This is a genomic window from Sphingomonas sorbitolis, assembly GCF_036663875.1.
Classification (GTDB): domain Bacteria; phylum Pseudomonadota; class Alphaproteobacteria; order Sphingomonadales; family Sphingomonadaceae; genus Sphingomonas.
This window is the reverse complement of sequence record NZ_JAXOJS010000002.1, coordinates 429638-487308: the sequence shown is the minus strand read 5'-3', so window position 1 is coordinate 487308 and position 57671 is coordinate 429638. Positions and strand designations below refer to the sequence as shown.

At 66.8% G+C, this 57671-nt stretch carries 51 protein-coding genes (1 of these 51 cut by a window edge); 29 read left to right on the top strand and 22 right to left on the bottom strand.

Annotation, left to right across the window (positions count from 1 at the left end):
• On the top strand, positions 1–211 hold the 3' portion of the coding sequence (locus U1763_RS07595) for a hypothetical protein (protein WP_332754733.1). It extends 167 nt beyond the left edge of the window; only the last 211 of its 378 coding nucleotides appear in the window; the start codon falls outside the window, past its left edge; it ends in the stop codon at positions 209–211.
• 157 nt (positions 212–368) lie between these two features.
• On the opposite strand, the gene U1763_RS07590 is transcribed toward U1763_RS07595, so the two are convergent.
• On the bottom strand, positions 369–1478 hold the full coding sequence (locus U1763_RS07590) for a DUF3667 domain-containing protein (RefSeq protein WP_332754732.1): 1110 nt from the start codon (positions 1476–1478) through the stop codon (positions 369–371).
• A gap of 77 nt (positions 1479–1555) precedes the next feature.
• Between U1763_RS07590 and U1763_RS07585 the strand changes: the two genes are divergently transcribed.
• The 12 genes from U1763_RS07585 (at position 1556) to U1763_RS07530 (ending at position 10742) form a co-directional block, all read left to right on the top strand.
• Positions 1556–2818: a glutamate-5-semialdehyde dehydrogenase gene (locus tag U1763_RS07585; RefSeq protein WP_332754731.1), complete on the top strand. Its 1263-nt coding sequence runs from the start codon at positions 1556–1558 to the stop codon at positions 2816–2818.
• Positions 2819–2849: 31 nt separating this feature from the next.
• Positions 2850–3104, top strand: a complete 255-nt coding sequence (locus U1763_RS07580) for a hypothetical protein (protein WP_165886464.1) — start codon at positions 2850–2852, stop codon at positions 3102–3104.
• On the top strand, positions 3101–3385 hold the full coding sequence (locus U1763_RS07575; protein WP_332754730.1) for a type II toxin-antitoxin system RelE/ParE family toxin: 285 nt from the start codon (positions 3101–3103) through the stop codon (positions 3383–3385). Before U1763_RS07580 ends, U1763_RS07575 begins: the two co-directional genes overlap by 4 nt.
• Positions 3382–4005, top strand: a complete 624-nt coding sequence (locus U1763_RS07570) for a nicotinate-nucleotide adenylyltransferase (protein WP_332754729.1) — start codon at positions 3382–3384, stop codon at positions 4003–4005. Before U1763_RS07575 ends, U1763_RS07570 begins: the two co-directional genes overlap by 4 nt.
• A gap of 21 nt (positions 4006–4026) precedes the next feature.
• Positions 4027–4434 (top strand): ribosome silencing factor, encoded by a 408-nt coding sequence (rsfS, locus tag U1763_RS07565; protein WP_131583613.1) that lies wholly within the window; start codon positions 4027–4029, stop codon positions 4432–4434.
• Between the two features lie 29 nt (positions 4435–4463).
• Positions 4464–4886, top strand: a complete 423-nt coding sequence (locus tag U1763_RS07560) for a 23S rRNA (pseudouridine(1915)-N(3))-methyltransferase RlmH (RefSeq protein ID WP_060526522.1) — start codon at positions 4464–4466, stop codon at positions 4884–4886.
• A gap of 3 nt (positions 4887–4889) precedes the next feature.
• Positions 4890–6062 (top strand): murein hydrolase activator EnvC family protein, encoded by a 1173-nt coding sequence (locus U1763_RS07555; RefSeq protein WP_332754728.1) that lies wholly within the window; start codon positions 4890–4892, stop codon positions 6060–6062.
• 287 nt (positions 6063–6349) lie between these two features.
• On the top strand, positions 6350–7747 hold the full coding sequence (locus U1763_RS07550; protein ID WP_332754727.1) for a S41 family peptidase: 1398 nt from the start codon (positions 6350–6352) through the stop codon (positions 7745–7747).
• Between the two features lie 20 nt (positions 7748–7767).
• A complete protein-coding gene (locus tag U1763_RS07545; protein ID WP_132735995.1) occupies positions 7768–8250 on the top strand; it encodes a disulfide bond formation protein B in 483 nt (160 codons plus the stop codon).
• A complete protein-coding gene (locus U1763_RS07540) occupies positions 8247–8780 on the top strand; it encodes a demethoxyubiquinone hydroxylase family protein (protein WP_332754726.1) in 534 nt (177 codons plus the stop codon). The genes U1763_RS07545 and U1763_RS07540 overlap by 4 nt, the downstream gene beginning before the upstream one ends.
• 65 nt (positions 8781–8845) lie before the next feature.
• Entirely contained in the window at positions 8846–9370 is a 525-nt protein-coding gene (locus U1763_RS07535; protein WP_332754725.1) for a hypothetical protein, read from the top strand.
• Between the two features lie 664 nt (positions 9371–10034).
• Entirely contained in the window at positions 10035–10742 is a 708-nt protein-coding gene (locus U1763_RS07530; RefSeq protein ID WP_332754724.1) for a DJ-1/PfpI family protein, read from the top strand.
• Here the strand turns inward: U1763_RS07530 and U1763_RS07525 are convergent.
• The gene (locus tag U1763_RS07525; RefSeq protein WP_332754723.1) at positions 10733–11365 is read right to left on the bottom strand and encodes a DedA family protein; all 633 of its coding nucleotides are present in this window, start codon (positions 11363–11365) and stop codon (positions 10733–10735) included. The genes U1763_RS07530 and U1763_RS07525 overlap by 10 nt on opposite strands.
• An 80-nt stretch (positions 11366–11445) precedes the next feature.
• Between U1763_RS07525 and U1763_RS07520 the strand changes: the two genes are divergently transcribed.
• Positions 11446–12243: an aldo/keto reductase gene (locus U1763_RS07520; protein WP_332754722.1), complete on the top strand. Its 798-nt coding sequence runs from the start codon at positions 11446–11448 to the stop codon at positions 12241–12243.
• A 129-nt stretch (positions 12244–12372) separates the two neighbouring features.
• Here U1763_RS07520 and U1763_RS07515 read toward each other — a convergent pair whose 3' ends face one another.
• The 7 genes from U1763_RS07515 to U1763_RS07485 form a co-directional block, all read right to left on the bottom strand.
• Positions 12373–13758, bottom strand: a complete 1386-nt coding sequence (locus tag U1763_RS07515; protein ID WP_332754721.1) for a UdgX family uracil-DNA binding protein — start codon at positions 13756–13758, stop codon at positions 12373–12375.
• A gap of 142 nt (positions 13759–13900) precedes the next feature.
• Positions 13901–15145: a putative DNA modification/repair radical SAM protein gene (locus U1763_RS07510; RefSeq protein WP_332754720.1), complete on the bottom strand. Its 1245-nt coding sequence runs from the start codon at positions 15143–15145 to the stop codon at positions 13901–13903.
• 67 nt (positions 15146–15212) lie between these two features.
• Complete coding sequence (locus U1763_RS07505) at positions 15213–15389, bottom strand: hypothetical protein (protein WP_165886462.1); 177 nt, start codon at positions 15387–15389, stop codon at positions 15213–15215.
• Positions 15390–15453: 64 nt separating this feature from the next.
• Entirely contained in the window at positions 15454–18840 is a 3387-nt protein-coding gene (locus U1763_RS07500) for a chromosome segregation SMC family protein (protein WP_332754719.1), read from the bottom strand.
• Positions 18841–19109: 269 nt separating this feature from the next.
• Positions 19110–19850 carry a thioredoxin domain-containing protein gene (locus U1763_RS07495; RefSeq protein ID WP_332754718.1) on the bottom strand — a complete coding sequence of 247 codons (741 nt, stop codon included), beginning with the start codon at positions 19848–19850 and terminating at the stop codon, positions 19110–19112.
• Positions 19851–19876: 26 nt separating this feature from the next.
• On the bottom strand, positions 19877–20542 hold the full coding sequence (locus U1763_RS07490; RefSeq protein WP_332754717.1) for a thioredoxin domain-containing protein: 666 nt from the start codon (positions 20540–20542) through the stop codon (positions 19877–19879).
• A complete protein-coding gene (locus U1763_RS07485; protein WP_107963202.1) occupies positions 20542–21105 on the bottom strand; it encodes a DUF721 domain-containing protein in 564 nt (187 codons plus the stop codon). The genes U1763_RS07490 and U1763_RS07485 overlap by 1 nt, the downstream gene beginning before the upstream one ends.
• Positions 21106–21131: 26 nt before the next feature.
• On the opposite strand from U1763_RS07485, the gene U1763_RS07480 reads away from it, so the two are divergent.
• Genes U1763_RS07480 through nudC form a run of 3 tightly spaced genes read left to right on the top strand, consistent with a single transcriptional unit; the run spans position 21132 to position 24414 of the window.
• Complete coding sequence (locus U1763_RS07480; protein ID WP_443026892.1) at positions 21132–22181, top strand: A/G-specific adenine glycosylase; 1050 nt, start codon at positions 21132–21134, stop codon at positions 22179–22181.
• Entirely contained in the window at positions 22178–23530 is a 1353-nt protein-coding gene (locus U1763_RS07475; RefSeq protein ID WP_332754716.1) for a serine hydrolase domain-containing protein, read from the top strand. Before U1763_RS07480 ends, U1763_RS07475 begins: the two co-directional genes overlap by 4 nt.
• A gap of 5 nt (positions 23531–23535) precedes the next feature.
• The gene (gene nudC, locus U1763_RS07470; protein ID WP_332754971.1) at positions 23536–24414 is read left to right on the top strand and encodes an NAD(+) diphosphatase; all 879 of its coding nucleotides are present in this window, start codon (positions 23536–23538) and stop codon (positions 24412–24414) included.
• A 154-nt stretch (positions 24415–24568) separates the two neighbouring features.
• Here the strand turns inward: nudC and U1763_RS07465 are convergent, their stop codons facing one another.
• Entirely contained in the window at positions 24569–25567 is a 999-nt protein-coding gene (locus U1763_RS07465; protein WP_332754715.1) for an LLM class flavin-dependent oxidoreductase, read from the bottom strand.
• A gap of 156 nt (positions 25568–25723) precedes the next feature.
• Entirely contained in the window at positions 25724–28012 is a 2289-nt protein-coding gene (locus U1763_RS07460; protein ID WP_443026902.1) for a S8 family peptidase, read from the bottom strand.
• 158 nt (positions 28013–28170) lie between these two features.
• Between U1763_RS07460 and U1763_RS07455 the strand changes: the two genes are divergently transcribed.
• From U1763_RS07455 to U1763_RS07435, 5 genes are all read left to right on the top strand, one after another.
• Positions 28171–28848, top strand: a complete 678-nt coding sequence (locus U1763_RS07455; RefSeq protein WP_332754713.1) for a pyrimidine 5'-nucleotidase — start codon at positions 28171–28173, stop codon at positions 28846–28848.
• The gene (dapD, locus tag U1763_RS07450; RefSeq protein ID WP_332754712.1) at positions 28845–29663 is read left to right on the top strand and encodes a 2,3,4,5-tetrahydropyridine-2,6-dicarboxylate N-succinyltransferase; all 819 of its coding nucleotides are present in this window, start codon (positions 28845–28847) and stop codon (positions 29661–29663) included. The genes U1763_RS07455 and dapD overlap by 4 nt, the downstream gene beginning before the upstream one ends.
• A gap of 61 nt (positions 29664–29724) precedes the next feature.
• Entirely contained in the window at positions 29725–30696 is a 972-nt protein-coding gene (gene glpX / locus U1763_RS07445; RefSeq protein ID WP_107963207.1) for a class II fructose-bisphosphatase, read from the top strand.
• Positions 30697–30945: 249 nt separating this feature from the next.
• The gene (locus U1763_RS07440; RefSeq protein WP_332754711.1) at positions 30946–31677 is read left to right on the top strand and encodes a CPBP family intramembrane glutamic endopeptidase; all 732 of its coding nucleotides are present in this window, start codon (positions 30946–30948) and stop codon (positions 31675–31677) included.
• Between the two features lie 53 nt (positions 31678–31730).
• Positions 31731–33581, top strand: a complete 1851-nt coding sequence (locus U1763_RS07435) for a CocE/NonD family hydrolase (RefSeq protein ID WP_332754710.1) — start codon at positions 31731–31733, stop codon at positions 33579–33581.
• Between the two features lie 136 nt (positions 33582–33717).
• On the opposite strand, the gene U1763_RS07430 is transcribed toward U1763_RS07435, so the two are convergent.
• From U1763_RS07430 to U1763_RS07410, 5 genes are all read right to left on the bottom strand, one after another.
• Complete coding sequence (locus tag U1763_RS07430) at positions 33718–34479, bottom strand: ABC transporter permease (protein ID WP_332754709.1); 762 nt, start codon at positions 34477–34479, stop codon at positions 33718–33720.
• A complete protein-coding gene (locus tag U1763_RS07425) occupies positions 34476–35405 on the bottom strand; it encodes an ABC transporter ATP-binding protein (protein ID WP_332754708.1) in 930 nt (309 codons plus the stop codon). Before U1763_RS07425 ends, U1763_RS07430 begins: the two co-directional genes overlap by 4 nt.
• Before the next feature lie 168 nt (positions 35406–35573).
• Positions 35574–36284, bottom strand: coding sequence for a DsbA family protein (locus U1763_RS07420; protein WP_332754707.1), 711 nt, complete (start codon positions 36282–36284; stop codon positions 35574–35576).
• A complete protein-coding gene (locus U1763_RS07415) occupies positions 36281–37636 on the bottom strand; it encodes a M48 family metalloprotease (protein WP_332754706.1) in 1356 nt (451 codons plus the stop codon). The genes U1763_RS07420 and U1763_RS07415 overlap by 4 nt, the downstream gene beginning before the upstream one ends.
• Positions 37637–38346: 710 nt before the next feature.
• Positions 38347–41313: an Rne/Rng family ribonuclease gene (locus U1763_RS07410; RefSeq protein WP_332754705.1), complete on the bottom strand. Its 2967-nt coding sequence runs from the start codon at positions 41311–41313 to the stop codon at positions 38347–38349.
• 539 nt (positions 41314–41852) lie between these two features.
• Between U1763_RS07410 and U1763_RS07405 the strand changes: the two genes are divergently transcribed.
• Both U1763_RS07405 and U1763_RS07400 read left to right on the top strand, forming a co-directional pair.
• Positions 41853–43094, top strand: a complete 1242-nt coding sequence (locus U1763_RS07405; RefSeq protein ID WP_332754704.1) for an N-acetylmuramoyl-L-alanine amidase — start codon at positions 41853–41855, stop codon at positions 43092–43094.
• 170 nt (positions 43095–43264) lie between these two features.
• The gene (locus U1763_RS07400; RefSeq protein ID WP_332754703.1) at positions 43265–45238 is read left to right on the top strand and encodes an OPT family oligopeptide transporter; all 1974 of its coding nucleotides are present in this window, start codon (positions 43265–43267) and stop codon (positions 45236–45238) included.
• A gap of 309 nt (positions 45239–45547) precedes the next feature.
• On the opposite strand, the gene U1763_RS07395 is transcribed toward U1763_RS07400, so the two are convergent.
• From U1763_RS07395 to queF, 3 genes are all read right to left on the bottom strand, one after another.
• Positions 45548–46831 (bottom strand): glycoside hydrolase family 130 protein, encoded by a 1284-nt coding sequence (locus tag U1763_RS07395; protein ID WP_332754702.1) that lies wholly within the window; start codon positions 46829–46831, stop codon positions 45548–45550.
• A gap of 63 nt (positions 46832–46894) precedes the next feature.
• Positions 46895–49165 (bottom strand): glycosyltransferase family 4 protein, encoded by a 2271-nt coding sequence (locus U1763_RS07390; protein ID WP_332754701.1) that lies wholly within the window; start codon positions 49163–49165, stop codon positions 46895–46897.
• A gap of 158 nt (positions 49166–49323) precedes the next feature.
• A complete protein-coding gene (gene queF / locus U1763_RS07385; RefSeq protein WP_332754700.1) occupies positions 49324–49782 on the bottom strand; it encodes a preQ(1) synthase in 459 nt (152 codons plus the stop codon).
• Between the two features lie 20 nt (positions 49783–49802).
• On the opposite strand from queF, the gene U1763_RS07380 reads away from it, so the two are divergent.
• The 5 genes from U1763_RS07380 to U1763_RS07360 all read left to right on the top strand — a co-directional run bounded on the left by U1763_RS07380 (position 49803) and on the right by U1763_RS07360 (position 54796).
• Positions 49803–51359 carry a cryptochrome/photolyase family protein gene (locus U1763_RS07380; RefSeq protein WP_332754699.1) on the top strand — a complete coding sequence of 519 codons (1557 nt, stop codon included), beginning with the start codon at positions 49803–49805 and terminating at the stop codon, positions 51357–51359.
• A 24-nt stretch (positions 51360–51383) separates the two neighbouring features.
• A complete protein-coding gene (locus U1763_RS07375) occupies positions 51384–52214 on the top strand; it encodes a sulfurtransferase (protein WP_332754698.1) in 831 nt (276 codons plus the stop codon).
• Positions 52211–53407, top strand: coding sequence for a cystathionine beta-lyase (metC, locus tag U1763_RS07370; protein ID WP_332754697.1), 1197 nt, complete (start codon positions 52211–52213; stop codon positions 53405–53407). Before U1763_RS07375 ends, metC begins: the two co-directional genes overlap by 4 nt.
• Before the next feature lie 88 nt (positions 53408–53495).
• Positions 53496–53672, top strand: a complete 177-nt coding sequence (locus tag U1763_RS07365) for a hypothetical protein (RefSeq protein ID WP_332754696.1) — start codon at positions 53496–53498, stop codon at positions 53670–53672.
• 266 nt (positions 53673–53938) lie between these two features.
• Complete coding sequence (locus U1763_RS07360; RefSeq protein ID WP_332754695.1) at positions 53939–54796, top strand: TorF family putative porin; 858 nt, start codon at positions 53939–53941, stop codon at positions 54794–54796.
• 346 nt (positions 54797–55142) lie between these two features.
• Here the strand turns inward: U1763_RS07360 and U1763_RS07355 are convergent, their stop codons facing one another.
• The 3 genes from U1763_RS07355 to U1763_RS07345 all read right to left on the bottom strand — a co-directional run.
• Entirely contained in the window at positions 55143–55559 is a 417-nt protein-coding gene (locus tag U1763_RS07355) for a DUF3035 domain-containing protein (RefSeq protein WP_132735906.1), read from the bottom strand.
• Positions 55552–56055 (bottom strand): signal peptidase II, encoded by a 504-nt coding sequence (gene lspA, locus U1763_RS07350; protein ID WP_056065859.1) that lies wholly within the window; start codon positions 56053–56055, stop codon positions 55552–55554. The genes U1763_RS07355 and lspA overlap by 8 nt, the downstream gene beginning before the upstream one ends.
• A partial coding sequence (locus U1763_RS07345) for a class I tRNA ligase family protein (RefSeq protein ID WP_443026891.1) occupies positions 56048–57671 on the bottom strand: 1624 nt, incomplete at its 5' end. The genes lspA and U1763_RS07345, both read right to left, overlap by 8 nt.

Below are 57671 nucleotides of genomic sequence, written 5' to 3'. Positions count from 1 at the left end.
CGAAGCCAAGGCCGCGACCAATCAACTCAAAGCAGACCGCGCCGCCCGCGCCGCGGCCGGCAAGCCGCCGATCGCCTGCGTTCCAGAGGGCGAATCCGTCGGCATCATGGACATGCTCGACGGATTGAACGAACTCCCCGCCAGCTACCAGAAGCGGCCCCTCAAGGACGGCTACGCGCGCGTTCTGGCGAACCTCTACCCCTGCCGCTGAGGCTCCTGCGGCCTGCTGGCTACCCACATACAGTCGTCACCCCAGCGAAAGCTGGGGTCTCCCGGTTGGAGAGTGCGCGGCCGACACAGTGATATCCCAGCTTTCGCTGGGATGACGGAAGGGGCGGGGATGCTGAGATGCAAACGTTATGGCCGCCCTAATCTGTCAAACCATGCAGCAACAACAGCACGATAAACGCCAGCAACGTCGTGAACGCGAACGTCAGCAGCGCCACCGTCCGCCACGCCGCCGACCGCTTCCGCAACTTATAAGCGCCCCGAAGCTGCGCGAACATGTGGATTGGCGGCACGCATATTGCGGCCATCACGATCCATCCCTCCGCGACGCCGATCACGCCCGCGATGATCAGCGCGATCGTCAGCAGCATCATGAACGCCAGCGAATAGGTCACGAAGATTGCGTGATCGTAGAGGTGATGTTGGCGTCGCCAGAGGAAAAGAAGCGCCATAAACGGCACGGATAATGGAATCAGCCCCCAGCTGTATTTATACGCGCTGGTCTGCAGCTTGTAGAACATCAGGCCCGGATTGCCGTTCGCCTTGGCGATCCCGTGGTCGAGCCGTTCCCAGCCGGTCTTGAAATCGCCCAGGTCGACCAGCGTACCGCTGGCGCCGCCATTTTGCATATCGGCCGCGACCCCGAGTGCACGAACAGTGGTACGCAGCGCGCTGGCCTGCCGATCGAGAGTCGCAAGCTGTTCCCCCGAATATTTGGCGGGTTCACGCTTCTCAACCTCCTGCTGCGCCTCGACTTTGTTCAGCGCGAGGCGAGCCCTGGCGGCCTCGCGGGCATAGTCGGACGTCTTGCCGGCACGCTCGTCCCGGATGAAGTCCTTCGTCATTTCCCCGCCGACCGCACCGATCGTCGCGAACATCAAGAAGACGGTGAACAGGAACAACGCCAGCGGCGACACGAACCGCGCGCGCTCGCCATTGACGTAGCGGCGGGTGAGCATCCCCGGATGCAGGATCAACAGCGGCAAGGTCCGCCAGATCTTGCCTTCGAAATGGAATACGCCGTGTGCGATCTCGTGCCCGATCCCGTCGAGCGAGCGGTGGACGTGCGCCGATTGACCGCAGGCGTGGCAATGCTCGCCCAGCAATCGTGTCCCGCAATTCAGACATAGTGCGTCGTCCGGATTGTGGCCGGAATGCGCACCATGTGCCTCCCCCGCCTTCGGTTCGAACGCGCGCCCGACTAGGGCACCCGTGGCGATGTCCGCCGCTGCTCCGATATCTCCGGTCATGAGTCCCCCTGTAATATCGGTAGCGTAACGAGTTCGCGGCGTTGGCGCGAGGGGCTTCGCATGCTACCGTGCGGACCATGGCCGACGCAGAAAATCCGACCGAATTGATCGCCGAAATGGGCCGCCGCGCGCGCTCCGCGGCGCTGGTGCTGGCGTCGATGCCGTCCACCCGGAAGGCCGCGGCGCTGGCGTCGGCGGCGGAGTCTATCCGGGCAGCATCGGCGACGATCGTTGCGGCGAACGCTGAGGACATGACGCGTTCAGCTGACGCCGGCCTGTCGGGCGCGCTGCTGGATCGGCTGCGGCTGGACGAAGCGCGCGTCGCGGCGATGGCGGACGGCGTGGCGGCGGTGGCGGCGCTCGCCGATCCCGTCGGGCAGGTGATCGACGCAAGCGAGCGTCCGAACGGCTTGAAGCTCTCGCGCGTCCGCGTGCCGATCGGCGTCATCGGCATCATCTACGAGAGCCGCCCTAACGTCACCGCAGACGCCGCGGCGCTATGTGTGATGGCCGGCAACGCGGCGATCCTGCGCGGCGGGTCCGAGGCGGTGAAGAGCAACCGCGCGATCCATGCGGCGCTTGTCGAGGGCCTGAAGGCGGGCGGGGTGCTCGTCGACGCGGTGCAACTGGTGCCAACCACCGATCGCGCGGCGGTCGGCGCCATGCTCAAGGCTGACGGGATGATCGACCTTATCATCCCCCGCGGCGGCAAGAGCCTCGTCGCACGCGTCCAGGCCGAAGCACGCGTGCCCGTCCTCGCGCATCTCGACGGCATCAACCACGTCTATGTCGATGCCTCCGCGGACGCGGCAATGGCCAAGGCGGTGGTGGCGGATGCCAAGATGCGCCGCACCGGCGTCTGCGGCTCGATGGAAACGCTGCTGATCGATCGTGCCTACGCGGACGCACCCGCCTTGATCCAAAGTCTCGCAGCAACGGGCTGCGAAGTCCGCGGAGACACAAGCGCGCGCGCGCTTGTTCCCGAGATCGCCGCCGCCGACGCAGCCGACTGGGACACCGAATATCTCGACGCGATCGCTTCCGTCGCGATCGTCGACGGCCTCGACGCGGCGGTCGCGCACATTGCTCGCCACGGCTCGCACCATACCGACGCGATCGTCGCCGAAGACGCCGCCGTCGCCGAACGCTTCCTCACTGCGGTAGACAGCGCGATCGTGCTCTGGAACGCCTCCACGCAATTCGCTGACGGCGGCGAGTTCGGTCTCGGCGCGGAGATCGGCATCGCCACCGGCCGCCTCCACGCCCGCGGCCCGGTCGCGCTCGAAGGCCTCACCACCTACAAATGGATCGGCCGCGGCACCGGCCAGGTGCGCGGTTGATTGTGATGCTCAAGGGGCATACCCTCCCGGCATGAAGACGTCCGAACCTCTGACCATCGACCTGGATGCGGAGACACTTGCATCGTTGCAGGCCGCCTCGGTTTGGCGTGGGATGTCGGTGACCGACTATGTGAAGTCGGTCGTAGAGACTGCAACGCGGAAGGACGGCGAACTCGCGGCCCTCGTCCAGGAGGGCCTCGACGATATCGATGCCGGACGCGTCTACACGCAGGAACAGGTCGAAGCCTGGTTCGAGGCGCGGCACCGCGACATAGCGGCCGAGTGACGCGTAGTATCTGGTCTGCCTCGGCACTTGCGGACCTGGGTGATATCGACCGCTATTTTCAGGACCGTTCACCGGACTTCGCGCGCAGGGTCGGCGCAAGCGCTATCGACGCTGCCCGGCTGTTGGCCGACAGTCCTTATCTTGGGCCGGCGTTCGTAGGCGAAATCCGGAAATGGTCCATTCGTGGCACGGAATACTTCATCCTCTATCGTCCTATGCCGGACGGCGTCGATATCGTTCGCGTGATGCATTCGCGCCGCGACACGCCACACGAATCATGACCCACGTGGGCATCCTCGGCGGGTCGTTCAATCCTGCGCATCGTGGCCACCGCGGCATCACGCTGGCCGCGATCGACGCGCTCGCGCTCGACGAGGCGTGGTGGCTGGTATCCCCCGGCAATCCGCTCAAGGATGCCGCCAACGACATGGCGCCGCTCCCCGCGCGCTTCGCCTCGGCCCGAAGAATGGCCCGCCGCGCGCCGATCCGTGCGACCGATATCGAGGCGCGGCTCCACACCCGCTACACGCTCGACACGATCCGCAAGCTTAAGCGGCGCTACCCGAAAATCCGCTTCATCTGGCTGATGGGCGCGGACAATCTTGCCGACTTCCACCGCTGGAAGAACTGGCGCCAGATCGCCCGCGAGGTTCCGATTGCGGTAATCGCGCGTCCGGGATATGACGGGCGCGCCCTCGCGGCCCCCGCGATGGGTTGGCTGCGGCGCTTCCAACGGCGCACAGACCATGCGAAGAGCTGGACGACGTGGAGATTGCCGGCCCTCGTGCTGTTGCGCTTCCGACCCGACCCGACCTCCGCAACCGGCCTGCGCGCCAAAAATCCCGACTGGGTTCAGCACGTTGCTGGCTCGCCCCACCGTTCCGGCAGGTTGCCGGATTGATACCCTTACCCAGGAGCTGACTTGGCCACTTCCCCTACTGCCCCTCGCGCGACCGACCCCGAAGAGGTTGAGGCGCTGCATCGCCTGATCCTCGCGTCGCTCGACGACGACCAGGCGGTCGAGACCATCTCGATCCCGCTCGCGGGCAAGACCAGCATCGCCGACTATATGGTGATCGCCAGCGGTCGTTCGACCCGTCAGGTCGCCTCGATGGCGCAGAAGCTGGCCGAGCGGATCAAGGCCGAGTTCAAGCGTCCGGTGAAGATCGAAGGCCTGCCGACCGCCGACTGGGTGCTGATCGACGCGACCGACGTCATCGTCCACCTGTTCCGCCCCGAAGTCCGCAGCTTCTACAATCTGGAGCGGATGTGGGCGTTCGGCGACGCACCGACGCCGCCGCCCGTGCCGACCTTCACCGACGAAGACTAACCGACCCAGAGGCGGCCCCAGGTCCGATCATGCTGCTCCACATCGTCGCCCGTGGTCGGATCGGGCGCTCGCCCGAGGCCGACCTCGTCGACCGCTATCTGAAGCGGATCGTCTGGCCGACCAAGGTCAGCGAGCTCCCCGACACCGGCGGCAAGATCCCGCTTGTCGGCGAGCAGACCAAGCGCATCCTGCTCGACGAGAAGGGCGAGACGCTGTCGTCGACGCAGTTCGCGCAGAAGCTCGAACGCTGGCGCGACGATGGCGTGCGCGAGGCGCGGTTTATGATCGGCGCCGCGGACGGCTTCGACGATGCGGCGCGCGACGAGGCGGACCTGTTGTTCTCGTTCGGCCGCGCGACCTGGCCGCATCTGCTCGCCCGCGCGATGCTCGCCGAACAGCTCTTTCGCGCGACCAGCATCCTTGCCAACCACCCCTATCACCGCGAAGGGTGATGCATGAGGGCAGGGGGCGTCTTGGCGATCGCGGCGCTGTTCGCGACGGCGGGCGTAGTCGCACAAACTAAAACGCCCGAGTTGGCGACCGAGCGGCAACGCCTGGTCGCTGCCAAACGCGACGCTGCGCTCGCCGCTGCCCGCGCCGCCAAACTTGCCGCCGCCGCTACCCAGGAGCGCAACGCCGCCGACAAGGCGCGCCGCGAGGAGCAGGCGCTGGCCGCTCGCGTGACCGCCGCCGAGGCGAACCTCGCTACCGCCAGTGCCCGGGTCACGTTGGTCGAGCGCTTGCTGACCGATCAGCGCGCCAAGCTGGGCCGCGCGCAAACCCCCGTCGCGCGATTGCTCGCCGCGCTGGAGTCGCTCGCCCGCCGCCCGACGATCGTCGCGGTCGCGCAGCCGGGATCGGTCGACGACCTCGTCCATGTCCGCGCGGTGCTGGGCAGCGCCTTGCCCGTCGTCCGCCAGCGCACCGAAGCCGTCCGCAGCGAACTCGCCGAAACGCGGCGTTTGCAGGCCAGCGCCACGCTCGCCGCCAAGGCGCTCTCGGACGGCCGCGCGCGGCTGGAGAGTGATCGGCAGGCGCTCGCCGATCTCGAGGCGCGCCATCGCCAGCGCAGCCAGAGGCTCGGTCGCGGTGCGCTCAGCGAATCCGACCGCGCTCTGGCGCTTGGCGAACGCGCGCGCGACCTTGTCGACGGCATGGCGACGACGACCAATGCCAAGGCGACCGCCGCCGCCCTGATCGCGCTCGCCGGCCCGATCCCGCGCCCGATCGCGCCCGGCACCACGCCACCACTACCCCTGCGCGGCGTGTACCGCACTCCGGTAGCGGGCCGGCTCGTAACCGGCTTCGACGAAATCTCGGACTCGGGCGTCCGGTCGCGCGGGCTGACGTTCGCCACCGCTCCCAGTGCGCGCGTCGTCGCCCCCGCCTCAGGGACGATCCGCTACGCCCGCCGCTTTCGCGACTACGGTGTGATCGTCATCATCGACCATGCCGATGGCTGGACCAGCCTCGTCACCGGCCTCGCGGCAACCTCCGCCAAGCCCGGTGACCGCGTGACGATGGGCGGCCCGCTCGGCACCGCCCCCCGCGAAGACCCGCGCATTATCGTCGAACTCCGCCGTCAAGGTCGCCCCGTTGATGTCGCCGCGTTGATAGGATCGCGCTGACCGGATGATAGCACGCGCGCCGCGTTTCGATCCTCCCCCGCAAGGGGGAGGTGTCGCCGAAGGTGACGGAGGGGGAGGACACGGAACAGAGGTCTCGCTTTCCTCCCCCTCCGTCTGGCAAGCGCCAGCCACCTCCCCCTGGCGGGGGAGGATCGAAAAGGGTCCCCCAGTCAGCCCCCATTAACCCCAACCCGCCTTCACTCCGCGCGCGCGTTGCCGCCAGCGTTCCGCTACGCTACGCCGTCACGACCGTACGACACGTCTTTTCTCAGGTTGCAGGACCATCGATGCCTCGTCCTATACTGCGTACCCCGATCCTTACCGCGACGGCGATCGTCGGCGCGCTGACGCTGATTCCGCTCGCCACCTCGGCGATGGCTGCGGTCGACACCGACACGTACCGCGAGTTCGATCAGTTCCTCGACGTCTTCAACCGCGTGAAGGCCGAATATGTCGACAAGGTCGATGACAAGACGCTGATCAAGGGGGCGATCCAGGGCATGCTCGCCAGCCTCGATCCGCACTCCAGCTATGTCGACGCGCTTGACTACGAAAACCTCCGGATCATGACCGAGGGCAATTACGGCGGTCTCGGCCTGACGGTGCAGATGGAAGACGGCGCGATCAAGGTCGTCTCCCCGCAGGAAGACTCCCCCGCCGCCCGCGCGGGCGTCAAGTCCGGCGACTACATCACGCATATCGATGGCAAGCTGATTTACGGCGATTCGCTCGACGAGGCGGTCGGCAAGATGCGCGGCAAGCCCGGCAGCAAGATCACCTTGGGCCTCGTCCGCCCCGGTCGCGACAAGCCGCTCGACGTGACGATGATGCGCGAGATCATCGTCCAGAAGCCGGTGAAATGGGAAGTCCGCGGCGACGTCGGCTATATCAACATCAACACCTTCAGCGAGAACACCGGCGCCGACACGCGCGCGGCGATCATGGCGATCGACAAGTCGCTTGGCCACCGCCCGCTCGGATACGTGGTCGACCTCCGCGAAAACGGCGGCGGTCTCCTGACCCAGGCGATCGAAGTCAGCGACGCGTTCCTCGATCACGGCGAGATCGTCTCGCAGCGCGGCCGCGAGAAGACCGATATCGAGCGTTATTACGCCAAGCCCGGCGACGACGCGCACGGCCTGCCGGTGGTCGTCCTCACCGATCCCGGCACCGCGTCGGCGTCCGAGATCGTCGCCGGCGCATTGCAGGATCACCACCGCGCGCTGATCATGGGCGAGCGCAGCTTCGGCAAGGGCTCGGTCCAGACCGTGCTCCAGCTCGGCCCGGAGACCGCGCTCCGCCTCACGACGGCACGCTATTTCACGCCGTCCGGCCGGTCGGTGCAGGAGGGCGGGATCGAGCCCGACATCAAGGTGCCGCAGCTCACCGATCCCGACTACAAGTCGCGCCCGGTGTTCCGCGAGGCCGACCTGCGCAAACACCTGATCAACGAGGTGAAGGCCGACAACGCGGTGCTCGAGGAGGATACCAAGACGGACCCCCGTTTCTCGCAGACGCCCGAGCAGTTGAAGAAGCAGGGCATCGACGATTTCCAGCTCTATTACGCGCTGAAGACCGTCGCACGCCTCGGCGGGGCAACGCAGGTCGCCGCCGCCACCAAGCCGCGCCCGATCAAGCCTGATCCGACCGCCGCCGCCGATGCTGCCAAGGTGCCCAACAAGTGAGCGTGCGTCGCGGGTTGGGCATGACCAAGAACGAAGAGATCGCCCGCGCCATCGCGTTGCTGCTGCCGGCGTTCCTGCTGCTCGGCGCGCTCGGCTCGCAATATCTCGGCGGGCTGTATCCGTGCGAAATGTGCCACTGGCAGCGCTGGCCGCATTATTCCGCGGTGCTGATCGCCGGCGCGACGTTCTTCGTCCCCGGACGGTCGTTGCGCGCCTCGCTGGTGATCATCGCCGGGCTGTTGATCGGCCTCAGCGGTTTGATCGGCGTCGCGCATGCCGGCGTCGAATATCATTGGTGGAACGGCTTCACCGCCTGCACCACCACCGTTTCGATGGCCGGCACCACCGCGGCCGAACGCCTCGCCGCGATCATGAACGCGCCAATGGTGCGCTGCGATTCGCCCCAGTGGAAATTGTTCGGAATCTCGCTCGCCGGCTTCAACGCCATCTTTTCCCTCGCCGGTGCGTTCACCATATTCGCACTCATGAGGAAGACGAGATGAGCTGGAAGCCAGGAGACGCCAAGCGGGCAACGGATTCGATGATCCGCGTCGACCAGGCCGGCGAATATGGCGCGATCCGCATCTATGCGGGACAGTTGGCCGTGCTCGGCGACCGTCACCCGGCGTCGCGCTCGATCCATCACATGGCGCAGCAGGAGGAACGCCACCGCGCGTTTTTCGACAAGATGATCGTCGAGCGCCGCGTGCGCCCGACGGTGCTGCAACCGATCTGGAAGGTCGCCGGCTTCGCGCTCGGCGCGGTCACCGCGGCGATCAGCCCGCGGGCTGCGATGGCCTGCACGGCGGCGGTCGAGACCGAGATCGACAAGCATTACGAGGAACAGCTCGTTCAGCTTGGCGCCAGCGATCCCGAGCTATCGGCAGCGATCCTCGATTTCCAGGCCGAGGAACTCGAACACAAGGCCACTGCGATTGCTGCGGGGGCCGAGGAAACACCGGGCTATCCGGTATTGAGCGCCGCGATCCGGCTCGGCTGCAAGGTCGCGATCGCAACCGCCAAACGGATCTAGGCGGACGGCTACGGTTCAGGCCGAGCGACTATAACAAGCCGAACGAACGCGTGGGAGTGATGCGTATGAAGATGCTTTTTGCGGCGGCCTTGCTCGTCGCCGGCCCCGCAGTCGCACAGACCGCGCCGCCGACCTCCAATGGCAATACGGGCAGTGCCAATACGGGCCCCACCCTCGCGCAGCCGCGCGCCAAGGCCCCCGCGCTTCCCGGCGCGACCGCCAGGCCCAAGCCGGTCGTCACCCCCCCGCAGGTTTCACGCAATGCGCCGATCAACGGCGTCCTGACGCTGTTCGGCAACGAGCGCTGCCCAACCAACCAGAACGGCGAAGAGATCGTCGTTTGCGTCCGCCGCAGCGCGCAAGAGCAATACCGCGTTCCGAAGGAGCTCCGCGAGTTCGTCGTCACCCCCGAAAACGCCAGCTGGGCGACCAAGGCACAGGGTACGATGGACGCCGGCTCGGGCGTCAACACGATTGGCAGCTGCTCCGCAGTCGGCGCGGGTGGCGCGACGGGATGCTTCGGCCAACGGGTCAGGGAATCCCGCCTGGAAAACAAGACGCGGGCGGCGGAGGTGCCGGTTCTACCCTGAGCTTTCGGCGCGCGTCGGGACCGACACGACGATATCCCAGCTTTCGCTGGGATGACGGGCTAGGGGGAGCGTGTCGTACTTTTACGACCATCCGCTTCTCGCGGCTGATTACCTGAGCCCAACCCAACCCGATCCGGCACGACCAAACCCGATCTGGCACGATCCAACCCGACCCGATCCGGCCCGACCCGATCCGATCCAACCCCGACCTGCAAACCCAACCCGTCACCCCAGCGAAAGCTGGGGTATTTCACGATGTGGGTGACACCAGCCCCGCACGACGGCCCATTACCCTAACGGTCGCCCCGTAGACTCCCGCCGCCATTCCCCAGACCCAAGTATTGACTCTTTGCGCCCGCTCGCCACATGGCCTTTTGCCTCGCGCCTTCCACAACACTCTTGAGCTGTTGCTGTCCTACAAGGATAGGGCATGACATGATGCGCGAATGACGTCAGTAGTCACCCAAGCGCGATCGCTAGAACTGCTTCCCACTGCGCGCCTCCCGCCGGAGAGACTTCGCGCGAGCGCCTATACTTCCTACACTTCACTCGGACCCTTCACCCGTTCGGCGTCCGATAAATCCAGTTTTGCAACGACTTAAAACAATAGAGAACTGCGCTCTCGCCGACCGTCGCCAAAGCTCCTCCCGCTAGGAATGCCAGTATGACCGAACCGCTGAGCATCGCCTTCCTGCTGTTCCCGAACTTGACGCAGCTCGACCTGACCGGCCCCGCGCAGGTCCTCTCGCGGCTCGGCAATGCGCGGCTCGATCTGGTGTGGAAGACGCTCGACCCGGTGCCGACCGACGCAGGCTTCTCGATCCTGCCGACCGCGACCTTCGCCGACGTGCCGCGCGCCGACATCCTCTGCGTGCCCGGTAGCTTCGGCATCAACGCCGTGATCGCCAACGACGAGGCGATGGCGTGGGTCCAGGCGGTCGGTGCCGACGCGACCTGGGTGACGAGCGTCTGCACCGGCTCGCTGATTCTCGGGGCGGCGGGACTGCTCGACGGCTACCGCGCCGGGTGCCACTGGGCGCAGCGCGAGATGCTGCCGCTGTTCGGCGCGATCCCGGTCGACGCGCGCACCGTGGTGGATCGCAACCGCGTCACCGGCGGCGGCGTCACAGCGGGGATCGATTTCGCGCTGACGCTTACCGCCATGATCCGCAGCGAGGCGCACGCGAAGGCTGTCCAGCTAAGCCTCGAATATGATCCGGCACCACCGTTCGACAGCGGCTCGCCCGAGAAGGCCGACCCGGACATCCTCGAAGCGGTGAAGCGGAGAACGGCGCAGCTTGTGCCAACGCGCGACGAGGATCTCCGCACGCTGGCCAAGCGTCGCGGTTACGCCCGAGACACTCAAGGGTGACGCTTCAGCCCGCGCACCCGGTGCCAGATATAGAAGCCGACCAGCGCGATCAGGACCGCGCCGATCAGCAGGTCGGCGCTGTGGAACGCCGCCTTCACGCGCGGATCGCTGTCCCATTTGTCGCCGAGCTTCATGCCGACCCAGGCCAGCCCGAAGCACCACGGCCAAGATCCGACGAAGGTGTAGACGTGGAACGGCACCAGCTTCATCCGCGCGACGCCGGCGGGGAAGGCGATGAACGAGCGGATCACCGGCAGCAGTCGCCCGATCAATACCGCCATCGAGCCCCAGCGCGCGAAGAACCGGTCGGCTGCGTCGAGCTCGCCCGGCCCGATCAGCAGGTAGCGGCCCCAGCGCTCGGCCATCGGCCGCCCGCCGCGCTTGCCGATCTCGTACGCGACGATCGAGCCCAGATTGCACCCGATCGCCCCCGCGGTCGCAGCGAGGTACAGGTCGAATCGTCCGGTCGAGACGAGATAGCCGGCGAACGGCATGATGATCTCGGACGGCAGCGGGATACACGCGCTCTCGATCGCCATGAGCAGTGCGATGCCGACATAGCCACCCGACGAGATGACGCCGATCGTGAAGGTGGCGAGGACCGCCAGAATCTTTTCGAACATGGCTCGGTCGATTGCGCGAACCGGGCGACGAAGGGAAGCCCAAAATCGGAACCGGTACGCGGTTCGTTCGCTGGTGCCGCATGACAGATCTCACACTCAACGACGGCCGCACGATGCCCCAGCTCGGCATGGGTACGTGGCAAATCCCCGACAGCCAGGCCGCGGCGATCGTCCGCTCCGGGCTCGATATCGGCTTCCGCCTCGTCGACACCGCCGCGATCTACGACAACGAACGCGGCGTCGGCGACGGCTACAAAGGCTCGGACGCGTTTCTCACCACCAAGCTCTGGAACGACCGGCAGGGCGATGCCGAGGCGGCAATGGACGAGAGCCTGGCGCTGCTCGGTGTCGAGTCGGTCGACCTGTACCTGATGCACTGGCCGGTGCCGAAGCAGGACAAGTATGTCGAAGCCTGGAAGGCGATGATCGCCCTGCGCGATGCCGGAAAGGCCAAGTCAATCGGGGTTTCGAACTTCCTCCCCGAGCACATCGACGCGATCGTCGCCGCGACCGGTGTTACTCCTGCGGTCAACCAGATCGAACTCCACCCGAACTTCCAGCAGCGTGACCAGCGCAAGTATCACGAAGCCCACGGCATCGTGACGCAGAGCTGGAGCCCGCTGGGGCAGGGCAAGACGCTGTTGCAGGACGAAGCGATCGTCCGCATCGCCGACAAGCACGGCCGCAGCGCCGCGCAGGTGATCCTCGCATGGCATCTGGCGAACGGCTTCTCGGTGATCCCGAAAGCCTCGGACGCCGAGCATCTGGCGGACAATTTCGCAGCGCTGGACCTGACGCTGGATGACGAAGACATGGCCGCGATCGAAGCGCTCGACGATCCGGCGGGCCGCTTGGGACCGGAACCGAACAGCATGTAATCCTCCCCGGCACGGGGAGGGGGACCGCGACGCGGAGCGGCGGGGTGGAGGGGGTTCTCCACGAACGGTACGCCCGCGGTGAGCCCCCTCCACCAGCTGCGCTGGTCCCCCTCCCCGTACCGGGGAGGATCAGGCGATCCGTCCGCCCACTGTCCGCAGATCCTCGACGAACTGCGCATATTCCTCCGCAGCCTGCGCCGGATCCGGCAACCGCAGCAGATAGCTCGGATGGACCGTGATCCAGGCTTCACCCCCATCCGGCAACTGCAACGCCCGCCCGCGCTCGCGCCCGATCGTCATCACCTTCCCGAACAACGACCGCGCTGCGGTCGCCCCTAGCGCCACCGTCACCTTCGGCTTGATCAGCATCTGCTCCTGCTCGATCCACCAGCGGCAGGCGTCGATCTCGCCTGCGCCGGGCTTGGCGTGGATGCGTCGCTTGCCACGTTGTTCGAATTTGAAGTGTTTCACGGCGTTGGTGACGTACGCGCGGGAGCGGTCGACGCCAGCCTCGGCCATCGCCTTGTCGAACATCTGGCCGGCGGGGCCGACGAAGGGGCGGCCGGCTATATCCTCTTGGTCACCGGGCTGTTCGCCGACGAACATTAGCGGGGCATCAACCGGGCCCTCGCCGAACACGGTTTGCGTTGCGGGCTTGTAGAGCGGGCAGCGGGTGCAGCCGGCAGCTTCGTCACGCAGTGCTTCCCACGCGATCAGGCTGTTACCACCTACCGTGTCGCGCGCCTTCGCGATCATCCCGCTCTCCCTTGCCTGTGCCGCTGCCAGCAGGCCCGGTACCAGCGCGGTCTCGGGCATATTTTTCCAGTATTTCTTCGGCATCTCCTTCAGCATCGCGCCGATCTTGACGCGCGCCGGGTTAAAGATGCTGGCGTAATAGGTCTTCCAGACTTCCTCGGTCGGGTCGCCGTCGGGGGCGTCGGCCTTGCTCGCGCCGGGACCCTCGCTGAGCGCCTTGCCGTCCCAGTGAACCGAGACCTCGGGCGTCAGGATCGACCAGCGCATGCTAGCGAAGCGGTTGACGAAGAACGCGGCGTTGGCGCGGACGATGTGATGATCGGGCTCGAACCACGCGACGAAGCGTGTGCCCCCCTCTTCCTCGACTTCGCGAAAGCGGAGGAAGGCGCGCATCTTGTGGATGTCGCGGCGGACATCCTTGGCGATCCGGTCAAGCCGGCGGACCAGCGGGTCGGCGCGATCCTCGATCAGTTTGGGTTCACGGCGGAGGCGGAAAAGCAGCGTGTAGAGCAGGGCGAAGCGTTCGGGATCGCTGCCGAGGATCGCGCTACGGGCTAGGTCGAGGAAGGCGCGGGGGACGGAGAATGCGCCGGGGGGTGGGGCGGGGGCCGGATCGGCTACGGTTGCGAACAGGTCGACGGGTTCGTCGCCGACTTGCCAGACGACGTCGTCGGGGGGGATGTTCTCGGCGATCAGGCCTCGGGCGGCGTCTCGCCAGCCGTCGAAATCGTCGGGTTCGGATAGGGTTACGACGCGCATAATCCTCCCCGGCACGGGGAGGGGGACCAGCGAAGCTGGTGGAGGGGGGCTTCCACGAGCGTACCGGTTGTGGTGAGCCCCCTCCACCCCGCCGCTGCGCGTCGCGGTCCCCCTCCCCGTGCCGGGGAGGAATGCGTCGGCGTCACGCGAACATTTCCATTTGCTTCGGTTTCGGGGCGACGATCGGGCGGAGTTCGGCTTTGTCCGCTAGAGCTACTGGGCGCCAATCCTCGGCAATGATGAAGGGGCGGAGTTTCGCGACCGATACGGTCAGTCGAGCGATGTCCGCCAAATGCAGGCGGCGCCAGCGGCGGCTGGTGAGGATGCCATTGACTGCCTTTACACCGAGCCCGGGGACGCGGAGGAGCATTTCGCGGGGGGCGCGGTTGACGTCTACCGGGAAAGAGCCGCGAAATTTGAGCGCCCAGGCGAGCTTGGGGTCGATGTCGAGCGGCAGCATCCCTGTGGCGTCGTCGGCAGCCGCTACCACCTCATGCGGCTGGAACTCGTAGAACCGCATCAACCAGTCGGACTGGTACAACCGGTGCTCGCGCATCAACGGCGGGCGTTGCAGCGGCAGCACCGCGCTCGCATCCGGGATCGGGCTGAACGCCGAATAATACACGCGACGCAGCCCGAACCGATCGTACAGCGTGGAAGCCTTCCGCACGATGTCGCCGTCCGTCGCCGCATCCGCCCCGACGATCATCTGCGTCGACTGGCCGGCAGGGGCAAACTTCGGCGCAGACTTGTACTTGGCCTTCGCATCCTTGCCGTCGATGATCGACGCCTTCACCTCCGCCATCGCAGTCTCGATCCGCACCCCGTCCTTTTCGGGAGCAAGCCGCTTCAACCCATTGGCGGTCGGCAGCTCAACGTTGATCGACACGCGATCCGCATACAGCCCGGCCTGGTGGACGAGTTCGGGATCGGCGTCGGGGATCGTCTTAAGGTGGATGTAGCCGCGGAAATGGTGGTCCTCGCGCAACGACCGCGCGACCTCGACCATCTGCTCCATCGTATAGTTCGACGACGCGATGATCCCCGACGACAGGAACAGCCCCTCGATATAATTGCGCTTGTAGAAGGCGATGGTGAGATCGACGACTTCCTTCGCCGTGAAGCGAGCGCGGCGGACGTTCGAGCTCTTGCGGTTGATGCAGTAATGGCAGTCGAAGATGCAGCTGTTGGTCAGCAGGATCTTCAACAGCGAGATACACCGACCGTCCGGCGCATAGGCGTGGCAGATGCCCATCCCCTCGGTCGAGCCGAGCCCCTTGCCGTCGCGCGAATTCCGCTTGGTGGTACCCGACGACGCGCAGGACGCATCGTATTTGGCCGCATCGGCGAGAATCTCGAGCTTTTCACGGGTATCGAGCTGGGCCATTCGTTCGTCTTACGTTCCGGAATCGCAAGTGTCGATTGATCGATATCAACGATCCGCGCGATGGGCGTCAGTCGAAGATATAGCGGAACAGGTCGACGAACCCGCCAAGGCTGACGGGGAGCAGCAACAGGACGAGTGCGTAGAACAGCAGGATGCGGCTTAGCGCCTTCTCATGGCGGAACACAGGCTTGCGTGGGGGAAGGTCTTCCTTGCGCGGCCAGATGCTGGATTCGTCGAGGAACATGCGCGTGTTATACCGCAAAACGTGACCGCGTTCCGGCAAAATAATACGGAAAAATCGATCTGTATCATTCAGCTGGGAGCAGACCAGTTGCCGCCTGGAGGTCGACCGAGACGAGGCGGCTGACGCCGCGTTCGATCATTGTCACGCCGAACAGGCGGTGCATGCGGCTCATCGTGACGGCGTTGTGCGTGACGACGAGGTAGCGAGTGTCAGTGTCGCGGGACATGCGGTCGAGTAGGTCGCAGAAGCGCTCGATATTGGCGTCGTCGAGCGGCGCGTCGACCTCGTCGAGGACGCAGATCGGCGCGGGGTTGGTGAGGAATAGGCCGAAGATCAGCGCGACCGCGGTCAGCGCCTGCTCGCCGCCCGACAGGAGGGTGAGCGATTGCAGGCGTTTGCCGGGTGGCTGCGCCATGATCTCGAGCCCGGCTTCGAGCGGGTCGTCGGAGTCTATCAGCTCGAGGTGCGCGGCGCCGCCGTCGAAGAGCGTGGTGAAGAGGCGCTGGAAATGGCCGTTCACCGCTTCGAACGCGGCGAGCAGGCGCTGGCGGCCTTCGCGGTTGAGCGTGCCGATCGAGCCGCGCAGGCGGTTGACGGCTTGCCCGAGTTCGTCGCGTTCGACCGCGTTGCCGCGTGCGGACTCTTCGAGTTCGGCAAGTTCGGTTTCGGCGATGAGATTGACCGGGCCGATCCGCTCTCGGTCGGTGGTGAGGCGGTCGTGCGTGGCGGACTCCTCCGCTGGCGCGCGGACGTCGGCGACCGCGAAGCCGAGACGTTCGGGGAGGACGGGGGCGGGGCATTGGAAGCGTTCGCCCGAGAGGCGGCCGAGATCGAGGCGACGCGCTTCGTGGTTTTCGACGCGAGCGATCGCGCCGGCGCGGGCTTCGCGGGCGACGGCGAGCGCTTCGGTGGCAGCGCGGTGGGCGTCGTCGGCGGTGCGGGCGGTGGTCTCCGCGGTGCGTTCGGTGGCGAGGAGCGCGTCGGCGGTTGTGCGCGCGTCTTGGTGTTCGGCGTCGAGCGTCTCGATCTCTGCGTCGAGGGCGGCGGGGCGAGCGGCGATCGCGGCTAGGTCGGTGGCGAGCGTGGTTTCGCGCGAGTCCATGGCGGCGATGCGCTTGGCGGCTTCACCGGCGCGCGCGCGCCAGCTTCGGGTGTCGGCCTGGGCGGCGGACAGGCGTTCGCGGTGGGCGGCGATGCTGCGGTCGAGCGTGGTGCGATCGGCGCGGGCCTGCGCGACGGCGGCGCGGGTACGTTCGGCGTCGTATTGGAGCGCGGCGACCTGGCGCGCGTTGGCGGTGCCGTCGGGGACGGCGGCCATCGCGGCTTCGGCGCGGGTGCGGTCGGCGTGCGCGTCTGCGACGTCGTCGGCGATACGGTGCGCGCGGACGTCGAGGTCTGCGCGCTGGGTGGCGCGGCGCTCGAGCGCGGCGGCGGCGCGGTCTTCCTGACGGAGGGCGTCGCGCGCGGCGATTTCGGCGCGTTGCAGGGCGGCGCGGGCGGTTTGCGACTGGCGGCGGGCTTCGGCGATCTGGCGGTCGATCGCAGCGCGCGCGTGTTCGGCTTTGTCGAGGGCCGTGGCCGCTGCGGGGCGTGCGGCTTGGAGCGCAGCGAGGCGGTTGCGGCGGACGAGGCGTTCGGCGGCCGCGGCGCCGGTGCCGGTTGCGGTGAAGCCGTCCCAGCGGCGAAGCTGGCCGTCCCGGGTGACGATGCGCTGGCCAACGGCGAGGTGTTGCTGGCCGTCGGTGTCGACGACGAAGACCTGCGCAAGCCGGCGGGCGAGGGCGGGGGGGGCGTCGACATGCTTTGCCAGCGGTTCGGCGTCGGCGGGCGGAGCGGGGTCGTCTTCGCGGGGCTCGGCGCCTGCCCATGCGTCGAGGGCGGTGTCGAGATCCTCGCCGAGCGCCGCGGCGAGTGCGCGTTCGTAGCCGGTGCTGGCTGAGATATGGTCGAGCAGCCGATCGCGACCGCTGCGCTCTGTTGCCTTGGTGAGCGCGGTCACTTCGCTGTCGATCGCGGCGAGGTCTGCGCGAGCGGTGGCGCGCGTCGTTTCGGCGGCGTCTCGGGCGCTGGTCGCGGTGGCTTCGTGGGTGTCTGCTTGGGCGATGGCTTGGCGGGCGGATTCTGCTGCGGCGGTCGCGGCGCGTCGGGCTTCGGCGGCGGTTTCGCGCTCTGCGGCTAGCGGAACGGGGTCGCCGAGGGCGCGGAGGGCGGCGGCGATCTGCGCGGCGTCGCGATCGGCGCGGTCGGCGCGGGTGCGGGCGGCGGCGAGCGCGGCGCTGGCGACACGGACTTCGGCGGCGTCGCGGGCTTGCGTGGCGAGCGCCTGGGCCAGCGCGACCTCGGCGTCGCGGACGCTGCGTTCGGTTTCGGCGAGTGCGGCGTCGAGATCGGGGATCGCGGCGGTGGCATCGGCGATCGCGGTGTCGAGCGTCTTGGCCTCGTCGGCGAGGCGGGCGAGCGCGGCGGCGGCGTCGCTGGCGAGCGATCCTTCGCGCGCGCGGTCGTCGGCGATGCGGGTGCGGGCGTCGGTGAGGTCGGCGATCCTGCGCTCGACGCTGGCCTTCTCGGTTTTGAGCGCGGCGAGGCGGTGGGCGAGGTCGCCGACCAGGTCGCGCGCGGCGAGCGCTGCGGTGCGCGCGGTGGAGACGGCATCGATCGCGCGGTGCTGGTCTGCGGCGGCTGCGCGTTCGGCGTCGGTGATTGCGCGGACGCGGGTTTCGGCGGCGGCGGCTTCGGCCTTGGCGGCATCGGCTGCGCTGGCGGCTTCGCGCCAGCGGGCGATGAGCGTGCGCGCTTCGGCGACGCGGATCTGCGCGGAGATGAGCCGGTAGCGTTCGGCGGCGCGGGCCTGGCGCTTTAGCATGGCGGCGCGCGCGTTCTGGTCGGCGATGATCTCGTCGAGCTTGGCGAGATTGGCTTCGGTGGCGCGGAGTTTCCCCTCGGCGTCTTTCCGCCGGACGTGGAGGCCGGCGATTCCGGCGGCTTCCTCGAGCATGGCGCGGCGATCAGCGGGTTTGGCGGCGATGACCGCGCCGATCTTGCCCTGGCTGACGAGCGCGGGCGAGTGCGCGCCGGTGGCGGCGTCGGCGAAGAGCAGGCCGACGTCCTTCGCGCGGACGTCGCGGCCGTCGATCCGGTAGGCGGAACCGGCGCCGCGCTCGATCCGGCGGACGATCTCGCGTTCGTCACCGGCTATTTCTGCGAGGATCGAGACTTCGGCGAAGTCGCGGGGCGGGCGGGTGGCGGTGCCGGCGAAGATGACGTCGTCCATGCCGGCGCCGCGCAGGGATTTCGCGCTGGCCTCGCCCATCGTCCAGCGGAGCGCTTCGAGGAGGTTGGATTTGCCACAGCCGTTCGGGCCGACGACGCCGGTGAGGCCGGGTTCGATGCGGAGGTCGGCGGGGTCGACGAAGCTCTTGAAGCCGGTGATGCGGAGGCGCTTGATCTGCATTCTTGCGCCCCCCGACGACTAAAGTTGGATCCTATCGCGAACGGAGCCCTAAACCTTGTTTCCCCGCGAAGGCGGGGACCCAGACTGGGCTCCCGCCTTCGCGGGAGAACAAGAAAGAACTGCCGCCAGCCCAAACTCCACCCCCCCCGGCGGAGGCCGGGGCCCAATTGGGGACGGCGCTAACTAAGGTTGCGCGCCGTTACTGCGACCTTTCCAATTGGGCCCCGGCCTTCGCCGGGGGGGACGTGTGGGTGGAGAGGACGCGGGGCTTACGCCCCAGCCGCCTTCAGCGCCTTCTCCATCTGATCCCAGCTCACGACCTGATCGAGCTTCTTGTCGTTGATCAGGAACGTCGGCGTGCCCGTGACCGTGCCCGCCTGCATCGCGTTCTCGGTCGGCTTGGCCATCACTTCGAGCTGCTTGTGATCCGCGAGGCACGCGCGCGCCTTCGCTTCCGGGATCCCGCGCTGCTTGACGAAATCGATCGCGCCCATCTGCTCGGCGAGCTTGGTCGCGACCACCGTCGGCGGCTGGTTGGCGAGCGCCTTCTGCTGGTCGGGGGTCATCGCCTGGAGCTTGTCGAGGAAGGCGATCTGGTTACCGTACATCTGCTCGAGGATCGGGAAGAACGGCGCGACGCCGCCGCACTGGCCGAGCAACGTCAGCGCCACGTCGGGCGCGCCGTGGACGAGGAAGTCGCGGAATTCGAAGCTGACTTTCCCGGTCGAGACGTATTTTTCGGTCAGCGGCTTGTACGCCTCGCGGCCGAACGCGCCGCAGGTCGGGCACGAGCGTGCGCCGTATTCCACGAGCTTGATCGGCGCGTTGGGGTTGCCCATCAGGTAACCCTCGGGGGTCTTCACGACCGTCTCGGTCCAGTTCTGGCCGGCGGGGGCTGCGGCGGCGGCAACGGGCGCCGCGGCGGGCTGGTCGACGTTACCGGTCGAATCGTTCTTCGAGCAGGCGGCGAGCGCGAGCGGCAGGACGGCGAGCGTGGTCAGGAACTTCATCGGGTTACTCCAGTGGATCACGTGAATTAACGGGCGCCTGCCTTGCGGAGCGCGGGTTCGAGCTGTTCCCAGCCGACGTGCGGGACGAGTCTGCCGTTGAGGTAGAAGGTCGGCGTCGAGTCGATCTCCTTAGGCGCGTCGGCGGTCAGTTTGACGATGCGGTCGATCTCGGGCTGGTTGGCGAAGCACGCGTCGATCGCCGCGTCGGACAGCCCGCGCGCCTTGACCAGCGCGGTCAGGCCCGAGCCATCGGCATTCGCGCGGATCTGTGCGGCCGCCGGGTACATGGCGAGGCGCGCGGCGTTGCCCTGCTGGTATTCGATCCCGCGCTCGAGCCATTGCGGCTGTGCGGCGAAGATCGCGGACGAGGTGGCGGAGAAGCCTTTCGGGCCGGTGCAGCGCGCGAGGATCGCCGCCGACAGGTCGAGCCGGTCGCGGATGAAATGGCGGAATTCGAGGCTGGTCGAGCCCGATGCGATCATCTGGCGCTTCAACACGGGTTCGGACTTCACCGAGAAGTCGGCGCAGTGCGAACACGTGTAGCTGGCGTATTCGACGAGCTTCACGCGGGCGGCGGGGTTGCCGATCAGGTAGGCGCCCGATGGGAGGATGCGCGCGGTCTGCGACCAGTCGCGTTTCGGCGCGGCGCCGGTCAGCAGGAAGAGGGCGAAGACGGCAAGGAGGACGCGCATCAGTTGATCCTGGGAAGGCCGTGCGTCGAGGCGACGCCGGCGGCGAGGGATTCGAGGACGGCGCGCAGTTCCGGATCGGCGATGCCCTTCAGGCTCATACCGAGATCGACGGGGACCGGGCGGATCGAAGGCGGGGCTTTGCGCGGCACGGGGGCGGCGACCTCGCCCTGGCGGATCGCGACCTTCACGATCGCCGCATAACCGAAGAAGCGGTTCACGCGCTCGATGATCTCGGGCGCGATGTGCTGCATCATCGGTGCGTGCGCGCCGCGGACGGTAAGGGTGAGGACGCCGTCCTGTTTCTTGCCGACCGGGAAGCGGATCGATTCGGGAATGCTCGCGCCCGCCAGTTTCGCGCCGACGATCTCGGGCCAGCGGCTGACGATCGACGACTGGACGAAGCCGAATCGCCGGAATGCCGCGCCGCCGATCGCGGGCAACAGCTCGGCGACCGCGCGCGAGCGGTTCTCGCGCGGGGCGTCGGGATCGGTCCTGCCTTTAATGCGCTTCGTCGCCGGCTTGGGCGTCGCAGATTTAGGCACAGAAACGGGCGGCTTGCTCATCTGCGAACCCATGCCATAGGCGACGCGTGAACGCCAAGCGCTCTTCGGTCTCCGGGGCCCTGCTAGACTGGTATGACGCGCATCGTCGCGACCTTCCGTGGCGCGCGAAGCCGGGCGAGGCGGTCGATCCGTACCGGGTGTGGCTGTCCGAGGTGATGTTGCAGCAGACGACGGTGGCCGCGGTGACCCCGCGGTTCCTCGCGTGGACCGCGCGGTGGCCGGATTTCGCGAGTCTGGCGGCGGCGGACGATGCCGACGTGATGGCGGCTTGGGCTGGGCTTGGGTATTATGCTCGGGCGCGCAATCTGGTGAAGGCGGCGAAGGCCGTGGTGGCTGAGCATGGCGGCGTATTTCCGCGGACCGAGGTGGAGCTGCGCGCGCTGCCTGGGCTCGGCGCTTATACGGCGGCGGCGGTGGCGGCGATCGCGTTTGGCGAGCGTGCGGTGGTGGTCGATGCGAATGTCGAGCGAGTGGTCGCGAGGCTGTTTGCGATCAAGACGCCCTTGCCAGCGGCGCGGCCTGCGATTCGGGTCGCGGCGGACTCGATCACGCCGGATGCTCGCGCGGGCGATTTCGCGCAGGCGATGATGGATCTGGGGTCGGGGATCTGCACGACGCGCGCGCCGAAGTGCCTGTTGTGTCCGATCCGCGCGCATTGCGAGGGCTTTGCTCAGGGCGCGCCCGAGCGGTTGCCGGTGAAGGCGAAGAAGGCGGCTAAGCCTCAGCGCTACGGGACGATCTTCTGGCTGGAGCGCGACGGGCAGGTGCTGCTGGTGCGGCGACCGGACAAGGGTTTGCTGGGCGGGATGCGCGCGTTTCCGACCGGGTCCTGGGGTGATGTTGCGCCCGGTTTCGAGGATGCACCGGCGCAGGCGGATTGGCGGATGCTGGACGCGACCGTCGCACACGGATTTACGCATTTCGATCTGCAACTGACGCTTGCGGTGGCGACGGTCGAGGCGCATCAACCGCGCGTTCCAACGGTAAGCGAATGGTGGCCGATCGACGAGCTGGATACCGCCGGGCTCCCGACCGTTTTCGCCAAGGCCGGCAAGACCATACGGAGAGCTGCATGAAATTGGTGCACTGGATTTCGACGGGCGGACTTGCCGCGCTGGCCGCCGCCACGGCCTATGGCCAGCAGGCGCAGCCGCGTCCGCAAATGAGCCCGCGGGCTCGGCCGACGCCGCGGATGACGATCCCGGTCAATGCGCTGCTGCCTGCCACGTCCGCGTTGTTCGAAAGCCTCGTCGCGCAGGACAAGATGCCGGGGATCGTCGGTGCGTTCGGCGCGGGCGACGGTCCGACGTTGTTCCCGGCGGCGGGCAAGATCAGCGACGACCCCAATGCTCCGGCGGCAGGCCCCGATTCGCTGTGGCGCGTCTATTCGATGTCCAAGCCGATCACCGGCATGTCGGCGATGATGCTGGTCGAGGACGGCAAGCTCAACCTCGACGATCCGGTCAGCAAATATATCCCCGCGTTCAAGGACATGAAGGTCGCGACCAGCCCCGATACGTCGCTCGCTACGCGCCCGGCGACGCGGCCGATCACGATCCGCAACCTGCTGACGCATACCGCCGGGCTCGGCTACACGATCGTCACCAAGGGGCCGTTGCTCAAGGAATATGAGCGGCTCGGCATCCTGCCGCTATCGGTCAGCGCGGCGATGGAAGAGAAGATGCGGCCCGTCCGGCCGAAGTCGCTCGAGGAGTTCGCCAACCGCGTCGCGACGCTGCCGCTGATCGCGGACCCCGGCACCAAGTGGAGCTATTCGATCGGGCTCGACGTGATGGGCCGCGTGATCGAGGTCGCGAGCGGTATGAGCTTCGAGCGGTTCGTCCAGACGCGGCTGTTCGATCCGCTGAAGATGAAGTCGAGCTTCTGGAAGGTGCCGCAGAGCGAAGTCGGGCGGCTGGCGACCAACTACGCGTTCATCGGCGATACGCGGACGCCGCTCGATCCGGCGGCGAACTCGGTGTTCCTGCAGAAGCCGAGCTTCCCGTATGGTGGCGCGGGGCTGGTGATGTCGGCGCGTGACTACGACCGGTTCCTGCACATGATCCAGGACGGCGGCACGCTCGACGGCGTGCGCGTGATGAAGCCCGAGACGATCGCGCTGGCGACGTCGAACCTGTTGCCGGCGGGCGTCGTGTTCGGCGGAGTTGGCGGCGGTACCGGGGGGACGCAGGGGAGCAACATGGGCTTCGGCGCGGGCGGATCGGTGGTGCTCGCGGATACGCCGAACGGGCCGGGCAAGGGTACTTATGCCTGGGGCGGGGCGGCGGGCACGATCGCTTGGGTCGACCCGGCGAAGCATTCGCGCGGCAACGTGATGGTCAATTACTTCCCGGCGGACCGGATACCGCTCCGCCAGCAGGTGGTCGCGGCGCTGCTCCAGGATGCGGCGAGGTTGCGCCGATGAGCGTGATGGACGCACCTGGATTTACCGGCGGGACGCTCGACCGGTCGGATGCATTGCGCCACGATCCGGAAGGGCTGGCGGCGGCGCAGCGCGATTGGCGGGCGCGGTTGCTGGTGCTCGACGGGTTGCTGCCGGGCACGACCGACGACGGGCGTCTGGCGTGGACGTCGATGGCGGACATGCCCGACGATGCCGAGCCGATCCTGCTTGGTCTCGACGAGACCGGGCGGCCGCATTTCGCGGGGCTGCTGGCGGGCATGCGCGTCGACAATGCACCCGCGATGCGGTCGCCCGCGCTGATGGCAGTGCTGGCCGCGCTCGCGCCCGGCGAGGCGGCGACCTATGCCGGCGCGCGGAGTGTCATCGACTGGCATGTCCGGCATGGTTTCTGCGCGAAGTGCGGATCGCCGACCGAGGTGTTCCGCGCCGGGTGGGCGCGGAAATGTCCGAACTGCGGGACCGAGCATTTCCCGCGCGTCGATCCGGTGGTGATCATGATCGCCGAGCATGACGGGCGTGCGCTGCTCGGGCGCGGCAAGGGATGGCCGCCGGGGCGGTATTCGGCGCTTGCGGGCTTCGTGGAGCCGGCCGAGTCGATCGAGGAGGCGGTCGCGCGCGAGATCCTCGAAGAGTCGGGCGTTCGGGTCGGCAAGGTGCGGTATGTCGCGAGCCAGCCTTGGCCATTCCCGTCGTCGTTGATGATGGCGTGCGTTGCCGAGGCCGAGGACGATGCGATCACGCTCGACGTGAACGAGCTCGAGGATGCGATGTGGGTGCCGCGAGAGATGGTGCGCGCGGTGCTGCGCGGGGAAGACGGGCCGTTCGTGGCGCCGCCGCCTTATGCGATCGCGTATACTTTGTTGAAGGAATGGGCGGGGGAGTAGGTCGCGCGCCCCCTGCATGCACCACCCCGGCGGAGGCCGGGGCCCAGTTGGAGAGGTGGCAGTAACGATGCGCAGCCCTCCGTTACCACCGCCCCCCATTGGGCCCCGGCCTTCGCCGGGGTGGTGTCTTAAGCGGAAGCGGTTCGCGGCCTAATTACGCAGCGATCTTCAGTTCCTGCATCACATCCGCCGTGATCGACAGGCTCCGCTTGCGGGCCTCGTGATCGTAGATCGCGCTGGTCACCATGACCTCGTCGACGCCAGTCCGCTCGACGAACGCCGCGATGCCGCGGGCGACCTTGGCGGGGCTGCCGACCGCTGAGCATTGCAGGACGTGGTCGAGGATCTGGTTGCCCTGCGCGCCGAGCGACTCGCGATAGCCGGCGAGGGGCGGCTTCATCTGACCTGGGTTGCCGGTGCGCAACGCTACGAACGACTGCTGCTGCGAGGTGGCGAGCAGTTCGGCTTCCGCGTCGGTCTCGGCTGCGAACACGTTGAAGCCCGCCATGACGTGAGGCTTTGCAAGCCGTGCCGACGGGCGGAAATCGCGGCGGTAGATCGCCAGCGCGGCATCGAGCGCATCGGGCGCGAAGTGCGAGGCGAACGCGTAGGGCAGGCCGAGTGCCGCCGCCAGCTGCGCGCCGAACGTGCTCGAGCCGAGAATCCAAATCTCGACGTCCGCGCCCGCTCCCGGGGTCGCGACGATGCCGGTCTGGCCGTCATTGGCGAAGTAGCTCTGGAGCTCCATCACGTCCTGCGGGAAGGCGTTGGCGTCGGTTTCCAGTGTGCGGCGCATCGCGCGCGCGACGCGCTGGTCGGAACCGGGTGCGCGGCCGAGGCCCAAATCGATGCGGCCGGGGAACAGGGCGTCGAGCGTGCCGAACTGCTCGGCGATCGTCAGCGGCGCATGGTTGGGGAGCATGATGCCGCCCGAGCCTACGCGGATGGTCTTGGTGGCGGCGGCGATGTGCGCGATCACGACCGCGGTCGCGGCCGACGCGATGCCGGTCATACCGTGGTGCTCGGCGACCCAGTAGCGCTGGAATCCGACGCTCTCGGCGTGCCGCGCGAGGTCGGCCGCGTTGGCGAGCGATTGAGAGACGGTGCCGCCTTCGATGACGGGAACCAGATCGAGCAGGGAATAACGTGTCATGCGGTAGAGATAGGTACCGACCGGTAGCTTATCCAGCCCCGTCCGTCTCTCACGTCCGTCATCCTGACGAAAGTCAGGATCGAGAGCCAAATACGGCAGCGCCCGTTACTCTGGATCCTGACTTTCGTCAGGATGACGAATTGGGGGCGTGGGTATTCAAAACCCCAAACTGTACCGCATCGCCATGCCGTAATCATTGGGCAGCGCAGCGAAATTGCCGGGGTCGCGGCGCCAGAAGAGGTTGGTGTCGAGGCCTCCGCCGAACACCGGCATGCCGTACCGCGCCTCGACATCCACTTCGCGACCTTGCGGGGCGAGGTTGAGGCGCTGCGTGGTCCAGTCGGTCACACTGCCGCTGGTATAGTCGAAAAAGGTCGGGAGCCCGAGGTCGATCCCGCCGCGCGCCACCCGCAGAGGTTGCGCGATGCGCAGGCCGATGCTGTCGTGGCCGAACACGCCGTCCTTGCCGATATCGGCGGCAAATGCGTTGGTGCGGACGAGGCCATCGCCGCTGAGACCGCCGCGGACGGCCGCGCGGGTCCAGCCCTGGCGCATCGATCCGCCGATGCTCCAGCCGGCGCCGGCATCGAAGCGCGCCTTGGTGTCCAAGAACCACGTCGCCGCCCGTGTTGCGCCGAGCGCCGCATCGAAGCGCGCGCCGAGGACGGTATCGCGCTCGTCCATCCGAGTCGCGGCGACCATCGTCGCGAGCCCGCCGAAGCGTCGATCGATCGCCAACGATGCGCGGTTGTAGCCGGAGCGTTGCCAGCGGTCGCGTAGCCGCAGGTCGTCGCCCCGTTGCGTCAGGACGTCGCCATTTTCGATTCCCGCGGTAAAGCCGAACCCGCCGAAGCTCTGCCGCATCGCGCTCGAGGCGCGCGTGCTGCTGTCGAAGCCCATGCTGCCGGCATTGGCGATCAGGAAGGCGGGTTCGGACTGGCCGGAGAGCTGTGCGCTCAGCGCGCCCGATCCTTGCGCGAAGCCGAAGCCGAACGACAGCGTGCTGCCGAGCTTATGCGTCACCATCCCCGCGATCGCGCGCGCGCCGGACGCGTCGGCGCGCGACAACGAGGTTCGGTCGAGCGCCACATCGCCGTTCGAACGGGGGGCCAGCGTCATCGACACCGTCATGTTGCCTTGCGCCAGAGCGACGGTGCGGAGGTGCGACTGCAACGCGCCACCCAGCGCGCGGTCGGGGCTGCGTTTCGCGATCGTCTTGGCCAGATCGATCGCGAACGCTCGGCTGTAGCCGTCGAGTATGACCGCACCGAGCTCACCCTGCACCGCGTCGCCCATGGCGGCGGAGAGCGTTGCATTGCCGCTCGTCGATACGAGGGCCTTCGAGCCAGCCATTGACGTTGCGCCGAGCGGTTGGAAAGCCCGGGTCAGGTCGAGCACGCCGTTGCCGTAGACGTAGTCGATTCCGGGCGCGCCGACATCGCGCGCGCTCTTGAAGAGGATGTCGACGATTTGCGCCCCTGTCAGGTTGGGGAATGCCTGCGCCAGCAGCGCGACCGCGCCGGAAATCTGCGGCGCGGCGAACGACGTGCCCGACCATAGATACGCCGTGTCGTTCTGGTCCGGCGCGCGGACGTTTTCGCCGATGGCGGTGAGGAAATGCGCGGCGCCGGTGCCGGCCCTGTCGCTGAAGCTCGAGATGCCGTCGCTGGACCCGACCGAGCCGGCGATGATCACCTGATTGCGGGCCTGTGCGTCACCGGCGACGTTGGTGAAGGGATCGGGGTTGACCGAGCCGTCATTGCCCGCCGCGATCACGACGACCAGCCCAGCGCTGGTCGCGCGGCCGATCGCGTCCTTCAGGCTTTGTGGCATCTCCGACCCGCCGAGCGAGATGTTGACGACTTTCGCCCCCGCTACGCGTGCTGCATCGACCCCGCGGGTGATCGCATCGGTCGGGAATTTACAGCCGGTGCTCTCATCGTCCTTGCTCGCCGTCGCGCAGGTGCCGGGGCGATCGGCGCGCAGGACGATCAGCGTCGCATCGAACGCAACGCCCTGCGAACCCGCACCGTTTCGGCGGCCTGCGAGCGTAAAGGCGACTGCGGTGCCGTGGCCCCCCTCGTCGTCGATCGAAGCGTTGCCGGCGACGTCCTGCGACCCGGACGAGATGCGGGTTCCGAATTCCTGGCTCTGCAGGTCGATACCGCTGTCGATCACGCCGACGCCGATGCCTTTGCCGGTCGCGCCGACATTATAGGCGGCAAGCGCATTCATCGAGACCGCACCTACGGTCGCGCGATATTCGCCGGTGTCGTTGCTGGACGGGGTTGGCGTGGGAGCAGGCGTCGGCGTGGGTGTGGGGGTTGGGGCGGGAGTTGGCGTTGGGGCGGGCGTTGGCAACGATGTCGAGGGCGGCGTCGGTGTGCTGTTGATACCGCCTCCACCGCCACCGCCACAAGCGGCAAGAAGAAGACCTGTCCCCATTGTCGCCGACCGCAGCAGGTCGGCCTTGATCCGTCGCATGAATTCCGCCCCTGTTGCCCGGACAAGCTAATGGAATACAAAGTGTTACGCGATGATAAACAAGGGGCCGTCCGGAGCCGGCTTGCCCGGTTGGTTCGCGGTGCCTAGAGGTTCGCGCGATGCTTGCCCGCCTTGACCCCCGCCTTGCCCATGTCCGCAACTGGATCTTCGATCTCGACAACACGCTGTATCCGGCGAGCGCGGACCTTTTTGCGCAGGTCGACGCGCGGATGACCGGGTTCATCCAGGACCTGCTCGGGCTCGATCACGAGGAAGCGCGGCGGGTGCAGAAGGGGTATTTCCACAATCACGGCACGACGCTGTCGGGGTTGATGACCGAGCATCAAGTCGATCCTCACGCGTTCCTGGCGCATGTCCACGACATTGAGATGGACGTGATCGAGCACGACGCGCCGCTGGTCGCCGCGATCGCGAAGCTGCCGGGGCGCAAGCTCGTCTTCACCAATGGCGACACGCCGTACGCAACGCGGATTCTCGACCGGCTCGGGCTGAGCGAAAGCTTCGAGGCGATCCACGATATCCATGCGATGAACCTGATGCCGAAGCCGCATGCGTCGGCCTATGCCGGGTTCTGCGCGGCGTTCGATATCGACCCGCGGGAGTCGCTCTTCGCCGACGACATGGCGCGCAACCTGACGCCGGCCAAGGCGATCGGGATGACCACCGTGTGGATCGACAACGGCTCCGAGCAGTCGCCCGACGCGGCGCGCGATCACATCGACTTTACCGTGCCGGTGCTTGCGCCGTGGCTCGAAACCATCCTGGAGACATCATGACCTTGCAGACCATCATCGACGCCGCCTGGGACGACCGCGCGAACCTTGGCCTGGATACCAAGGGCGAGGTTCGCGACGCCGTCGAGTCCGCGCTGGCGATGCTGGACGCAGGGACCGCGCGCGTTGCCGAGCCGACCGCTGATGGCTGGCAGGTCAACCAGTGGTTGAAGAAGGCCGTGCTGCTCTCGTTCCGGCTCAACGACAACGTCGTGATCGACGGCGGTTCGGCTGGCGCGCCTGGGTTCGACAAGGTGCCGTCGAAGTTCTCGAGCTGGGGCGAGGCCGAGTTCCGATCGGCTGGCATTCGCGTCGTTCCTGGCGCGGTCGCGCGGCGCGGCAGCTTCATCGCCAAGGGTGCGATCCTGATGCCGAGCTTCGTCAACATCGGCGCCTATGTCGGTGAAGGCACTATGGTTGATGCCTGGGCCACCGTTGGCTCCTGCGCGCAGATCGGCAAGAACGTACACCTGTCGGGGGGCGCCGGCATTGGCGGCGTGCTCGAGCCGCTGCAGGCGGACCCCGTCATCATCGGCGATGGCGCCTTCATCGGCGCGCGCGCGGAAGTGGCGGAGGGCGTGCGCGTCGGCGAGGGCGCGGTGCTGTCGATGGGCGTGTATCTGGGTGCATCGACCAAGATCGTCGATCGCGAGACCGGCGAAGTGTTCAAGGGCGAGGTGCCGCCGTACGCGGTGGTCGTGCCAGGCTCGATCGGCGGTGGTGACGGCAAGCCTGCGCTGTATTGCGCCGTGATCGTCAAACGGGTCGACGCACAAACACGTTCGAAGACCTCGATCAATGACCTGCTGAGGGACTGATCGAGTCGACAACCCGGCGGGCGCTGCCTATCCGGGGCCAAACATACCGAGGAGATAGACTTTGACCGCTGCTGCCAGCCAGGTTCTCGACCGCGTACTCGTCCTCGAAATGGTCCGCGTGACCGAAGCGGCGGCGATCGCCGCCTCCACGCTCGTCGGGCGCGGCGACGAGAAGGCAGCGGATGCGGCGGCGGTCGAGGCGATGCGCGAGGCGCTCAACTCGCTGTACATGGACGGCACGGTCGTGATCGGCGAGGGCGAGCGCGACGAGGCGCCGATGCTGTTCATCGGCGAGAAGGTCGGCTCGGCGATCGGCAAGGGCCCGAAGATCGACATCGCGCTCGATCCCCTGGAAGGCACGACGATCTGCGCGACCGCGGGGCCGAACAGCCTCGCCGTGCTGGCGATCGCCGAAGAGGGTGGGCTGCTCAACGCGCCCGACGTCTACATGGACAAGATTGCGGTCGGCCCGGGTTATCCCGAGGGCATCATCGATCTCGACAAGACGCCGACCGAGAACATCAACGCGGTTGCGGCCGCCAAGGGCGTACCGGCGCGCGACCTGATCGTGTGCGTGCTCGATCGGCCGCGTCACGAGGCGCTGATCGCCGAACTGCGCAAGGTCGGCTGCGGGATCATGCTGATCGGTGACGGCGACGTCGCGGGCGTGATCGCCACGTCCGACCCTGAGACGACCGTCGACGTGTACATGGGCTCCGGTGGCGCGCCCGAGGGTGTGCTGGCGTGCGCGGCGCTGCGCTGCGTCGGTGGCCAGTTCAAGGGGCGGTTGCTGTTCCGGAATGACGACGAGCGTGGGCGTGCGGCGAAGTGGGGGATCACCGATCTCGACAAGCAGTATGATCTGTCCGAGCTGGCCAAGGGCGACTGCATCTTCGCGGCGACCGGCGTGACGGATGGCTCGCTGCTCGCGGGCGTGAAGCGGAAGAAGGGCAAGATGACCACCGAGAGCGTGGTGATGCGCGCGTCGTCGGGGACGGTGCGCTGGGTCAAGGGCGAGCATCGGACGGACTGAGTCTGAGCCACTAATACCACCCCGGCGAAGGCCGAGGCCCAATTGGGGAACGCCGCTAACGGAGCGATGCGCTTAGTTACTCTGGACGTTCCAATTGGGCCCCGGCCTCCGCCGGGGTGGAGTACTGGGTCGGGGTGGTGACCTAACCACCTTGTTTCCCCGCGAAGGCGGGGACCCAGACTGGGCTCCCGCCTTCGCGGGAGAACAACAAGGCCAAGCGGTGGAACGCATGAAGGGCGAAGTGTCGACATGATCCTTCCCAACGCCCTCCTCCTCGCCACCCTCATGAGCATGGTCTGGTTCCTCAAAGGCGACCTCCTCGGCTATCGCCGCATCAAGCGCCGCCCCGACACCGCCTCGCGGCAGAAGACCTACCGCCTCTGGATCGCCAAGGCCGCGATCGCCTTCGTCCTGCCGGCCATCATCGGCCTCGCGCTACTGGGTCGCCTCGACGCCATCGTCATCGTCCCCCCCGAGTTTGACGCCCTCCGCAAACTCCTGCCAAGCCTCGCCGGCGATAGCCGTGCGGAGATGCTCGCCATGATCTTCGGCAGTGCGCTGGGTGGCCTGATCATCGGCGCGATCCTCGCCACGCGGCGCAACTGGCGTATCCTCAAGACGATCGGCAATGTCGGGTCGCTCCTGCCGCGCAACCGGCCGGAGATCATGCACGCCGCCGCCATGTCGATCGCCGCGGGCGTTTCGGAAGAACTTGCTTTCCGCCTGTTCCTGCCGCTGCTGATAGTTCTCGTCACGGGCAACGCCTTCATTGCGTTCGGGGTGGCGATCGCGGTGTTCGGCGCGATGCACCTGTATCAGGGGCGGGCAGGCGTGATCGCGACCACGCTCGTCGGCGCGCTGATGGCAGCGATCTACCTGATGACCGGCGAGCTGTGGCTCGCGATGCTCCTGCACGCACTGATCGATCTCAATTCGTTGGCATTGCGACCGGCGCTGACCGGGGCGTGGCGCGCGGCTTGACTTCGCGAGCGTGGGTTCGTCCAATCGGGCCACGGTTCACGAAGGGAAAGTCCATGTCGCGCCACGCCCTCCTGTTCGCATTGGCGATCACCGCCGCGGTGCCTGCCGCCACGCTTGCGCAGACCGCGCCGCAAACCGCAATCCAGTCGCCTTTCACGTTCGAAGAGGTGATGGTGCCGATGCGCGACGGGGCGAAGTTGCAGACGGTCATCATGCGGCCGCGCGGGATGACCGGGCCGCTGCCGATCCTGCTCCAGCGGACGCCGTATGGCGTGCCCGATGCGCCGTTCGCCACCGCCGATCGCTTCGCGCCGTTGATGAAGGACGGCTATGTGTTCGTGTTCCAGTCGATGCGCGGGCGGTTCAAGTCGGACGGGGTGTTTACGCTGTCGACCGCGGTCCACCCGGGCGATCCGAAAGCGGTCGATGAGGCTACGGATGCCTACGACACCGTCGGCTGGCTGGTGAAGAACGTCCCCGCCAATAATGGCAAGGTCGGCATGTGGGGCGTGTCATACCCCGGGTTCGCCGCCGCCGTCGCGCTGGCGAACCCGCATCCGGCGTTGAAGGCGGTCTCCCCGCAGGCGGCGTGGATCGATTACTGGCAGTCGGACGACCTGCACCGCAACGGCGCGCTGCGGTTGAGCTATGCGACCGACTGGGTGTCGTCGCTGCAACTCGACAAGACGAAGAATTCCGACTTCGCGTATCCGAGCGATACCTACGATTATTTCCTCAAGGCTGGCTCGGCGGAGGTGATCGACCGGACCGTGTTCAAGGGGCGCGTGCCGATGTTCACGTCGCTGCTCGACCATCCCAATCACGACGGCTTCTATACGGCGCAGCGCTGGACCGATTCGCTCGGCAAGACGACCGTGCCGACGCTGAACGTCGCCGGGTTCTGGGATCAGGAGGATCCTTGGGGCTCGTGGCAGATCTATGCGCGTCAGAAGCGCAACGACCCGAACCATCTGGCGCAGATGGTGGCCGGGCCGTGGCGGCATGGCGGGTGGCAGGGCGTGGCGGATCATCTCGGGCCGATTCCGCTTGGCACGGCGAGCGGCACGCAGTTCCAGGAGCAGATCCAGGCACCGTTCTTCGCATACTGGCTGCACGGCAAGGGACCGCGGCCGGACTTTGCGGCGAAGATGTTCCAGTCTGGGTCGAATGTGTGGAAGACCTATGCTGCCTGGCCTCCGACGGGCGCGAAGACGACCGAGCTGTATTTGCACGCGGACGGCAGCCTGTCGTTCACCGCGCCGGCCGCGGGTGAGGGATGTCGCGATTACGTATCCGATCCGGCGAACCCGGTGCCGTTCCGCCGGCGACCCATGTCGGCGACCTATGCCAGCCCGGACTGGGCATGGTGGGAGGCGGACGACCAGCGCTTCGTCGATCACCGGCCCGATGTGCTGGGGTATGTGTCGGAACCTTTGACTGCCGACCTGACGGTGACGGGGGCGCTGTCGGCGACGTTGCAGGCATCGACCAGCGGGACGGACAGCGATTTCGTGGTGAAGCTGATCGACGTGCTGCCAGACGATACCGAGTCGATGACGGCGCGTAGCCTTCAGCCGGGCGACTATGCCCGGACGCTCAACGGGTATCAGTTGCCGATCGCGATGGAGGTGCGGCGCGGGCGCTTCCTGGCGAGCGATACGGCGCCGCAGCCGTTGGTGCCGGGGAAGGTCGTCGCGTGGGACGTGCCGCTGCGCGACCACGACCATGTCTTCAAGGCGGGGCACAGGATCATGGTGCAAATCCAGTCGAGCTGGTTCCCGATGATCGACCGCAACCCGCAGTCGTTCGTGGCGAACATCGCGCGGGCGAAGGCGGGGGATTACGTGAAGGCGACACAGAAGGTCTGCGCGGGCTCGCGGATCACGTTGCCGGTCATGCGGTAGGGTCTGCGGACAGCTGCCCACCCCGGCGGAGGCCGGGGCCCAGTTGGAAAGGTCGACGTAACGGAGCGCGGTCTTTCGCTATTACCGTCCCCCAACTGGGCCCCGGCCTTCGCCGGGGTGGTGCGTCTGTCTTCCTTCAGTTCTTCATCCGCCAGCCGGTTTTGAAGATCCAGGCGATCGCGATCAGGCACACGGCAAGGAAGCCCGCCGTCACCGCGAGGCTGACCCCGACCGCGACGTCGCCCACTCCGAAGAAGCTCCAGCGGAAACCGCTCACCAGGTAGACGACCGGGTTGAACAGGCTGAACGTGCGCCACGGCTGGGGCAGCATGTCGATCGAGTAGAACGCGCCGCCGAGGAACGTCAGCGGCGTGATCAGCAGCGCGGGGACGAAGTTCAACTGCTCGAAGCCGTTCGCCCATACGCCGATGATGAACCCGAACAGACTGAACGCGACCGCGGTCAGGATCAGGAACGCGATCATCGCGACCGGGTGCTCGATCCGCAGCGGCACGAAGAACGAGGCGGTGGCGAGAATGATCAGCCCGAGGATCACCGACTTGGTGGTCGCCGCGCCGACATAGCCGATCACCATCTCCATTGCCGAGACGGGCGCCGACAACAGCTCGTAGATCGTGCCGGTGAATTTGGGGAAGTAGATCCCGATCGACGCGTTCGAGATGCTCTGCGTGAGCAGCGACAGCATGATCAGGCCGGGGACGATAAAGCTGCCGTAACCGACGCCGCCGACCTGCTGCATGCGGCTGCCGATCGCGCCGCCGAAGACGATGAAATACAGCGACGTGGTGAGGACGGGCGTGACTAGGCTTTGCCACAGCGTGCGCAGCGCGCGCGCCATTTCGAAGCGATAGATCGCCCAGATGCCATGGGTATTCATGCGCGTTCTCCGACGAGATCGACGAAGATGTCTTCGAGGCTCGACTTGCTGGTTTCGAGATCCTTGAAGCCGATGCCGAGTTCGCTGAGCTTGCGCAGCAACGACGGGATGCCGGTGTGGTCGGCCTGTGCATCAAACACGTAGCGCAGGCGCTTGCCGTCGTCTTCCAGTGCCACATCCCAGTCGGCGAGTTCCGGCGGGATCGTCGTCATCGGGTCCTGGAGCGCGATGTCGAGTTCGCGCTTGCCGAGCTTCTTCATCAGCGACGCCTTGTCGTCGACGAGGAGCAGCTTGCCCTTGTTGATGACACCGACGCGGTCGGCCATTTCCTCAGCCTCCTCGATGTAATGCGTCGTCAGGATGATCGTCGTGCCGCCTTCGCGCAGGCGGTGGACGAGCTTCCACATGTCGCGGCGCAGCGCCACGTCGACGCCCGCGGTGGGCTCGTCGAGGAACAGGATTTCGGGTTCGTGTGCGAGTGCCTTGGCGATCAGGACGCGGCGTTTCATCCCGCCGGAGAGTTCGCGAATCTTCGCGTCGCGCTTGTCCCAGAGCGAGAGGTCGCGGAGCACCTGCTCGATATACGCGCTGTGGCCCGAGCGGCCGAACAGGCGGCGGCTGAAGGTGACGGTGGCGAGCACCGTCTCGAACATGTCGACATTGAGTTCCTGCGGCACGAGGCCGATGCGGCTGCGGGCCTGCTTATAATCGCGGATTGCGTCGTAGCCGGCGACCTTGATCGTCCCGGCGGACGGCGTGACGATGCCGCAGATTATGCTGATCAGCGTCGTCTTGCCAGCGCCGTTGGGGCCGAGGAGGGCGAAAATCTCGCCCTTCTGGATGTCGAGGTCGACGGGGTGGAGGGCTGTGGTGCCGCTCTTGTAGGTTTTGGTGACGCCCGCGATGGACAGGATCGGTTCGGTCATTGGCACCCCTTTTTCGTGGGTGTCAGATGGGGGTGGGACGTGCCTATTGATAGGGGGCGGGCTACCCAAATCCCGTCATCCTGGGCTCGACCCAGGATCCAGAGCCATGCGCGTTCCGATTGTGGCTCTGGATCCTGACTTTCGTCAGGATGACGGGAGTGGGTGGGATTAGCCAGCGCGGGCTGCTGCTACGGCTTTTTGCAGGTCTTCGAGGGGGAGGGCGCCCGACAACACGCGGTCGCCGACGACCCAGCTCGGCGTCCCGGTCATGCCGAGTTTGGCGGCTGTTTCCATGTTCTTGGCGATCTCGGCGTCGGCGGTCTTGGTGAAGCTGGCCTGCGTCGTGTCGACCCCGGCCTTGCCCGCGGCGGCCGCGATCGAGGCGTCGCTGACGGGGCCGCCGGCGTAGAGCGCGTCGTGGAAGGTGGCGAACTTGCCCTGTTGCGCGGCGGCGAGGCTGGCGCGGGCGGCGATGCGGCTTTCGGCGCTGAGGATGGGGAGTTCGCGGAAGACGACGCGGACTTTCGGGTCGGCGGCGATCAGCTTGGCGATCATCGGCAGGCTCGCGCGGCAATAGCCGCAGTTATAGTCGAAATATTCGACCAGCGTGACGTCGCCCTTGGGGTTGCCGGCCCAGGCGCTGCCGAACGGCGTGACGATCGCGTCGCGGTTGGCAGTGACGGTCTTGCCGGACTCGCGGTCGCGCAGTTTCTCCATCGCCTCGGGGAGGATCTCGGGGTGCGCGAGGACGTAGTCGTGGACGATCGATTCGACCCGCGCGCGCTCGATGCCGTCGCCCTGGCGGTCGAAACCCCAGACCGCAAGGCCTCCGATGACGGCGCCCGCGATTGCGATCGCTGGGAATGTAAGTTTGCTCATTTGCGGCGCTTATACTGCTTGGGGTTGTCGTCCATCTCGTTCTGCGCCGCCATCGCGATATCCTGCGCGCGGATCCAGTCGGTCGTGTTCGCCGGGATGTTCGCGAGGGCATATTGCGCGCTCGCCGAGGCGGTTCGCATGTCGCCGCCCATGCTCGCGCGTTCGGCGGTGGCGAGCGCGGCGCGCGCTGTGTCGCCGGTCAGTTCGTAGACGGTGCCGAGCTGCATCCAGGCGAACGGGTTCTGGTCGTCGCGGCCGACCGCGGTGCGCAGGACCCTGGTGGCCTCGGGGTAGTTCGCCTTGTTCTCGGTCGCGATCAGCGCATGGCCGAAGGTGGTGGCGATCAGCGGATTGTTGCGCGAGCCTTCGGTGGCTTCGCGCAGGGGGACCAGCGATTCGGTCGGCTTGCCGGCTTCGAGCAAAATCTGACCCTTGATCTCGAGGAAATACGGGTCGGTGGGTTCGGCCTTTACGAGCGCGTTGGCTTCGGCATCGGCTTTGTCGGGGTAGCCGGCTTTGTGATACGCGTAGGCGCGGGCGTAGTGCGCGTAGATCGACTGGTTGCTGGGCGGGTAGGCCTGCAGCGTCTGGTCGGCGGGCATGACGTAGCCGGCGAGCTTCGCCTTCACGCGGCGGAAGCGTTCCTCGAGCGCGGCGTCGGGTTTGTTGGCCCAGGCGGGCGAGGCTTGCAGGTCGGCGGTGAGCGTCGCGACGCGCTCGCCGGAGAGCGGATGCGACTGCATGAACGGATCGATGTTGGCGGTGCCGAAGCGGTATTCCTGCTGCTGCAATTTCTTGAAGAAGCTGAGCATGCCGCGACCGGAGACGTTCGCCTCGCGCAGGAATTTCGCGCCGGTCGCGTCCGCGGTCGATTCCTGGACGCGGCTGAACGAGAGGTAGCTGCCCATCGCCGCCTGCTGGCCCGCCGCCATGATGCCGGCGCCGGCCTCGCCGCTGCCGGCCGCCATCGCGGCGAGACCGAGCACCATCGAGAGCAGGTACATGCCCATTGCCGGCTTGGTGCCGCGATCGGCGAGGACGACATGGCCGTCGGCGATGTGGCCGAGCTCGTGCGCGATGACGCCCTGGACTTCGTTGGCGTTGTCGGCGGCCTGGATGAGGCCCGAGTGGACGTAGACGGTCTGACCACCGGCAACGAACGCGTTGATCGACTCGTCGTTGACGAGGACGACCTTCACGTCGCGCGTCGAGAGCCCGGCGGCCTTGATCAGCGGGTTCGACATCTCCGCGAACATGGTTTCGGTCTCGGCGTCGCGGAGGATCGACTGGGCCTGGAGGGGCGTCGTCCAGAGGAGGAGGGCGGTGGCTGCGGCGGCTACTAGGCGCTTCATATTACGGGGTATCGTCGATTGGGGGCGGGGGGGCAATGGTCGTGCGGTCGGGCGTGCGGTGGAGTGAAGTATAGGAAGTGCAGACGCTGGGAGCGGTTTTTGCGGTTGGTGGGCGTGTGGGTGGCATTGGGGGAGGGGAGCAGGGTTTGGGTGTGTAGGACAGGGGTTTGAGGGGGGGGGGCGCTGGGGGGCGTGTCGTGCTCGTTTCTCTCCCACGTCATCCCAGCGAAAGCTGGGATCTCCCCGTTTGGCGGGTGTCGCGTGCCATGTGGGATACCCCAGCTTTCGCTGGGGTGACGGGTTTTGGCTTGCGGTGGGGGTGGGTGGTTTGGAGTGGCATGAGACGCGTTCGAGACGTTGCCGCGCAATAGCTACCACCCCGGCGGAGGCCGGGGTCCAATTGGGGGACCGGGCTAACTGGGGCAGCGTGCCGTTATTGCCACCTTTCCAATTGGGCCCCGGCCTTCGCCGGGGTGGTGGTGGGTAGGGGGAGTCAGGTGTGCCTCGCTACGGCGTTAGGACTCAAACCCGGTATCGCTCTCCTGTCTTGTTCTCCCGCGAAGGCGGGAGCCCAGTCTGGGTCCCCGCCTTCGCGGGTAAACATACATTTGTCGGACGGAGCGCTTCACCGGTAGCTTCCGCCCTCCCCCACAAACAAAAACGGGCGCGGCCTTTCGGTCGCGCCCGTTCTTTGGTCACGGCGTTCGGCGTTAGCCGAAGGTGCGCTGCCACCAGCCGCGGCGGGGGGCGCCGTCCGGGTCGTCGTTGGAGCCGTCGTTGGTGTCCGAAGTCGCGACGTCCTGTGGCTGGACTTCGGCCTTGGGCGGGGTGGTTGCGATCGGCTCGGCGAGCGGTTCGCTGGTCGGGGCGGCATCGCCGGCATCGACCACGGCTGCTTTCCGCGGACGACCGCGGGGCTTGGCGACCTTGGCGGGCGCTTCCTCGACTACCGGGGCTTCGACCACCGCGTCCGACGCCTTGCGACGCGCACGCTTGGGCTTGGGCGCCGACGCTTCGATGGTCTCGGCGGGCGTTGCGCTCACCTCGTCCATCATGGCTTCCGCAACCGCCTCGCGACGGCGACGACCGGGCTTCGGTGCAGCCGGCTCGGCAGCGACGGGCTCTGGAGCGATCGGCGCCGGAACCACTGGCTCCGGTGCAACCGTCTCGGCGTCCGCTTCCACCGCGCGTGGCTTGCGACCACGGCGTGCCTTGGGGGCTGCATCGGCGACCGCCTCGGCGATGTTCGCCGCTGCAGCTGCCGCACGGGCACGCGGACGACGGCGCATCTTCGGACCCTCAGCGACTTCCGCCACTGGGGCTTCCTCCGCAACCGGCTCGAACGCCGGTTCGTAAGGCGGCTCGGCGTAGGTCGACTCGACCGGCTCGTACGCTTCCGTCTCGGGGGCCTCGGCGATCAGCTGGGCGTCGTCGACGCTGCTGACGGCGACCGACTGGCCGTTCTCCGAACCCTGCTCGTTGCGGCGACCGCCGCGACGTCCCCGACGACCGCGACGACGACGGCCTTCGCCCTCGACGCCGTTAGCCTGCTCGGCGGGTGCGCCAGCCGAGACCATTTCGCCACCGCCGACTTCGACGATGTCGCCCTCGACCTCGTCGATCTCCTCGACGTTGGTGTCGGCGTCCTCGAACGTGCCGTCCTCGTTGACACCCTCTGCGGCGCCCTCTTCACCGGGACGTGCGCGACCACGACGACCACGACGACGACGGCGCTTCTTGCCGCCTTCACCATCCGCATCGCGAGCTTCACGGGGCGCTCGCTGCTCGCCGTTACCCTCGCGACCGCCCTCACGTCGGCGCGGCTGCTCGGCCTCGGTCTCCTCGACCTCTTCCTCCTCGATCTCGTCCTCGATCTCGTCCTCGATCTCTTCGGGAAGGTCGTCCTCGTCTTCCTCGATGATCTGGACGAACTTCGGCGCGTGCGCGGGCGGCGGGCCGCTGGCCTCGACCGTCATGTGCGCGCCTTCCTCGTCCTGGCCGGGGATGATCTCGACGATCACGCCGTAGCGATCCTCGATCTCGGCGATGTCGGCGCGCTTGCGGTTGAGGATGTAGACCGCCGCTTCCTGGCTCGCGCGCAGGGTGAGCAGCGAACCGCGACCGCGGGCGGCCTCGTCCTCGATGAGGCGCAATGCAGAGATGCCCGACGACGATGCAGTGCGAACGAGGCCGGTGCCCTCGCAATGCGGGCAGGCGCGCGTCGATGCTTCGAGCACGCCGGTGCGCAGGCGCTGGCGGCTCATTTCCATCAGCCCGAACGACGAGATGCGGCCGATCTGGATGCGCGCGCGATCGTTCTTGAGCGCCTCCTTCATCGCCTTCTCGACCTTACGGACGTTGGAATTGTTATCCATGTCGATGAAGTCGATGACGACGAGCCCGGCCATGTCGCGCAAGCGCAGCTGGCGGCCGATTTCCTGGGCTGCCTCGAGGTTGGTCGCGGTCGCAGTCTGCTCGATCGAATGCTCGCGCGTCGAACGGCCCGAGTTGATGTCGATCGAGACGAGCGCCTCGGTCGGGTTGATGACGAGGTAGCCGCCTGACTTCAGCTGGACGACGGGGTGGTACATCGCGGCAAGCTGATCCTCGACGCCGGCGCGCTGGAACAGCGGCACGGGGTCGGCGTAATGCTTAATGCGCCGCGCGTGCGTCGGCATCAGCAGGCGCATGAACTCGCGCGCCTGGCGATAGCCGTCCTCGCCCTCGACGATGACCTCTTCGATTTCCTTGTTGTAGATGTCGCGGATCGCGCGCTTGATCAGGTCGCTGTCGCCGTAGACGAGCGCGGGGGCCGACGCCTTGAGCGTGGCTTCGCGGATGCCGTCCCACAGGCGGGCGAGGTAATCGAAGTCGCGCTTGATCTCGACCTTCGAGCGCTGGAGGCCCGCGGTGCGGACGATGCAGCCCATCGACGGCGGCAGCTGCATGTCGGCCATGATCGTCTTGAGGCGCTTGCGATCGCCCGCGTTGCTGATCTTCCGCGAGATGCCGCCGCCGTGCGACGTGTTCGGCATCAGCACGCAGTAGCGACCGGCGAGGCTGAGGTACGTGGTCAGCGCCGCGCCCTTGTTGCCGCGCTCTTCCTTGACGACCTGGACGAGCAGCACCTGGCGGCGATGGATCACGTCCTGGATCTTGTAGCGGCGGCGCAGGTTCATGCGACGCTCGCGCAGGTCCTCGACCGCGGCATCGTCGGCGCTCGGCTTGCGTTTCCGTCGCGGGGCTTCGCCGGATTCGCCGCCCTCGAGTTCTTCGGCGACGTCGGGGTCTACACCGCCATCGTCCTCGAAGCGCTCGATGTCGTCCTCGTCGTCACCCTCTTCGTCGTCCGAGTCGTAGTCGGCGCGAAGGGCGGCTTCCTCGGCAGCATGCTCGGCTTCCTCACGGAGCAGCGCGTCGCGATCTTCCTTGGGGATCTGGTAGTAATCGGGGTGGATCTCGCTGAACGCGAGGAAGCCGTGGCGATTGCCGCCGTAATCGATGAACGCCGCCTGGAGCGACGGCTCGACCCGCGTGACCTTGGCGAGGTAGATATTGCCCTTGAGCTGCTTGCGTTCGGCACTCTCGAAATCGAATTCCTCGATCCGGTTACCCTTGACGACTGCGATCCGGGTCTCTTCCCGGTGGCGTGCGTCGATCAGCATGCGCGTTGTCATTATAGATTCTCCGCGCGCGCGCCGGGCCTGTCGGCAGCCGTCGCGCGCTTGATGGTGGTGCGGTCGGGCACGGACGCCCGGACTCGCGGATGGTATGCGAAACTGCCTCTGCGCGAAGTGCATGCCGCGGGAACTCTCCCTGCGGCGCCCGCACGACCGCGAGTCCGTCGGCGAAGGCCGGTCGGAGTGCGGGGCGGGGGGAATGCGTCATTCGAGCGTCAACCTGAATTGCCGCGTCGGCGAGAATCCGCTGGCGGGCGTCGAGACCGGCGCGTCGCTGGTAAAATCCAGGCGACACACGGCTGTACGACAGGACTAGCACTGCATACCCGATCTCGCAACTAGCCCGATATTGGCTGCTTTCCGGCGCGTTTCGGCTCGAATTAAGGGCAGTAAAGCGCAGACTTGCCGGGGCGGCAGAGCCTTGCCGGCAGATTCATGGCAAACGGCAAATTAACCGCACCCTGCAACGCGCTCTTGGGACGTAGGGGCTTACCTATCGCTGCGGTGATCGGATGTATCGATCGAAGGGGTGTAGCATGGCTTTTCGCTGGACCGGCGGTCGATCCGCACGGCATGGACGCGGGGTGTTCGCGGTAATCGCCCTCATGGCCGGCTGGCTGACGAGCGTTCCCGCCTGGGCGGCGACCGTGCAGAGCGTCGCGATCAGGGAGGGGCGGATCGTCATCCGGTTCGACGAGGCGGTCGGCGATGCGGCGAGCCGCGTGCTGACGGGGCCGCGCCAGATCGCGGTCGACGTGACGGGCGCGTCTCCGGGCCGCGAGGTCGCCGCGCGCGGCCTCGTGACTGGCGTGACGCAGATGCGCAGCGGGCGGTCTGGAATGCGGATGGTGTTCGACCTGGCCGAGCCGGCGATCGTCACCGATGGCGGGTTCGACTCCGACGGCCGCGAACTGACGCTGGCGTTGCGCACGGTCGATTACGCCCAGTTCGCGGAAGCCGGTATCGCCGGGCCGCTGAACTTCTTCCCGTTCAACTTCGGGGCGGCCTCGCGGCCCAAGTACAAGGTGTCGGTCCCGGTGCCGCCCAAAGCGCGGGGGATGAAGCTGCCGCGCGTGCAGGGCGACGACACGCGGCCGCTGGTGGTGATCGATGCGGGGCATGGCGGCGTCGATCCGGGTGCGATCGGGCCGAACGGGCTGCGCGAGAAGGATGTGACGCTGAAGGTCGCCAAGGCCATCCGCGACGAGTTGCTCGCCTCTGGCCGCGTGCGCGTGGCGCTGACGCGGAGTGATGACCGGTATCTGGTGCTGCGCGAGCGCTACGGCGTGGCGCGGCGGCTGAAGGGGGACCTGTTCATCTCGATCCACTGCGACAGCACCGGGTCGGAAACCGCGACCGGCGCGACCGCGTACACGCTGTCCGAAGTGGCGTCCGACAAGGAGGCCGCTCGATTGGCGGCGCGCGAGAACAAGGCGGACGTGATCTCGGGGGTGAACCTGGGCGAGGCGCCCGCGGACGTGTCGTCGATCCTGATCGACCTGACGCAGCGCGAGACGATGAACGCGTCGGCGACCTTCGCGCGGCTGCTTGGGCGCGAGGCCCGGCCGTTGATGCCGCTCAAGGCGAACTTCCACCGGATGGCGTCGCTGATGGTGCTGAAGGCGCCCGACATGCCGTCGATTCTGTTCGAGACGGGGTATATCTCGAACCCGCAGGACGCTGCGTTCCTCGACAGCGAGGAAGGGCGGCGCCGGATCGCGGAGAGCGTGACGCGGGCGGTCGAGGTAAATTTCGCGCGGCGGATGGCGACGCGGTAGGACCGGTAGCGGGTAGGCAAGGTAAACCCGCCCTTCCTTGTTCTCCCGCGAAGGCGGGAGCCCAGTCTGGGCTCCCGCCTTCGCGGGAGAACAGCTAGTAACGTTCGATACGGTTTCTTCTGGCTGCACATCATGCCACAAGTCGCCCAAATTGCTTTGAGGCTGACTAGATGACCGACGCAACGCGGGGCGTATCCGACACGGGCCCCGAGACCAGCATGCGCGAGCTTACGTTCCGGGGCGTCGTGCTCGGCGGGATCATCACGCTGCTGTTCACCGCGGCGAACGTGTATCTCGGGCTCAAGATCGGGCTGACGTTCGCGACGTCGATCCCCGCCGCGGTGATTTCGATGGCGGTGCTGCGGGCGTTCAAGGATTCGACGATCCTCGAGAACAACATCGTCCAGACGATCGCCTCCGCCGCCGGAACGCTGGCGGCAATCATCTTCGTGCTGCCCGGCCTCGTGATGATCGGCTGGTGGCAGGGCTTTCCGTTCTTCACCACCGCGGCGATCACGATGTTCGGCGGCGTGCTCGGCGTGCTGTTCTCGGTGCCGCTACGCCGTGCGCTCGTCGTCGACACAGTGTTGCCGTATCCTGAGGGCCGTGCGGCTGCCGAAGTGTTGAAGGTCGGCGCGGGTAGTCGCGAGGGCGGCGAGGAGAGCGCGCGCGGGCTCGGCATCATCGTCGTCAACGCGGTCGTCTCGGCCGGGTTCGCGATCCTGACGCAGACCAAGCTGGTCGCCGCCGAGGCCGCGACGTGGTTTCGCGTCGGTGCGGGCGCGACCGGGATCTCGGGCGGGCTGTCGTTCGCGTTGCTCGGCGCGGGGCATCTGGTCGGGATCTCGGTCGGCATGGCGATGTTCGCGGGCGTGGTGATCGGCTGGTGGATACTGCTGCCGATCCTGACTTCGGGTGGCAGCGTGACCGGGACCGCCGAGGTGATCGCCAACACCGTGTTCCGCTCGGACGTCCGGTTCTTCGGTGCGGGCGTGATCGGCGTCGCGGCGATCTGGACGTTGTTGAAGATCGCCGGGCCCGTCGTGGGTGGCGTGCGCTCGGCGCTGGCGGCGTCGGCGGCCAAACGGGGCGGCGAAGTGCTGGCGCTGGAAGAGCGCGACATTCCGATCGGGATCGTCGGGATCGGTTCGCTGGCGATGCTGGTGCCGATCGGCATCCTGCTTTGGACCGTGCTTCAGGGCGGGCCATTGGAGGCGTCGGCGATCGGGCTGATCGCGGGGAGCCTCGTGTTTATCCTGGTCATCGGCCTCGTGATCGCGGCAGTCTGCGGGTACATGGCGGGGCTGATCGGCGCGTCGAACTCGCCGGTGTCGGGGATCGGCATCCTCGCCATCCTCGCCGCGTCGATCCTGCTGGTGTCGTGGTTCGGGCGTGCGGTCGAGCCGGGCACGACGCAGGCGCTGGTCGCCTACGGGTTGATCGTGACGGGCATCGTGTTCGGCATCGCGACGATCTCGAACGACAATCTGCAGGATCTGAAGACGGGGCAGCTGGTCGGCGCGACGCCGTGGAAGCAGCAGGTCGCGTTGCTGATCGGCGTGGTGTTCGGGTCGATCGTGGTGCCGCCGGTGCTGAACTTGCTCGGGAGCACGCTTGGGTTTGCCGGTGCGCCGGGGGCGGGGCCTAATGCGCTGGCGGCGCCTCAGGCGGCGTTGATCTCGGCGCTTGCGAAGGGTGTGTTGGGGGGCAATCTTAACTGGGCAATGATCGGCTATGGGGCGCTGACCGGCGTGGTCGTGATCGCGGTCGACGAACTGCTGGGTAAGGCGGGGAAGCTGCGGTTGCCGCCGCTGGGCGTCGGGCTCGGCGTGTATCTGCCGATGTCGGTGACGTTGCCGGTTACGATCGGCGCGGTCGTGGGGTTTGCGTATGATCGCTGGGCGGATCGGGCTCGGGATCCTGAACTTGCCAAGCGGATGGGTGTGCTGACCGCGACGGGCATGATCGTCGGGGAGTCGCTGTGGGGCGTCGGCTTTGCGGGGATCGTGTACCTGACCAACAAGGAGACGCCGTTGGCGCTCGTTGGAGATGGGTTTGCGAGCATGGCGCTGGTTGGCGGGACGGTGTTGTTCGCGGTGCTGACGTGGGTGATGTACCGGCGGACTATGGCGGCTTCGCGGTAACGGTTTAAGCGCAGAAGCTTGTTTCCCCGCGAAGGCGGGGATCCAGACTGGGCTCCCGCCTTCGCGGGAGAACAAGAAGGCGGTAGGAGCGCTCGGTTTTAGTGCACCACCCCGGCGGAGGCCGGGGCCCAGTTGGTAAGGTGGCAGTAACGAAGCGCGGCGCTCAGTTAGCAACGTCCACCAACTGGGCCCCGGCCTCCGCCGGGGTGGCGGCTTATGCCGGGGTGGCGGCTTATGCCGGGGTGGCGGCTTAGTGCCGGGGTGGTGTTTACGCGTGGGAGAAGGATGGCGTCCGTGGGGACGCCCCCTTCACATCATCGCAGCAAGCATGTCCTTGATCGGCACGAACGCGAAGCCCACCGAGCTGTCCGCAATCCCGTACGGCATGAAGATCGTATCGCCATGCTTCAGCGCACCACAGCTATAGACGACGTTGGGCACATACCCCTCACGGTCCTGGTCCTTCGCTGCGAGAATCGGCTGCTTCGTCCGGCCGATCACCTTCGACGGATCGTCCTTGTCGAGCAGCACCGCGCCGATCGAATATTTGCGCATCGCGCCGACACCGTGGGTCAGCAGCAGCCAGCCCTCGTCGAGCTCGATCGGCGGCCCGCAATTGCCGATCTGCACCAGCTCCCACGGATATTCCGGCGTCAGGATCTTCTCGCCGTCGTCCCAGTCGGTCAGCGTGTCGGACTTCAGCAGGAACAGATTCTCGCCGTCCTGCCGGCCGATCATCATATACTGGCCGTTCACCTTCCGCGGGAACAGCGCCATGCCCTTGTTGCGTGCGGCGGGGCCGGTCATCGGCACAAGGTCGAACGCGCGGAAGTCGCGGGTGCGCATCAGTTCGGACTGGATCACCGAACCGTTATAGGCGGTGTAGGTGCCGATCCATTCGAACTCGCCGTTCTCATGTTGGAAGCGGACGATGCGGAGATCCTCGAGGCCCTTCGACTGCGCCTGCGTGATCGGGAAAATCACCGTGCCGCTCAGCGTGCTGTCGCGGTGGCGATAGACGGTGACGGGGCCTTCGGGCATCTCGTCCTCGCCGCTGCCGACCGCATCGGTCGCGGTCGCGAACGGCGGTTCGGGGGCGAGCTTCATCTGGTTTTCGCAGGTAATGATGCCCTCGCGGAACGCCACGGAGGAGATGTGGCCCTCGCCGACCGCGCGCAGCGACATCAGGATGCGCATCGAGCCCGGCGGCATGCCCGACTGGTCGAAATGCGGCACCGCGCTGGGGTTCATCAGCGCGGCGGCGGCGTAGCTGTATTCGTGGCAGAAATATGCGCCGATGAGCTGGCGCTTCTCATCGCCGATTTCCGCGCCGTTCAGCCCGAGCATGTCCTCGATCTGGTCGTAGCGCGTCATAAACACGCGTCGCGTCTGCCAGTGGCGTGCCTCGAAATCCTTCAGCACGACCTCAAGCTGCGCACGCGCCTGTGCGGGCGACATTTCAAGTACTTCGCCGACGAGCCGCTCGGTGCGGCTCGGTGCGCCGCCATGACCGCCCCAGGCGATGTGGAACGGCCGCACGACGACACGCGAAGGGTCCGCGTGCAGCCGCAGCTGGTGGTTGAACAGATCCATCGTAGCAGTGCCCCGCGTCGTTCCACTCAGCGCACCGTCGCCTGCAAGGCTGTCGCTAGCGAACTAGGCGACGACGCGGGTCGCTCCTGCCACGCTTTGCGCTGCCTTTGATACCCCCGAAATGGCACAATTCGCGAGTTGGAGCGCCAAAATCGACTCGGCACCCTGGTTTCGGTTGAGCCCGCTCGGCATCAGCCCGTCGAAACAGCCACCGTCGAGCACGCTCGCGAGCGGCAGGTCGAGGTCGTTCGCACCGAGGAACCAGCCGTACGCGCGCTGCGCCTCGTCGTGCCAGCGCATGTCGCCGGTCGCCTCGAACGCAGCGGCGCACGCGTCGACCGTGGCCTGCGCCTCGAGCGGCTGCTGGTCGAACTGCAACGGATCGGCATAGGGCCGGTTGAAGCTCTCCGACCCGACCGCGCGGAAGCGACCCTCGGGTGAAGTCTGCTTGGCGACGATCCAGTCGAGCGTGGCGAGGCCGCAATCGATCAGGTCCTGCCGGTCGAGCGCCTGCCCCGCGCGGATCAGCGCCTGCGGAAGCCGCGCGTTGTCGTACGCGAGCACTATCTCGAACCACTGCCATTCGGGGCGCCGTGCCGCCGCGAGCAGATCGAGGTGCATCTTGGGGAACGCCTCGAGGATCGACAGCGACAGCTGGTGACCGGGCTTGGCCTCCAGCATCGCCGCCGCGCCGAGCATCGCGAACGACTGCGCGCGGAGGCTGCCGAGTTCGAGCGCCATCGTCGCGGTCGAATCGAACATCGCGGTCGCCCAGTCGCGGTGCTTGGCCGCCTGCGCATCGCGTGCGGTGACGCCGAGCGACCAGAGGGTGCGGCCGTTCGAATCTTCCGAACCCGAGTCTTCGCACCAAGTGCGATCGAAGTTCATGAAGTTGCGGAAGCGGCGCGTGTCCGGGTTCCAGGCATATTGCACGAACGACGCATAGATCGTCATCCACTTGTCGCGCGTGACATCGTCGAGATCGGGCAGTGCGCTCATCAGCATCAGCGCGCGACAATTATCGTCGATGCAATAGCCGTGGCGGCGATCGGGGATCGAGAAGATCGAATGCTGGAGCATGCCGGTCGAATCGCTCATCCGCTCGACCGCCGCGAAATCGGGCGACAATTGCTTCAGGTGCGTCTGTACCTTGGGAAGCCTGAAGGGGCGTGCGGCGACGATCGCGTTGATCTCCGCCATCGTCGCTTCGGCGAGCTTCGGCCAGATCATCGTGCGGCCCCGCGCATAGGCGCGCTCCGCGAGACGGAGGCGATCGCGGTCGCTCGACAGCAGCGTGTCGATCTCGCGCGCGAACGCATCGACGTCGCCGAACGGGACGAGCACGCCGTGGCCATCCGCGAGGATCTCGGTCGCGTGGACGTACGGCGTCGAAATCACGGGCTTGCCGACACCGATCGCGTAGCTGAGCGTGCCCGACGTGATCTGCGCAGGGTTGGTATAAGGCGTCACATAGACGTCCGCCGCCTGCAGATAATCGATGAGTTCGCCGTGCTCCAGGAAGGCGTCGACGAAGGCGACGTTGTCCGCCACGCCCTTGTCGGCGGCGAGCGCCTTCAGCTTGTCGCGATACTTCTCACCCTCGTGCGCGACGAGGTTCGGATGCGTCGCGCCGAGCACGACGTACAGCAGGTCGGGATGCTTCGCGATCACTGCGGGCAGCGCGTTGATGACGGTCTCGATCCCCTTGTTGGGCGCGAGCAGGCCGAACGTCAGCATGACCTTGTGGCCATCCCAGCCGAACTTGCCTTTGACCGCAGCCGTGTCGAGCAGGGCGCGATCTGGCACGCCGTGCGGGATCATGACGATCTGGCGCGCATTGGCGCCGTACACGCGCTGGAGGATGTCGCGGCCACGCTCGGCCATGACGATCACGCGCGCTGCGCGACGCAGCAGACCTTCGAGCACGCGACGCTCGTCGGCGTTGGGCTTTTCGAGGATGGTGTGGAGCGTGATGATGACCGGCAGCGTCGTGCGATCGAGCAGCGCGAGGATGTGCTCGCCCGCGGGGCCGCCATAGATGCCGTATTCATGCTGCACCCAGATCGCCTGCGCGCCGCTTTCCTCGATCTTCCGCGCGGTGACGATATATGCCGACAGGTCGGGCTGCGGGATCGTGCCGGTCACCTCCGGCGGATAGTCGTATTTGCCAGGGTGATCGTCCATCGCGTAGACGTCGACGGCGATCTCGGGAAAGCGCGCGCGCATGGCCGTGAAAACGTCGGTCGTGAAGGTGGCGATGCCACACTGTCTCGGCAGGAAATTACCGATCAGCGCCAGTCGCGCGATATTCCCACCGTCCGCCGGTTTCACCATACCCTGTCCCTCGTTTGAGCGCGCACTTCTGGGAGAACCCGGTCGCGCATCCATTTGAACGGTTCAGGTAGCATAAAGTTTCATCGCATACTGCAGTGCAGCACGGGAAAAATATCAATTTAAATCAAATCGATATTTCGCGTCCTCATCCCGGGCCCTCAACCGCGGCCACGATACGGGGCGACTCCTTGGTCGGGCAGCCAGAGATCGTGCGGCGGTGCACTCGATTGCCAGAACACGTCGATCGGGATTCCCCCGCGCGGATACCAGTAGCCGCCGATCCGCAGCCATACCGGCTTCATCTCGTCGAACAGGCGCTCGCCAATGCCCACGGTGCAATCCTCGTGGAACCCGGCATGGTTGCGGAAGCTGCTCAGGAACAGCTTCAGCGACTTCGACTCGACGATCGTCTCGTCGGGGACATAGTCGATGACGAGGTGCGCGAAGTCGGGCTGGCCGGTGACGGGGCACAGCGACGTGAACTCGGGCGCCGCGAACCGCACCAGATACGTCCGGCCCGGCCGCGGGTTCGGAACATAATCGAGCACGGCCTCTTCTGGAGAGGCGGGGAGGGCGCTGTTCTGGCCGAGATGCAATGGGTTCTGGGGAGCGGTCATGTGCCGCCATGTAGGATGCGATGACGCGCAAGAAAACCACACTCGTACCGATCCTCGGCGACCAGCTCACGATCGACCTCGCCTCGCTGCGGGACTGTGATCCTGAAACTACGATCGTGCTGATGATGGAGGTCGACGAGGAGACGACCTATGTCCGCCACCACAAGCGCAAGATCGCGTATATCCTGTCGGCTATGCGGCATCATGCCGAGGTACTGCGCGAGGCCGGGTGGACCGTCGAATACACGCAGCTCGACGACCCCGACAATGCGGGTAGCTTCACCGGCGAGATCGCGCTCGCGGTCGAGCGGCATAACCCCGAGCGGATCGTTGTCACCGAGGGCGGCGAGTGGCGCGTGATGGCGATGCTCGAAAGCTGGGAGACGCTGTTCGGCATCCCCGTCGAGATTCGCAGCGACGACCGCTTCCTCGCCAGCCATGCCGACTTCGAGACCTGGGCGGCGGAACGCAAGTCGCTGACGATGGAGTGGTTCTATCGCCAGATGCGGACACGCACCGGGTTGTTGATGACCGCCGGCAAGCCCGAGGGCGATCGCTGGAACTTCGACAAGGAGAACCGGAAGCCCGCCAAGAACGACCTGCTGATGCCGCGTCCGCTGGTCTTCGCGCCGGATGCTATCACGAAGGACGTGCTGGCGCTGGTGGCGGAAAGGTTCGCGGATCATCCGGGGAGCCTCGACGGGTTCGAGTACGCCGTGACCGCGACCGATGCCGAGCGGCAGGCCACGAATTTCTTCAAGCACGCGCTCGCGCAGTTCGGTGACTACGAGGATGCGATGCTCACCGGCGAGCGGCATCTGTGGCACTCGATCCTGTCGCCTTACATCAACTCGGGGCTGCTCGATCCGCTCGACCTGTGCCGGGGCGCGGAGGCGGAATATCGCGCCGGTCGTGCGCCGCTGAACGCGGTCGAGGGGTATATCCGCCAGATCATCGGCTGGCGCGAATATATGCGCGGGATCTACTGGCGCGAGGGGCCGGACTATGTCGAGCGCAACTTCCTCGATCATCACCGCGAGCTGCCTGGCTGGTACTGGACCGGCGAGACCGACATGCACTGCCTGCGCGAGGCGATCGGGCAGACGCTGGAGACCGCGCACGCGCACCATATCCAGCGGCTGATGGTGACGGGCAATTTCGCGCTGCTGATCGGCGCGGACCCCGCCAAGGTGCACCTCTGGTATCTTGAGGTTTACGTCGACGCCTACGAGTGGGTCGAGCTGCCTAATACGCTGGGGATGAGCCAGTTCGGCGATGGCGGACTGCTCGGATCGAAGCCGTATATCTCGTCGGGCGCGTATATCGACCGGATGTCCGATTATTGCGGGACCTGCCGGTATAACGTGAAGCAGCGGATCGGGCCGGATGCGTGCCCGTTCAACGCGCTGTACTGGGATTTCCTCGCGCGGCACGAGGACAAGCTCGGGCGCAACAACCGGCTGGCGATGCCGTATCGCAACTGGGCGAAACAGTCCGAGGCGGACCGCGAGGCGACGCGTGCGCAGGCGGCGGGGTTCCTTGCCTCCCTCGACGCGAGCGGCCCGGCTGGCTACTGACCGCACGAGCACAAGGAGCCGCATATGGACGCGTTGGTAAGCACTGAATGGCTGGCGAACGAACTGGGCGCGAGTGATGTGCTGGTCGTCGATGCGACCTACGCGGAAGGGCGCGATGCGGCGGCAGAGTATGAAGCGGCGCATATTCCGGGCGCGGTGTTCATGAACCTCGCCGAACTGCGTGATACCGACAGCGACCTGCCCAATACGCTCCCGTCGGCGGAGAAGTTCGCGAGCCGGATGCAGACGCTGGGGCTCGGTGATGGCAGCCGGATCGTGCTGTACGATAGTTCGCCCTGGCACACGGCGGCGCGCGCGTGGTGGTTGTTGCGGCTGTTCGGCGCGCACAACGTCGCGATCCTCGATGGCGGGCTCGCCAAGTGGCAGGCCGAGGGGCGGGAGATCGCATCCGGCAAGGAAACGCCGCGGCATCGCCACTTCACGACCTGGGCGGACCTGAACGGCGTGCGCGATCTCGACCAGATGAAGGCGAACGTTGCAAGCGGGGCGGAGCAGGTGCTCGACGCGCGCTCTGCGACGCGCTTCACCGGCGCTGAGCAAGACCCGCGGCCGGGCACCGCGCCGGGGCATATTCCGGGCTCGAAGAACCTGCCGCAGGGGGCGGTGTTCAACGCGGACGGCACGTGGAAGACGGGCGACGCGCTGAAGGCCGAGTTCGACAAGGCGGGCGTCGACCTGGCGAAGTCGATCGTGATGACCTGCGGCTCGGGTATCACGGCGTCGGTGCTCGCGTTCGGCGCACACCTGCTCGGCAACGAAGCGGCGCTGTACGACGGCAGCTGGTCCGAATGGGGCGGCGATCCCGAGACACCCAAGGCGACAGGCACGGCATGAGCGATACGAACAAGCCGGTCGGCGATGCGACCAAGGTGGTCAACGCCGGTCGTCGCAAGGAGTGGACGCAGGGCATAGTCAGCCCGCCGGTATGGCGCGCCTCGACGATCCTGTATGACTCCGTCGGCCACCTCCGCGAGAGCGCCACGCGCGATACGCATCACCGGCTGTTCTACGGGCGCAAGGGTACGCCGACGCAATGGAGCCTCGCCGACGCGCTGACGTCGCTGGAGCCCGGAGCCGAGGGGACGTTCCTCTATTGCTCGGGCGTTGCGGCGATCGCGGCGGCGTTGCTGTCGGTGCTGTCGCCCGGCGACGAACTGCTGCTCGTCGACAGTGCCTACGACCCGACGCGCGGGATGGCCGGCGGGCTGCTCAAGCGGTTCGGAATCACCACGCGCTATTACGACCCGATGATCGGCGCAGGCATCGCCGACCTGATCGGCGACAAGACGCGGGCGATCTTCATGGAAAGCCCGGGCTCCTTGAGCTTCGAAGTGCAGGACGTCCCCGCGATCGTCGCCGCTGCCAAGGCGCGCGGCGTGACGACGCTGCTCGACAATACCTGGGCCACCCCGCTGTTCTTCCCCGCGATCGAGCGCGGCGTCGACCTGACAATCCTCGCCGGCACGAAATACGTCGTCGGCCATTCGGACGTCATGCTCGGCTCGGTAACCGCCGGCCCCGGTCATTTCAAGACACTGCGCGAGACGAGTTTCCAGCTTGGCCAGGTCGCCAGCCCCGACGATTGCTGGCTCGGCAGCCGCGGCCTTCGCACGATGGCGGTCCGCCTCGCACAGCACCAGTCGAGCGCGCTCCAGATCGCGAACTGGCTCAAGTCGCGCCCCGAAGTCGCGCAGGTGCTCCACCCCGCGCTCCCCGACTGCCCCGGCCACGACCTGTTCGTGCGCGACTTCAAGGGTTCCAGCGGCCTGTTCTCGTTCGTCCTCAACGGCGGCGACGAGGCATCGCGCGCCGCCCTGATCGATACACTCCAGTTGTTCGGCATCGGCTATAGCTGGGGCGGTTTCGAAAGCCTCGCCATCCCCGCCGACCCGCACCGCCACCGCAGCGTCACCAAGCGCGACGCCGCCGGCCCGATGGTGCGCCTCCAGATTGGCCTGGAGGATCCCGCCGACCTGATCGCCGATCTCGAAGCGGGGTTAGACGCCTTTCGGCGAGTGCGCGGCTAACGGTCCGTCCGCAGTTTTCATCGCCGCGTCATCACCCCGATAGGGCCGCCTCACTACCCTATTCGCAGGCCAGCCGACGGGACGAGTGATGACGGAGACTCAAGGCGATCTGTTGGGCAGCCTCATCGTCCTGGCGAGTACGGGGCTGCTGCTCACCGCGGTGCACCGCGCCAGTTCATCGCGGGACGCGCCGGAGGTCCGGTGGCTGGTGATACTGAGCGTTATCCTGTCGGTCGCGGGCGTCGCCATCGTCATTCTGACCTGATCGCGTCGCCCCGCCGTCTCCGGTGCCCTCCCGGCGGTTGAAACTCAGTCTTGTCGCTGCCCCTCGGATAGATTTGGTGTGTCTGTTGCGCAACATGTGTGGCGTCAAACCCGGATTGTACGCAAGATTCGCTTGTGCGTCGCACCATGGACTGTCACACATTCGTCACCGCAGGAAAGACCGCACTCGGAGGCTGATGCCTTGATAGATGCGGCGTCCGCGGTTGCAGGCGGGGACATCGACTTTCCAGTATCGAAAGGGAAACGATGCGCTTCACCACTATTCTTCTCGGCGGCATCGCATTGGCTGCCGCTACGCCAGCGTTCGCTCAGGACGAGGCTACCGCACCACCCAAGGAGGTCACGGTCTCCGGCTCGGTCGGGCTCGTCAGCGATTACCGCTTTCGCGGCGTGTCGCAGTCGGACGAGAACCTCGCCGTCCAGGGTGGCATCACCATCGCGCACAAGAGCGGCCTGTATATCGGCACCTGGGGCTCGAACCTCGCGGGCTGGGGCACGTTCGGCGGCGCCAACATGGAGCTCGATCTGATCGCGGGCTACAAGGTCCCGGTCGGTGGCGGCGGTACGCTCGACGTCGGCGCGACTTGGTACATGTACCCGAGCGGCTTCGACAACACCGACTTCATCGAGCCCTATGCCAAGCTGTCGGGCACCGCCGGCCCCGTCGCCCTCACCGCCGGCGTCGCCTACGCGCCCAAGCAGCAGGCGCTGGGGCCATGGTATTCGAACGGCGCGTCGGCTGCGGCGGGAGTCTACGACCGCGTCAATGCGAAGGACGACAATCTCTATCTCTGGGGCGACGTCAGCAGCGGGATCCCGAACACCGGGCTGACCGTGAAGGGCCATATCGGCTATTCGCGCGGCAACAAGGGCCTCGGGCCGTTCGCGACCAGCGTGTCACCGACCGGTGAGTATTTCGACTGGCTGCTCGGCGCGGACTATGTGATCCCGACGACCCCGCTGACGCTGGGTGTTGCGTATGTCGATACCGACATCGGCAAGGGCGAGTCGGCGTATCTGCAGCCAAGCTTCAGCCGTGGCCAGGACGGCAACGGCTCGATCGCAAACGGCAAGGTCCTGGTGTCGCTGACTGCGGCGTTCTGATCTAGCGCCGTCCTCGCCCTTCCTGCTTTCCCTTTCCTATCTGGAGAGGGAAAGGCGGTGATGGGTGATGGGCGTGCCGAGGTTACTCTTGCCGGGGCTACTTCGTTCCCCAATTCCCAAGCCGTCACCCCAGCGAAAGCTGGGGTGTCTCTCGGGGCGGGCGACGTTCGTCACACGGTGAGATCCCAGCTTTCGCTAGGATGACGGATTTAGGGGCGGGTGCGGGCGCGGATCGTGGGATCATGAAATCATGGTCCGCTTTGGACTATGCCGCGGCGCTAACCAGACACGAAAAAGGGCGGCCCCGCGAGGAGCCGCCCTTTTTCGTGCTTCCAAAAGACCCCGATCAGTTCGCGGTCGTGCGTGCGTCCTGGCCGTCGCCCTCTGGCGCCGCGACGATGTCGCGCGTGGTCGAGCCCTTGTCGACCACCGTCGTGCCGGGATCGCCAGCGCTGGAACGGATGCCGGGGTCATCGCTGTCCGCACCCGCGTCGTTCAGCACGCCAGTCTCGGCCGCGCTGCGTGCAGCAGTCCCGCCGAACAGCGCGTCGAGCGTTTGTGCGTTGGCCGCGGTATCCTGCGGGCGGGCGGCGCCGGGCTGCGGCGGGACGAGTGCGAAGTCGGGCGGGATCACGAGCGGCGCCTGGCGGGCCACCGCGAACTCGTCGGGACGCGCGCGATCGAGGCTCTTGCTCGTCGCACAGCCGGACAGGAGGACAACGACGCTCGCCATACCGGCAGCCAGGGGCACAAACTTACGCATGGGAATTCTCCACAGGGGGCTTCTCGCGCACGAGCAGCGCCCGAACAAGCAGGACGAGCACGCCGACAGTAATCGCTGCATCGGCGACATTGAAGACCAAAAACGGACGCCACTCGCCGATATGCAAGTCGCAGAAATCCACGACGTAGCCGAGCCGGATCCGGTCGAGGATATTGCCGATCGCCCCGCCCAGCACGAAGCCGAGCGCGACCTGATCGGCGGGGTTCTTCTCGCGCGTCATCCACACCGCGACGCCGACCGCGATCGCACCGGTCAGCAGCACCAGCGCCCAGCGGGTCAGGTGGCCGTCGGCGGGGAGCAGCCCGAGCGAGATGCCGATATTGGGGACGAAGCGGAGGTCGAAGAACGAGGTGATCGTCTGCGAGTCGCCGAGCGAGTCGATCCCGAGCGGCTTGGTCACCGCCCATTTGCTGAGCTGGTCTGCAAGGAACAGCGCGATCGCCGCCCCGAACCCAGCCTTGGGGAGGTTACGCATCGGCCACCACCTCTTCGCAACGATCGCACAGGTTGCCATCGACCTTAACCTCGGGGAGGTGACGCCAGCAGCGGCCGCACTTGTGGAAGTCGGTGCGCGTCACGGTGACATCGTCGCCCGGCGTAACCTTCGCGACGATGAACGCCTCGGCCAACTCCGCTGCTTCATTCGGCGCAAGAGGCGAGACCGATCGAATTGTCACTTCTGCCTCTAAGCTTGAGCGAACAGTCTTTTCGCGACGCATCGGTTCGATTGCTTCGGTAACCGTTTCGCGCAGCGCACGGATCTGCGTCCACTTTTTCCCGATAACAACGCCATCCTCCACCTCAGGCAGCGACGGCCATTCGAGGTAGTGTACCGAGCTATCGTCGTTGGGGAAGCGCGATTGCCACACTTCCTCGGCGGTGAAGCACAGCACCGGCGCGGCATACCGGACCAGCGCGTGGAACAGCACGTCGAGAACAGTGCGGTACGACCGGCGCTTGATGTCGTCGCCCGCGTCGCAATAGAGCGAATCCTTGCGGATATCGAAGAAGAACGCGGACAGATCCTCGTTCGCGAAGTCGGTCAGCAGGCGCGTGTAGCGGTTGAACTCGTATGCTTCGGCGGCCTGGCGCAGTTCGGTGTCGATCATGCCGAGGCGGTGAAGCACGTAGCGCTCCAGCTCGGGCATGTCGGACACCGCGACGCGCTCCGAATCCTCAAAGCCTTCGAGCGCGCCGAGCATGTAGCGGAACGTGTTGCGCAGCTTGCGGTACGCGTCGGAGGCGGTGGCGAGCACTTCCTTGCCGATCTTCACGTCGTCGAAATAGTCGGTCGAGGCGACCCACATGCGCAGGATGTCGGCGCCGGACTCGCCGATGATCTTGAGCGGATCGACGACGTTGCCGAGCGATTTCGACATCTTCCGGCCCTGGCCGTCGAGCGCGAAGCCGTGCGTGAGGACCGCGTCGTACGGTGCGCGACCGCGCGTGCCGCAGCTTTCGAGCAGCGACGACTGGAACCAGCCGCGATGCTGGTCCGAGCCTTCGAGATACAGGTTCGCGCGCGTGCCTTCGCCGTAGCGCGCCTCGACCGTGAAGACGTGCGTGCAGCCCGAGTCGAACCAGACGTCGAGGATGTCCTTCACGACCTCATAGTCGGCGAGGTCGTAGTCGGGGCCGAGCAGCGCCTGATGGCCGTCGGCATACCACGCGTCCGCGCCGTTCTTGCGGAAGGCTTCTACGATGCGCGCGTTGACGGCGGGGTCGTTGAGGTACTGGCCGGTGGCGCGGTTCACGAACAGCGCGATCGGCACGCCCCAGGCGCGCTGGCGCGAGATGACCCAGTCGGGGCGGCCCTGGACCATCGACGTGATCCGGTTTTCCGAGCGCGCGGGGATCCAGGTGGTCGCCGCGATCGCGTCGAGCGCGATTTCGCGGAGCGTGGCGCCGTTGCCTGCTTCCGACTCCCTCTCCCCTGCGGGGAGAGGGCTGGGGTGAGGGGCTGTTCCGGGCGCAGCATTGCTGGGCTGGGGGGCCCCCCCCCCCCCCCCCCCCCCCCCGCGGGGGGGGCCGGGGGGACACGACACCACCGAGGCCCGGAGGGGGGGGGGGCGGGGGCGCGCCCGACGCGGC

Coding starts and splice junctions, on each gene's coding strand:
- U1763_RS07590 (WP_332754732.1), bottom strand. CDS start 1,478: ATGACCGGAGATATCGGAGCAGCGGCGGACATCGCCACGGGTGCCCTA.
- U1763_RS07585 (WP_332754731.1), top strand. CDS start 1,556: ATGGCCGACGCAGAAAATCCGACCGAATTGATCGCCGAAATGGGCCGC.
- U1763_RS07580 (WP_165886464.1), top strand. CDS start 2,850: ATGAAGACGTCCGAACCTCTGACCATCGACCTGGATGCGGAGACACTT.
- U1763_RS07570 (WP_332754729.1), top strand. CDS start 3,382: ATGACCCACGTGGGCATCCTCGGCGGGTCGTTCAATCCTGCGCATCGT.
- U1763_RS07560 (WP_060526522.1), top strand. CDS start 4,464: ATGCTGCTCCACATCGTCGCCCGTGGTCGGATCGGGCGCTCGCCCGAG.
- U1763_RS07555 (WP_332754728.1), top strand. CDS start 4,890: ATGAGGGCAGGGGGCGTCTTGGCGATCGCGGCGCTGTTCGCGACGGCG.
- U1763_RS07550 (WP_332754727.1), top strand. CDS start 6,350: ATGCCTCGTCCTATACTGCGTACCCCGATCCTTACCGCGACGGCGATC.
- U1763_RS07545 (WP_132735995.1), top strand. CDS start 7,768: ATGACCAAGAACGAAGAGATCGCCCGCGCCATCGCGTTGCTGCTGCCG.
- U1763_RS07540 (WP_332754726.1), top strand. CDS start 8,247: ATGAGCTGGAAGCCAGGAGACGCCAAGCGGGCAACGGATTCGATGATC.
- U1763_RS07535 (WP_332754725.1), top strand. CDS start 8,846: ATGAAGATGCTTTTTGCGGCGGCCTTGCTCGTCGCCGGCCCCGCAGTC.
- U1763_RS07530 (WP_332754724.1), top strand. CDS start 10,035: ATGACCGAACCGCTGAGCATCGCCTTCCTGCTGTTCCCGAACTTGACG.
- U1763_RS07525 (WP_332754723.1), bottom strand. CDS start 11,365: ATGTTCGAAAAGATTCTGGCGGTCCTCGCCACCTTCACGATCGGCGTC.
- U1763_RS07520 (WP_332754722.1), top strand. CDS start 11,446: ATGACAGATCTCACACTCAACGACGGCCGCACGATGCCCCAGCTCGGC.
- U1763_RS07515 (WP_332754721.1), bottom strand. CDS start 13,758: ATGCGCGTCGTAACCCTATCCGAACCCGACGATTTCGACGGCTGGCGA.
- U1763_RS07510 (WP_332754720.1), bottom strand. CDS start 15,145: ATGGCCCAGCTCGATACCCGTGAAAAGCTCGAGATTCTCGCCGATGCG.
- U1763_RS07505 (WP_165886462.1), bottom strand. CDS start 15,389: ATGTTCCTCGACGAATCCAGCATCTGGCCGCGCAAGGAAGACCTTCCC.
- U1763_RS07500 (WP_332754719.1), bottom strand. CDS start 18,840: ATGCAGATCAAGCGCCTCCGCATCACCGGCTTCAAGAGCTTCGTCGAC.
- U1763_RS07495 (WP_332754718.1), bottom strand. CDS start 19,850: ATGAAGTTCCTGACCACGCTCGCCGTCCTGCCGCTCGCGCTCGCCGCC.
- U1763_RS07490 (WP_332754717.1), bottom strand. CDS start 20,542: ATGCGCGTCCTCCTTGCCGTCTTCGCCCTCTTCCTGCTGACCGGCGCC.
- U1763_RS07485 (WP_107963202.1), bottom strand. CDS start 21,105: ATGAGCAAGCCGCCCGTTTCTGTGCCTAAATCTGCGACGCCCAAGCCG.
- U1763_RS07475 (WP_332754716.1), top strand. CDS start 22,178: ATGAAATTGGTGCACTGGATTTCGACGGGCGGACTTGCCGCGCTGGCC.
- nudC (WP_332754971.1), top strand. CDS start 23,536: ATGGACGCACCTGGATTTACCGGCGGGACGCTCGACCGGTCGGATGCA.
- U1763_RS07465 (WP_332754715.1), bottom strand. CDS start 25,567: ATGACACGTTATTCCCTGCTCGATCTGGTTCCCGTCATCGAAGGCGGC.
- U1763_RS07460 (WP_443026902.1), bottom strand. CDS start 28,012: ATGGGGACAGGTCTTCTTCTTGCCGCTTGTGGCGGTGGCGGTGGAGGC.
- U1763_RS07455 (WP_332754713.1), top strand. CDS start 28,171: ATGCTTGCCCGCCTTGACCCCCGCCTTGCCCATGTCCGCAACTGGATC.
- dapD (WP_332754712.1), top strand. CDS start 28,845: ATGACCTTGCAGACCATCATCGACGCCGCCTGGGACGACCGCGCGAAC.
- U1763_RS07440 (WP_332754711.1), top strand. CDS start 30,946: ATGATCCTTCCCAACGCCCTCCTCCTCGCCACCCTCATGAGCATGGTC.
- U1763_RS07435 (WP_332754710.1), top strand. CDS start 31,731: ATGTCGCGCCACGCCCTCCTGTTCGCATTGGCGATCACCGCCGCGGTG.
- U1763_RS07430 (WP_332754709.1), bottom strand. CDS start 34,479: ATGAATACCCATGGCATCTGGGCGATCTATCGCTTCGAAATGGCGCGC.
- U1763_RS07425 (WP_332754708.1), bottom strand. CDS start 35,405: ATGACCGAACCGATCCTGTCCATCGCGGGCGTCACCAAAACCTACAAG.
- U1763_RS07420 (WP_332754707.1), bottom strand. CDS start 36,284: ATGAGCAAACTTACATTCCCAGCGATCGCAATCGCGGGCGCCGTCATC.
- U1763_RS07415 (WP_332754706.1), bottom strand. CDS start 37,636: ATGAAGCGCCTAGTAGCCGCCGCAGCCACCGCCCTCCTCCTCTGGACG.
- U1763_RS07410 (WP_332754705.1), bottom strand. CDS start 41,313: ATGACAACGCGCATGCTGATCGACGCACGCCACCGGGAAGAGACCCGG.
- U1763_RS07405 (WP_332754704.1), top strand. CDS start 41,853: ATGGCTTTTCGCTGGACCGGCGGTCGATCCGCACGGCATGGACGCGGG.
- U1763_RS07400 (WP_332754703.1), top strand. CDS start 43,265: ATGACCGACGCAACGCGGGGCGTATCCGACACGGGCCCCGAGACCAGC.
- U1763_RS07395 (WP_332754702.1), bottom strand. CDS start 46,831: ATGGATCTGTTCAACCACCAGCTGCGGCTGCACGCGGACCCTTCGCGT.
- U1763_RS07390 (WP_332754701.1), bottom strand. CDS start 49,165: ATGGTGAAACCGGCGGACGGTGGGAATATCGCGCGACTGGCGCTGATC.
- queF (WP_332754700.1), bottom strand. CDS start 49,782: ATGACCGCTCCCCAGAACCCATTGCATCTCGGCCAGAACAGCGCCCTC.
- U1763_RS07380 (WP_332754699.1), top strand. CDS start 49,803: ATGACGCGCAAGAAAACCACACTCGTACCGATCCTCGGCGACCAGCTC.
- U1763_RS07375 (WP_332754698.1), top strand. CDS start 51,384: ATGGACGCGTTGGTAAGCACTGAATGGCTGGCGAACGAACTGGGCGCG.
- metC (WP_332754697.1), top strand. CDS start 52,211: ATGAGCGATACGAACAAGCCGGTCGGCGATGCGACCAAGGTGGTCAAC.
- U1763_RS07365 (WP_332754696.1), top strand. CDS start 53,496: ATGACGGAGACTCAAGGCGATCTGTTGGGCAGCCTCATCGTCCTGGCG.
- U1763_RS07360 (WP_332754695.1), top strand. CDS start 53,939: ATGCGCTTCACCACTATTCTTCTCGGCGGCATCGCATTGGCTGCCGCT.
- U1763_RS07355 (WP_132735906.1), bottom strand. CDS start 55,559: ATGCGTAAGTTTGTGCCCCTGGCTGCCGGTATGGCGAGCGTCGTTGTC.
- lspA (WP_056065859.1), bottom strand. CDS start 56,055: ATGCGTAACCTCCCCAAGGCTGGGTTCGGGGCGGCGATCGCGCTGTTC.